This window comes from Paludibacterium paludis (assembly GCF_018802605.1).
GTDB classification, from domain to species: domain Bacteria; phylum Pseudomonadota; class Gammaproteobacteria; order Burkholderiales; family Chromobacteriaceae; genus Paludibacterium; species Paludibacterium paludis.
In genome coordinates, this window is record NZ_CP069161.1 from 3136460 (window position 1) to 3192418 (window position 55959).

The 55959-nt window shown below is 66.1% G+C and carries 52 protein-coding genes and 4 tRNA genes (1 of these 56 running past the window's edge); 16 read left to right on the forward strand and 40 right to left on the reverse strand.

Going from position 1 to position 55959, the window contains the following annotated elements; all coding sequences use genetic code 11:
• Positions 1–599: 599 nt before the first annotated feature.
• From gspF to JNO50_RS14390, 14 genes are all read right to left on the reverse strand, one after another.
• The gene (gene gspF, locus JNO50_RS14325; RefSeq protein ID WP_189530499.1) at positions 600–1799 is read right to left on the reverse strand and encodes a type II secretion system inner membrane protein GspF; all 1200 of its coding nucleotides are present in this window, start codon (positions 1797–1799) and stop codon (positions 600–602) included.
• 8 nt (positions 1800–1807) lie between these two features.
• Positions 1808–3244: a type II secretion system ATPase GspE gene (gene gspE, locus JNO50_RS14330; RefSeq protein ID WP_280530234.1), complete on the reverse strand. Its 1437-nt coding sequence runs from the start codon at positions 3242–3244 to the stop codon at positions 1808–1810.
• Positions 3245–3272: 28 nt separating this feature from the next.
• Positions 3273–5999, reverse strand: a complete 2727-nt coding sequence (gene gspD, locus JNO50_RS14335; RefSeq protein WP_215796386.1) for a type II secretion system secretin GspD — start codon at positions 5997–5999, stop codon at positions 3273–3275.
• Positions 5996–6622, reverse strand: a complete 627-nt coding sequence (gspM, locus tag JNO50_RS14340) for a type II secretion system protein GspM (RefSeq protein ID WP_189530497.1) — start codon at positions 6620–6622, stop codon at positions 5996–5998. Before gspM ends, gspD begins: the two co-directional genes overlap by 4 nt.
• A complete protein-coding gene (gspL, locus tag JNO50_RS14345; RefSeq protein ID WP_189530487.1) occupies positions 6619–7755 on the reverse strand; it encodes a type II secretion system protein GspL in 1137 nt (378 codons plus the stop codon). The genes gspM and gspL overlap by 4 nt, the downstream gene beginning before the upstream one ends.
• Positions 7752–8708 (reverse strand): type II secretion system minor pseudopilin GspK, encoded by a 957-nt coding sequence (gene gspK / locus JNO50_RS14350; protein ID WP_215796387.1) that lies wholly within the window; start codon positions 8706–8708, stop codon positions 7752–7754. The genes gspL and gspK overlap by 4 nt, the downstream gene beginning before the upstream one ends.
• A gap of 48 nt (positions 8709–8756) precedes the next feature.
• Positions 8757–9209: a type II secretion system major pseudopilin GspG gene (gspG, locus tag JNO50_RS14355; RefSeq protein WP_373298274.1), complete on the reverse strand. Its 453-nt coding sequence runs from the start codon at positions 9207–9209 to the stop codon at positions 8757–8759.
• 352 nt (positions 9210–9561) lie between these two features.
• Positions 9562–9637: transfer RNA gene (locus JNO50_RS14360), tRNA-Gly, on the reverse strand.
• 25 nt (positions 9638–9662) lie between these two features.
• Positions 9663–9738 (reverse strand) — tRNA-Gly (locus tag JNO50_RS14365).
• 31 nt (positions 9739–9769) lie between these two features.
• Positions 9770–9845 (reverse strand) — tRNA-Gly (locus tag JNO50_RS14370).
• A 21-nt stretch (positions 9846–9866) separates the two neighbouring features.
• Positions 9867–9942, reverse strand: a tRNA-Gly gene (locus JNO50_RS14375).
• Between the two features lie 78 nt (positions 9943–10020).
• A complete protein-coding gene (gene pgsA / locus JNO50_RS14380; RefSeq protein ID WP_189530483.1) occupies positions 10021–10602 on the reverse strand; it encodes a CDP-diacylglycerol--glycerol-3-phosphate 3-phosphatidyltransferase in 582 nt (193 codons plus the stop codon).
• A 45-nt stretch (positions 10603–10647) separates the two neighbouring features.
• Positions 10648–12477 carry an excinuclease ABC subunit UvrC gene (gene uvrC / locus JNO50_RS14385; protein WP_189530481.1) on the reverse strand — a complete coding sequence of 610 codons (1830 nt, stop codon included), beginning with the start codon at positions 12475–12477 and terminating at the stop codon, positions 10648–10650.
• Positions 12459–12914: a DUF4124 domain-containing protein gene (locus JNO50_RS14390; protein WP_189530479.1), complete on the reverse strand. Its 456-nt coding sequence runs from the start codon at positions 12912–12914 to the stop codon at positions 12459–12461. The genes uvrC and JNO50_RS14390 overlap by 19 nt, the downstream gene beginning before the upstream one ends.
• Before the next feature lie 139 nt (positions 12915–13053).
• On the opposite strand from JNO50_RS14390, the gene guaB reads away from it, so the two are divergent.
• A complete protein-coding gene (guaB, locus tag JNO50_RS14395; protein ID WP_189530477.1) occupies positions 13054–14517 on the forward strand; it encodes an IMP dehydrogenase in 1464 nt (487 codons plus the stop codon).
• Positions 14518–14573: 56 nt separating this feature from the next.
• Here guaB and JNO50_RS14400 read toward each other — a convergent pair whose 3' ends face one another.
• Positions 14574–15413 (reverse strand): cytolethal distending toxin subunit B family protein, encoded by an 840-nt coding sequence (locus JNO50_RS14400; RefSeq protein ID WP_189530475.1) that lies wholly within the window; start codon positions 15411–15413, stop codon positions 14574–14576.
• A gap of 16 nt (positions 15414–15429) precedes the next feature.
• A complete protein-coding gene (locus tag JNO50_RS14405; RefSeq protein WP_189530473.1) occupies positions 15430–15960 on the reverse strand; it encodes an RICIN domain-containing protein in 531 nt (176 codons plus the stop codon).
• Positions 15961–16255: 295 nt separating this feature from the next.
• On the opposite strand from JNO50_RS14405, the gene JNO50_RS14410 reads away from it, so the two are divergent.
• Entirely contained in the window at positions 16256–17173 is a 918-nt protein-coding gene (locus tag JNO50_RS14410) for an alpha/beta fold hydrolase (protein ID WP_229804423.1), read from the forward strand.
• A gap of 9 nt (positions 17174–17182) precedes the next feature.
• Here JNO50_RS14410 and ribD read toward each other — a convergent pair whose 3' ends face one another.
• From ribD to ilvD, 6 genes are all read right to left on the reverse strand, one after another.
• Complete coding sequence (ribD, locus tag JNO50_RS14415; RefSeq protein WP_189530878.1) at positions 17183–18247, reverse strand: bifunctional diaminohydroxyphosphoribosylaminopyrimidine deaminase/5-amino-6-(5-phosphoribosylamino)uracil reductase RibD; 1065 nt, start codon at positions 18245–18247, stop codon at positions 17183–17185.
• A gap of 31 nt (positions 18248–18278) precedes the next feature.
• Positions 18279–18737 (reverse strand): transcriptional regulator NrdR, encoded by a 459-nt coding sequence (gene nrdR, locus JNO50_RS14420; RefSeq protein ID WP_189530471.1) that lies wholly within the window; start codon positions 18735–18737, stop codon positions 18279–18281.
• 118 nt (positions 18738–18855) lie between these two features.
• On the reverse strand, positions 18856–20106 hold the full coding sequence (glyA, locus tag JNO50_RS14425; RefSeq protein WP_189530469.1) for a serine hydroxymethyltransferase: 1251 nt from the start codon (positions 20104–20106) through the stop codon (positions 18856–18858).
• A gap of 77 nt (positions 20107–20183) precedes the next feature.
• On the reverse strand, positions 20184–21269 hold the full coding sequence (locus JNO50_RS14430) for a hypothetical protein (RefSeq protein WP_189530468.1): 1086 nt from the start codon (positions 21267–21269) through the stop codon (positions 20184–20186).
• Positions 21270–21880: 611 nt separating this feature from the next.
• Positions 21881–22621: a substrate-binding periplasmic protein gene (locus JNO50_RS14435; RefSeq protein ID WP_189530466.1), complete on the reverse strand. Its 741-nt coding sequence runs from the start codon at positions 22619–22621 to the stop codon at positions 21881–21883.
• 78 nt (positions 22622–22699) lie between these two features.
• On the reverse strand, positions 22700–24565 hold the full coding sequence (ilvD, locus tag JNO50_RS14440) for a dihydroxy-acid dehydratase (RefSeq protein ID WP_189530464.1): 1866 nt from the start codon (positions 24563–24565) through the stop codon (positions 22700–22702).
• Positions 24566–24762: 197 nt separating this feature from the next.
• Between ilvD and lgt the strand changes: the two genes are divergently transcribed.
• Both lgt and JNO50_RS14450 read left to right on the forward strand, forming a co-directional pair.
• Positions 24763–25623: a prolipoprotein diacylglyceryl transferase gene (lgt, locus tag JNO50_RS14445; protein WP_189530462.1), complete on the forward strand. Its 861-nt coding sequence runs from the start codon at positions 24763–24765 to the stop codon at positions 25621–25623.
• Positions 25624–25730: 107 nt separating this feature from the next.
• Positions 25731–26501 (forward strand): 3',5'-cyclic-nucleotide phosphodiesterase, encoded by a 771-nt coding sequence (locus tag JNO50_RS14450; RefSeq protein WP_189530460.1) that lies wholly within the window; start codon positions 25731–25733, stop codon positions 26499–26501.
• Here JNO50_RS14450 and JNO50_RS14455 read toward each other — a convergent pair.
• The 9 genes from JNO50_RS14455 to JNO50_RS14495 form a co-directional block, all read right to left on the reverse strand.
• The gene (locus JNO50_RS14455) at positions 26474–28849 is read right to left on the reverse strand and encodes a heavy metal translocating P-type ATPase (RefSeq protein WP_189530458.1); all 2376 of its coding nucleotides are present in this window, start codon (positions 28847–28849) and stop codon (positions 26474–26476) included. The genes JNO50_RS14450 and JNO50_RS14455 overlap by 28 nt on opposite strands.
• Before the next feature lie 115 nt (positions 28850–28964).
• Complete coding sequence (gene ppx / locus JNO50_RS14460) at positions 28965–30458, reverse strand: exopolyphosphatase (RefSeq protein ID WP_373298287.1); 1494 nt, start codon at positions 30456–30458, stop codon at positions 28965–28967.
• Between the two features lie 101 nt (positions 30459–30559).
• On the reverse strand, positions 30560–31264 hold the full coding sequence (gene phoU, locus JNO50_RS14465; protein WP_189530456.1) for a phosphate signaling complex protein PhoU: 705 nt from the start codon (positions 31262–31264) through the stop codon (positions 30560–30562).
• A gap of 98 nt (positions 31265–31362) precedes the next feature.
• Positions 31363–32022 carry a ribose-5-phosphate isomerase RpiA gene (gene rpiA, locus JNO50_RS14470; RefSeq protein ID WP_189530454.1) on the reverse strand — a complete coding sequence of 220 codons (660 nt, stop codon included), beginning with the start codon at positions 32020–32022 and terminating at the stop codon, positions 31363–31365.
• A 99-nt stretch (positions 32023–32121) separates the two neighbouring features.
• Positions 32122–32604: a 2-C-methyl-D-erythritol 2,4-cyclodiphosphate synthase gene (ispF, locus tag JNO50_RS14475; protein ID WP_215796388.1), complete on the reverse strand. Its 483-nt coding sequence runs from the start codon at positions 32602–32604 to the stop codon at positions 32122–32124.
• Positions 32601–33290 carry a 2-C-methyl-D-erythritol 4-phosphate cytidylyltransferase gene (gene ispD, locus JNO50_RS14480; protein WP_189530452.1) on the reverse strand — a complete coding sequence of 230 codons (690 nt, stop codon included), beginning with the start codon at positions 33288–33290 and terminating at the stop codon, positions 32601–32603. The genes ispF and ispD overlap by 4 nt, the downstream gene beginning before the upstream one ends.
• Positions 33287–34012 (reverse strand): DNA polymerase III subunit epsilon, encoded by a 726-nt coding sequence (gene dnaQ, locus JNO50_RS14485; protein ID WP_189530450.1) that lies wholly within the window; start codon positions 34010–34012, stop codon positions 33287–33289. The genes ispD and dnaQ overlap by 4 nt, the downstream gene beginning before the upstream one ends.
• Entirely contained in the window at positions 34009–34458 is a 450-nt protein-coding gene (gene rnhA, locus JNO50_RS14490; protein WP_189530448.1) for a ribonuclease HI, read from the reverse strand. Before rnhA ends, dnaQ begins: the two co-directional genes overlap by 4 nt.
• Entirely contained in the window at positions 34455–35189 is a 735-nt protein-coding gene (locus tag JNO50_RS14495; protein WP_189530446.1) for a class I SAM-dependent methyltransferase, read from the reverse strand. The genes rnhA and JNO50_RS14495 overlap by 4 nt, the downstream gene beginning before the upstream one ends.
• A gap of 186 nt (positions 35190–35375) precedes the next feature.
• On the opposite strand from JNO50_RS14495, the gene gloB reads away from it, so the two are divergent.
• Positions 35376–36128 (forward strand): hydroxyacylglutathione hydrolase, encoded by a 753-nt coding sequence (gene gloB / locus JNO50_RS14500; RefSeq protein WP_189530444.1) that lies wholly within the window; start codon positions 35376–35378, stop codon positions 36126–36128.
• Positions 36129–36296: 168 nt separating this feature from the next.
• Entirely contained in the window at positions 36297–38048 is a 1752-nt protein-coding gene (locus JNO50_RS14505; protein WP_189530442.1) for a lytic transglycosylase, read from the forward strand.
• Between the two features lie 17 nt (positions 38049–38065).
• Here the strand turns inward: JNO50_RS14505 and dtd are convergent, their stop codons facing one another.
• Positions 38066–38518, reverse strand: coding sequence for a D-aminoacyl-tRNA deacylase (gene dtd, locus JNO50_RS14510; RefSeq protein ID WP_189530440.1), 453 nt, complete (start codon positions 38516–38518; stop codon positions 38066–38068).
• A 116-nt stretch (positions 38519–38634) separates the two neighbouring features.
• Between dtd and yaaA the strand changes: the two genes are divergently transcribed.
• Complete coding sequence (yaaA, locus tag JNO50_RS14515; protein ID WP_189530439.1) at positions 38635–39405, forward strand: peroxide stress protein YaaA; 771 nt, start codon at positions 38635–38637, stop codon at positions 39403–39405.
• 1 nt (position 39406) lies between these two features.
• Here the strand turns inward: yaaA and JNO50_RS14520 are convergent, their stop codons facing one another.
• On the reverse strand, positions 39407–40402 hold the full coding sequence (locus JNO50_RS14520; protein WP_189530437.1) for a 2-hydroxyacid dehydrogenase: 996 nt from the start codon (positions 40400–40402) through the stop codon (positions 39407–39409).
• Between the two features lie 236 nt (positions 40403–40638).
• On the opposite strand from JNO50_RS14520, the gene JNO50_RS14525 reads away from it, so the two are divergent.
• The gene (locus tag JNO50_RS14525; RefSeq protein WP_189530435.1) at positions 40639–41874 is read left to right on the forward strand and encodes an alkaline phosphatase family protein; all 1236 of its coding nucleotides are present in this window, start codon (positions 40639–40641) and stop codon (positions 41872–41874) included.
• Here JNO50_RS14525 and JNO50_RS14530 read toward each other — a convergent pair.
• From JNO50_RS14530 to phnF, 6 genes are all read right to left on the reverse strand, one after another.
• On the reverse strand, positions 41871–43538 hold the full coding sequence (locus tag JNO50_RS14530) for a putative 2-aminoethylphosphonate ABC transporter permease subunit (protein WP_189530433.1): 1668 nt from the start codon (positions 43536–43538) through the stop codon (positions 41871–41873). The two genes, JNO50_RS14525 and JNO50_RS14530, sit on opposite strands and share 4 nt — an antisense overlap.
• A complete protein-coding gene (locus tag JNO50_RS14535) occupies positions 43532–44623 on the reverse strand; it encodes a putative 2-aminoethylphosphonate ABC transporter ATP-binding protein (protein WP_189530431.1) in 1092 nt (363 codons plus the stop codon). The genes JNO50_RS14530 and JNO50_RS14535 overlap by 7 nt, the downstream gene beginning before the upstream one ends.
• Positions 44624–44689: 66 nt before the next feature.
• Positions 44690–45703, reverse strand: a complete 1014-nt coding sequence (locus tag JNO50_RS14540; RefSeq protein ID WP_229804418.1) for a putative 2-aminoethylphosphonate ABC transporter substrate-binding protein — start codon at positions 45701–45703, stop codon at positions 44690–44692.
• A 122-nt stretch (positions 45704–45825) separates the two neighbouring features.
• The gene (gene phnN / locus JNO50_RS14545; RefSeq protein WP_189530427.1) at positions 45826–46371 is read right to left on the reverse strand and encodes a phosphonate metabolism protein/1,5-bisphosphokinase (PRPP-forming) PhnN; all 546 of its coding nucleotides are present in this window, start codon (positions 46369–46371) and stop codon (positions 45826–45828) included.
• On the reverse strand, positions 46364–47053 hold the full coding sequence (locus JNO50_RS14550) for a DUF1045 domain-containing protein (RefSeq protein ID WP_189530425.1): 690 nt from the start codon (positions 47051–47053) through the stop codon (positions 46364–46366). Before JNO50_RS14550 ends, phnN begins: the two co-directional genes overlap by 8 nt.
• Positions 47053–47775 (reverse strand): phosphonate metabolism transcriptional regulator PhnF, encoded by a 723-nt coding sequence (gene phnF / locus JNO50_RS14555; RefSeq protein ID WP_189530422.1) that lies wholly within the window; start codon positions 47773–47775, stop codon positions 47053–47055. The genes JNO50_RS14550 and phnF overlap by 1 nt, the downstream gene beginning before the upstream one ends.
• Before the next feature lie 127 nt (positions 47776–47902).
• Here phnF and phnG point away from each other — a divergent pair, with 127 nt between their 5' ends.
• The 8 genes from phnG (at position 47903) to JNO50_RS14595 (ending at position 55652) form a co-directional block, all read left to right on the forward strand.
• Positions 47903–48355 (forward strand): phosphonate C-P lyase system protein PhnG, encoded by a 453-nt coding sequence (gene phnG, locus JNO50_RS14560; protein WP_189530421.1) that lies wholly within the window; start codon positions 47903–47905, stop codon positions 48353–48355.
• Positions 48352–48954, forward strand: coding sequence for a phosphonate C-P lyase system protein PhnH (gene phnH, locus JNO50_RS14565; protein ID WP_189530419.1), 603 nt, complete (start codon positions 48352–48354; stop codon positions 48952–48954). Before phnG ends, phnH begins: the two co-directional genes overlap by 4 nt.
• Positions 48945–50033, forward strand: a complete 1089-nt coding sequence (locus JNO50_RS14570; protein ID WP_189530417.1) for a carbon-phosphorus lyase complex subunit — start codon at positions 48945–48947, stop codon at positions 50031–50033. The genes phnH and JNO50_RS14570 overlap by 10 nt, the downstream gene beginning before the upstream one ends.
• Complete coding sequence (locus tag JNO50_RS14575; RefSeq protein ID WP_280530235.1) at positions 50030–50863, forward strand: alpha-D-ribose 1-methylphosphonate 5-phosphate C-P-lyase PhnJ; 834 nt, start codon at positions 50030–50032, stop codon at positions 50861–50863. The genes JNO50_RS14570 and JNO50_RS14575 overlap by 4 nt, the downstream gene beginning before the upstream one ends.
• Positions 50860–51636, forward strand: coding sequence for a phosphonate C-P lyase system protein PhnK (gene phnK / locus JNO50_RS14580; protein WP_189530415.1), 777 nt, complete (start codon positions 50860–50862; stop codon positions 51634–51636). The genes JNO50_RS14575 and phnK overlap by 4 nt, the downstream gene beginning before the upstream one ends.
• A gap of 25 nt (positions 51637–51661) precedes the next feature.
• The gene (gene phnL / locus JNO50_RS14585) at positions 51662–52360 is read left to right on the forward strand and encodes a phosphonate C-P lyase system protein PhnL (protein ID WP_189530413.1); all 699 of its coding nucleotides are present in this window, start codon (positions 51662–51664) and stop codon (positions 52358–52360) included.
• 26 nt (positions 52361–52386) lie between these two features.
• The gene (locus tag JNO50_RS14590; protein WP_189530411.1) at positions 52387–53532 is read left to right on the forward strand and encodes an alpha-D-ribose 1-methylphosphonate 5-triphosphate diphosphatase; all 1146 of its coding nucleotides are present in this window, start codon (positions 52387–52389) and stop codon (positions 53530–53532) included.
• A 68-nt stretch (positions 53533–53600) separates the two neighbouring features.
• Positions 53601–55652 (forward strand): M3 family metallopeptidase, encoded by a 2052-nt coding sequence (locus tag JNO50_RS14595; protein WP_189530409.1) that lies wholly within the window; start codon positions 53601–53603, stop codon positions 55650–55652.
• A 48-nt stretch (positions 55653–55700) separates the two neighbouring features.
• Here JNO50_RS14595 and JNO50_RS14600 read toward each other — a convergent pair whose 3' ends face one another.
• Positions 55701–55959, reverse strand: the final stretch of a protein-coding gene (locus tag JNO50_RS14600; protein WP_189530408.1) for a PEP-CTERM sorting domain-containing protein. 455 nt of this gene lie beyond the right edge of the window; the window shows 259 of its 714 coding nt (coding positions 456–714); the start codon falls outside the window, past its right edge; it ends in the stop codon at positions 55701–55703.

Genomic DNA, 55959 nt, shown 5'->3' on the forward strand with positions numbered 1-55959 from the left:
CGTACTTCCGCGCAACGTCCGTTCCCCTTGGAGCCGACCGTTGCCTTTGTGTGGCGACGGAGCCATTATGAAGACGGCTGATGACATGCCAAGGAAATAAAATCCCCAACATCGAAAAAAATTCTCCCGATCTTTCAGCCACTTGCCCGAACCTTCGGCTACCACAACACGAGCATTTCCCGGCTCGAAAAACCTGTGCCAACCCCTTGATTTCAAATGCGCCCGCACGGGTTTGACGCAACGCACCGGCCCAAAAACTGGAAGAAAACCGCCCGGCCGGCATTCCCCCGATTCCCCCCGACTCGTGACATATATCACCCGAACTCTTACCCAAAACAGGTAAACCCTCCGAAAAGCGGGGGCAAAAAATGCGTGGGAGTTCGCGAAGAGACCGTTGAACAATCGCCGGCGATTGCCCTGCCCCGGAAAGAAACCGCGGAGCGTGGACGAGCGACAGGAAAAAACGCGACGAGGCATGGAACGACTCTTTCGCACGATCCGGCTTCGAGGTTCGGAGGTGGGCGGGAACCTGCCCGGAACGGGAAAACGATGCGGGAACCGCGCGACGAGCCACAGAGACGCCGGCCACCCGCGGTCTGTCACTTCACCATCTGGTTGATTTCCATGATCGGCAGCAGCACGGCCAGCACGATCATCATCACGATGCCGCCCATGCCCAGGATCATCAGGGGTTCGAGCAGCGCGGTCAGGCGCGCGGCGCGGCGCTCGAGGTCGCGCGAGAGGTTGGCCGCGGCGCGGTCGAGCATCGGGGCGAGCGCGCCGGTTTTTTCGCCGCTGGCGATCAGGTGGATCAGGTTCGGCGGGAAGGTTTTCTGGATGCGCAGGGCGGGAGCCAGTGGCGCGCCTTCGCGCACCCGCGCCGTGGCGTCGGCGACGCGGGCTTTGAGGTGGTCGTTGCCGAGGGTCTGGCGCGCGGCGTCGAGCGCGCGCAACAGCGGCACGCCGGCGTCCATCAGGATGGCGAGGGTGGAGGCGAAGCGCGCGGTGTTCACGCCCAGCACGTATTTGCCGATCACCGGCAGGCGCAGGGTCGCACGGTGCCAGCCCAGCCGCACGGCGTCGTTGCGCAGCAGCCGGCGCCAGGCGGCGAACAGCAGCGCGGCGAGCGCGCCGGCGAGCCCGCCCCATTCGCGCACATAGTGGCTGAGCGTCAGCATCGCCCGGGTGATGGCGGGCAGGTCCTGGCGCGCCTGGGAAAACGCGCTGACCACCTGGGGCACCACATAGCCCAGCAGGAACACCACGATGCCCACCGACACGAAAGCGATCACCAGCGGATAGATGAAGGCCGTGAGCATCTTACTGCGCAGGTTGTCGCGGTTTTCCAGATAGTCGGCGAGACGCTCCATCACGCGCGCCAGATCCCCCGAATCCTCGCCCGCGCTGATCAGCGCGCGGTATATCCCGGGAAAATCCCGCGGCCGCTCGCCCAGCGCGTCGGCCAGCCGCATCCCGCCGCGCACATGGTCGCGCACCTCGCCCAGCGCCTCGGCGATCACCTTCTTTTCCGCCTGCTCGATCGTCGCCGTCAGCGCCGCCTCGAGCGGCAGGCGCGCGCCCAGCAGGCTCGCCAACTCCCGCGTCGCCCAGCACAGATCCGCGTCGGAGAGCCGCGGACTCAGCCAGGAGGCGCCGCCCGCGGCGGTTTCCTGCACCGAGAGCGCGGTCAGGCCGCGTTCGCGCAGCGCCAGCCGCGCGGCGCGCGGCGACTCGGCTTCCAGATCGCCGCTTTGCACCTCGCCGCTGGCAGTGGCGGCCTCGAAACGAAAACGCGGCATGGCTCCCCCTACCCTTCGTCGCGCGTGACGCGCAGGATCTCTTCGGCGGTGGTCACCCCGGCCTCCACCCAGCGCCGGCCGTCCTCGCGCATGGTGCGCATACCGCGCCGCCGCGCCGCCTCGCGCATCGCCGCCTCGTTGCCGCCGTCGTGGATCAGGCGGCGGATCGTGTCGTCGATCACAAACAGTTCGTGGATGCCGGTGCGGCCGCGGTAACCTGAATGGTTGCACGCCGGACATCCGGCCGGCGCCCAGCGCACCGCGCCGTCGGGCGGTGTCTCGCGCCGCTTGCAGTCCGGGCACAGGCAGCGCACCAGACGCTGGGCCAGCACCCCGAGCAGCGAGGACGACAGCAGGAAGGGCTCGATGCCCATGTCGGTCAGGCGCGTCACGGCGGACACCGCATCGTTGGTGTGCAGGGAGGCGAGCACCCCATGGCCGGTCAGCGACGACTGCACGGCGATCTGCGCGGTTTCCAGATCGCGGATCTCGCCGATCATGATGGTGTCCGGATCCTGGCGCAGCGCGGCGCGCAGCGCGGCTCCGAAGCTCATGCCGATCTTGCTGTGCACCGGAATCTGGTTGATGCCCGGCAGGTCGTACTCGACCGGATCCTCGACGGTGAGAATATTGCTCACCGTCTTGTCCAGTTGGCCGAGCGCGGCGTAAAGCGTGGTGGTCTTGCCGCTGCCGGTCGGGCCGGTGACCAGCACGATACCGTGCGGCTGACGGATCAGGCGCGTCAGTTCGTCAAGAGTGTCGGCGGCCAGCCCGAGCTTTTGCAATTGCAGGCGCCCGGCGTCCTTTTCCAGAAGGCGCAGCACGGCGCGCTCGCCGTGCGAGGTCGGCACGGTGGACACCCGCACGTCGATCGGCCGGCCACCGACGCGCAAGGTGATGCGGCCATCCTGGGGGATGCGCTTTTCGGCGATATCCAGCTGCGACATGATCTTGATGCGCGAAATCAGCGCGGCATGCAGCGCCTTGCGCGGCGACACCACATCGCGCAGCGCGCCGTCCACCCGGTAGCGCACCACCGAATGAGTCTCGAACGCTTCGAAATGCACGTCGCTCGCCCCGTCGCGCGCGGCCTGCGCCAGCAGCGCGTTGATCATGCGGATCACCGGCGCGTCGTCCCGGGCGTCGAGCAGGTCGGTGACGGCCGGCAAATCCTGCATCAGGCGCTCCAGATCGACTTCCGACTCGGCGGCGCCGACCACCTCGGCGGCGCTGCCCGTTTCGGCGTAGGTCGCGGTCAGCCGCGTCTCCAGCTCCGCTTCATCGATTTCGCGCCAGCGATCGATGCCGGTTTGGCGCATCGCCTCGGCGAGCGCCCAGCCCGCCGTGCGCGGAGTCGTCGCCAGCAGCGGGCTGTCCCCGTCGCGCGTCACGATGATGCGCTGGCTGCGCGCCCAGGCGTGCGGCAAGAGCGGATCGTTCATCATCGCGCGCTCCTTGCGGCGCAAGCCGGGCTCACGGATTCACCACCAGTTCGGGCCGGTAGCCCAGCTCGCGCAGCACGCCGGTGGAGGTGTCCACGGCGCGCGCGTCGCGCGGCAGGTCCACGCGCACCGCGTAGCCCGCGCCCCCCGGCCCGCCGACGATATAGGCGGGCATGCCGCTGATGCGCACGCGCTTGGCGATACGCACGGCGTCCTCTTCCTGCGTCACGTCGGCCACCTGCACCACGGTCTTGTCGCCCGATGGCGTGGCGTACGGCAGCGCCGGATCCCCGCTCACGCCGACATTGACCGGCAGGCGCGACGGCGCGAGCGGCGCCTCGGCCGGCGGCGGCGCGGGCCGTTCCCTCACCGTGCTGGACACGCGGGTGGCGGGCGCCGTCTCCTCGCGCGTCTTGCTCCACGCCCCGGGTCGCATGTCCAGAGCGTTTTTGCGGCCGGCGACCGGCAGATCGGCCGGCGGCAGGATCGGCGCCGGCATGTCCGGCAGCAGGGGATGGCGACCCGGCTGCGCCTGGCTTTGCTGCAGACGCATGAAGTTGTAGCGGTCCTGGGTCAGCCCGCGCCCGGCGTTGGCGTCGCGGATCACGTAGGGCCTGAGGAACACCATCAGATTGGTCTTGGTGCGCTGGCGGTTGTCGTAACGGAACAGGCCGCCGAGCACCGGAATCGAACCCAGGAGCGGCACGGCATTGCTGCCGTTGCTCACGTTGTCCTCCATCAGCCCGCCCAGCACCATGATCTGGCCGTCGTCGAGCAGCACGCTGGTATCCAGCGCGCGCTTGTTGGTGACGATGCCCGCCGCGCCGGAATTGCGCTCGTCGATGCTGCTCACTTCCTGATAGATGTCGAGCTTGACCGTGCCGCCCTCGGAAATCTGCGGGCGGATCTGCAGCTTCAGGCCGACATCCTCGCGCTCCACCGTCTGGAACGGATTGTTCGATCCACCGCCTCCGGCGGTGATGTACTGCCCGCTGACGAAGGGCACGGTCTTGCCGACCATGATGGAGGCCGGCTCGTTATCCAGGGTCAGGATGTTCGGCGTGGACAGGATGTTCGCCCCGCCGCGCGTCTGCAGCGCGCGCGCCAGCACCTCGAGATTCATGATTTCGCCGACGCCGGGCAGCTTGATGGTGCCGTTGACGATGCCCAGATTGAGTCCCTTGGGCAACAGATCGAGGCTGTTCTTGGCGTTGACGTTCAACCCGGCGCCGCCCAGATTGGTGCCGCCGAGGAAGCGGCCGTTCTGGCGCATCCACTGGATGCCCATCTCGGCGGCGTCGCTTTCGGTGACTTCGACGATCAGGCTCTCAACGAGCACCTGGGCGCGCCGCTGGTCGAGCAGGTCGATCACCCGGCGCAGGCTGCGGTACATCGGTTCGGGCGCGGAAATGATCAGCGTGTTGGTGGTGGCGTCGGCCTGCACCGTGACGCCGCCCGCCGAAAAGGCCGTGCCCTGCTGCCCCAGGGTGGAGCCGCCTTGCGCCTGGCCGCCCGCGCCACCGCTCTGCCCGGCGCCGAAGCGCGCGCTGCCGCCTCCCTGACCCGACGCGTTCGCCGCGCGGTTGGCCGCGCCGCCCGTGCCGGTGTTCGCCGCCGTGCTCCTGGCGCCCCCGCCTTGCATGCCGCCCGAGCCCAGCGCGCCGCGCGCGCTCTCGGCGCTGCCCAGCGCCACGCCGCCCGAATCCCCGGTGAGCAGACCGCGCAGCACGCCGGCCAGCGACACCGCCTGGGCGTTGCGCAGATACACCACGTGCAGGTTGCCCGGGTCGTCCTGGGCATTGTCCAGCTTGATGACGAGATTGCGCGCCAGAGCCACGCGCGACGGGCTGCTGGCGCGGATCACCACGCTGTTGGAACGCGGGTCGGCGAGCACCGCGATGTCGCGGCGCGCCTCGTTGCCCTGCTGCTGCAGCACGTCGTTGGCCAGCGCGGCGATGTCCACCGCCACGCCGTTGTAGACCTTGACCACCTCGGTGTCCAGCGAGGTGGGGGTGTCGATGCTCTCGATGATGCGCGCGATGCGCTCCAGGTTGTCGGCGAAATCGGTGATCACGAGCGTGTTGTTGGCCGGATAGGCGGCGATGGTGTTGTCCGGGGCGATCATCGGTTTGAGCACCGGCACCAGCGCGTCGGCGCTTTCGTAGGCGAGGCGGAAGGTGCGGGTGACGATGCCGCCGCCGGTGCCCGGCGTATTGACCGCGCCGCCCTGCAATTTGGCGTCGGCGACGGGCACCACGCGGCTGACGTTGCCGACGTCGACGATGGTGAAGCCGCGCATGCGCAGCGCCGAGCCGAGCATGCCATAGGCGGTGCCCGCGTCGATCTTGCCGTCGGAAACCAGCGAAATCTGGCCTTTGACGCGCGGATCCACCAGGAAGTGGCGTCCGAGAAAACGCGACAACGCGCCGATGACGTCCTGGATTTCGGCGTTCTGGAAGTTCAGCACCACCTTGTCCTCGGCGCCCGGCGCCGGCCGGCGCGACGCGGCGTGGTTAGCGGGCTTGCCGGTGTCCACCGGACGGGTCACATGGCCGCCCTTCTCGGTCGCGGCGGGTTTGGGCATGGCCGCGGGCGCGGTTTGCGCCGCGGGCGCCTCGGTCTCCTTGCCGGAACTGGGCACATAGTGGCCGTCGCGAAACAGCGGTGCGTCCCTGGCGGTCGTGGCGCAGCCGGCCAACAGCAGGCCGGATGCCAGGATACATCGTCTGAAAACCCGATTGGCACCGCGATGCTTCATGTTCCATTCCTTCGTGGTTGCGGCTGTGCCGCGAGCGTGATGGTGGCTTTGATACGGCCGTCCTGCGCGCCGGGCGGCGTGTCGCCGGGGCGCTCGAGCACGGCCTGCCGCACCGGCAGGCCCAGGGCCGGCGGGGCGTTGAGCAGCCAGGCGAGCAGCGGTTTGGCCTCAACCGGCCGCTCGAAAGCGATGAGCAGTTCCGTGCCGCGATCGCTCAGGCGGTAGGCGCCGGTGAACCCTGAGCGGTCAAGGCTCGCCGCCGCGCGGGCGGCGGGTGGCGGCGAACCGGCCTGCGGCGGCGCGGCGCCGGCTTCGGCGAGCACCGTCCCGAGCACCGCGGACTGGGCGCGCAGGCGCGGCATTTCCTCATCCCAGCGGCGCAGGGTGTCCAGCGCCGGTTTGGTGAAAACAAGCCAGAGCGCCGCGCCGGCGAGCACCACGGCCATCAGCGCGAGCTGCTTGCGCTCGCGCGGCGTCAGGGCGCGCCAGCGCCGATCCGAGCTGGCGGACAGGGCGAGCCAGCGCGCTGCCCAGCGTTCGCGGGCGGCCGCGCCGATGGAACGCGCACGGCGCAGGATGCGGGAAGACGCGGTCAAGCGGACCGCGGGCAGCCATTCGGTCATGATGTTCCTTCCGCGGGTACGGCGCGGATACGCAGCCCGCCTTCGTCCGGATCCACCGCCAGACCCCGTTCCCGGGCCTGCGCCTGCAGCGCGGCGAGCTCGGAGGCCTTGAGCGAGGCGCCTTCGCGCCAGCGCACCTCAAGCTGACCGCCCTGGTAGGACAGACGCGCCACCTGCGCGGCCGACTGGCTCAGCAAGGCGGACGAGGCGCGCAGCAACGCGGCGAAGTCGCCGGCCGCCACCGGCCCCGCGCCGGCCTTGCGCGCATCGCGCATCTGGCGCGCCTGCTGCAGCGGATTGAGGACAACCGGCAGCTCGGGAAACGCCGACTTCACCCGGGCCGCCATGTTTCGTTTCAACGCCACGCCCTCCTGTTCGACGCGCGCCGCGTAAAGATTGAGCCCGGCGAGCCAGACCGCCATGACGGCGACGCCCCAGCCCAGCAGCGGCCGCAGCCGGCGCCACGGTACGTCCGGCGTGGCGCGGCCCGTCGGCAGCGTCCAGCTCCATGCGTTCCCGTTGAAGGCTCCGGGGTCGTCCGCCCCGTACCAGCGGCAGTCGCCCATCCCGGGCAACAGGCCGCGCAGCCTGGCGTCGCAATCGCCCTCCGGCGCGGGATGCAAAATACCGGTTTGCGGTCCCGCGCGTACCACCATCCAGCCGTCGACGACCGCCGCGCTGACGGCGCCGTCCTGCGGCTGCGGCAAGAACGCGGGAGGCGGATACACCGCCGCGGGCCGCAAACCGTGGCGCGCCAGGTCGCCGAGCCGGTCGGCCAGCGCCGCCGAGGCCATCCAGGCCAGCGGCACGGAACCGGTTTCGCCGCGCGGCCCGTGACCGATCGCCAGTTCGTCCGGCGGCGCCAGCGCCATCAGGTCGACCGCGCCGCGCACGGCGAGGCGCAAACGTTTCGCCGACAACGGCGGCAATTCGGCGCCGGTCATCGCCACGTCCGCCGGGTGTGGACAGACCTCCAGACGTTTCGCCTGAAAACCGGCCGCCACCGCGGCCGGATCATCGAAGCGCGCGGCCTGCCACTGGCCCGACGGCAGGCGCCAGGCGCCGTGAAACGGCCCCGGCGCGTGGGCCGCGGGAAGCCTCAGCCGCAGAAGATCGGTGCGGATCCGGTTCATGCGCCCTCCCTCAGCCAGACCACGCTCGGCAGCCCGGCCTTGTCGTCATGCAGCAGCGCCCGCATCAGCAGCGTGGTGCGCGGGGTGCGCAGCGCGCCGGCCACGCGGAACCACTCGCTGGTGATGCCGATGCGGACATCGGACTCGTCGATCTGCGGCATGCGCAACCGGTTCACGAAGTCCCCGCGATTGATGAACCACTGACCATGATCTCGCTCGGCGAGCATGGCTTTGGCGTGTTCCAGCGACAATCCCGGCACCCAGGCCGCCAGCACTTCGGGACCGGCGGTATTGGCATTGATCCAGGTGGCGCGGGGCAGTACGGTCAGATACGGGCGCAATCGCTCCACGCTGGCCGGGTCGATGCCGGGCGTTCCGAGCAGATCGCCGATGTCGCGCAGCCTGGGCGCCGGCGCGCGCGCGCCGGGGTCATCGATACCGTACGCCCGCCGGGCTTCGTCGATGGCTTTTGAGGGTTCGGCCGCCTCCGGCGTCGAGGATGGCGGCTCCGCGTCGGCGAAGCTGGTGATCGCGCGGCGGCCGATCAGGCCGGCCTGCTGAGCCGGCACGCCCAGCATCGCGCACAGACGCAAAAAAGCCGCGCTCTCGCGCGGATCGATCCGGCCGCCCTGCACGAGGTTGCGCAGATTGAATTTGGCCTGTTCGTCGGTGATTTCGCTGAACACCCGCGCGGCGCCGCCGTCAAGCTCGCCGGCCACGGCACCGTCGATAGGCCGCGCCCACGAACCGTCAAGCCGGACCAGCGGCGTGCGCTGCGCTTCGGAGTACAGCACGGTTCGCGCGCGGCCCAGTTCGCCGCGCAGCAGCCAGCGCCCTTCCAGACGGCTCTGCTCGGCGAGCGCCGAACGAATGGCGGTGGTCTGCCGGCTCATCAGCGCGGCGGCGAGCAGCGCGATCACGGCGACGATCAGCAGCACGCTGATCACGGCCATGCCGGCGCTTCGCGCTGGCGGCGGTTTGACGATGCCCTTCATGCCGGCCTAGAGCTGCCAGGAGCCGATGTCGGCTTTACTGCCCTCGCCGCCCGCTTCGCCGTCGGCGCCCAGCGAAAACACATCGATCTCGCCGTTGGTGCCCGGATTCAGATAGTGGTAGGCGTTGCCCCAGGGGTCCTTGGGCAGCTTTTCAAGATAAGGCCGCCAGTTTTGCGGAATGCGCCCGGAGGCGGGTTTTTGCACGAGCGCGCGCAAACCCTGCTCGGAGCTGGGATACTGGCCGTTGTCGAGCCGGTAGAGTTTGAGCGCCTGCATGATGGCGCCGACATCCTGGCGGGCGGCGGTGGCGCGCGCCTGGTCCGGACGGTCCATCAGATTGGGAACGATCAGCGCGGCGAGCACCCCCATGATCACCACCACCACCATGATTTCGATCAGGGAAAACCCCCGCTGGCGGCGCGAAACACGGTGCGTCGATCCGTGGCCCCGAAACATCATTGCGCATCTCCCGGTCTTGGCTGTTCATACGGGAAGATGATCTCAAATTTGCATGTCATCTTCATGGAAGCAACTCGGGAGAAAAACGTGGGGATTTCCGCTTGAAACGGCGCGTTTGGCGCATTGGACGGCGAATTATCCCGAACACGCGTCACGAAATCGTCATCGAACACGGCGGGAGCGTGAAAAAAAGCGGGGGAAGCGGCCGGACGGTTAGCGCCACATGTCGGCGAAATTCCGGGGATGCGAGACCGGAGGGGGATGGCGCGCGAAAAAAACCGGCCATGAAAAAAGGGGCCGAAGCCCCTTGTTTTCATCGACCGCGGCGATGTGTGCCTGGCGCGTCGCACTCTGGAGCGGGAAACGAGGCTCGAACTCGCGACCTCAACCTTGGCAAGGTTGCGCTCTACCAACTGAGCTATTCCCGCACGAAGCGTGGCACTGAACGAAGCGTGGAGCGGGAAACGAGGCTCGAACTCGCGACCTCAACCTTGGCAAGGTTGCGCTCTACCAACTGAGCTATTCCCGCGTACCGGACAAATCATTCACTGCGTAAATTGTGGAGCGGGAAACGAGGCTCGAACTCGCGACCTCAACCTTGGCAAGGTTGCGCTCTACCAACTGAGCTATTCCCGCGTATCAGCGCGAAAGAGACGGTGGAGCGGGAAACGAGGCTCGAACTCGCGACCTCAACCTTGGCAAGGTTGCGCTCTACCAACTGAGCTATTCCCGCAGTGTCTTTCTTGCTGCCCGACGTTTGGTGCGTCGAGAGAGTGCGAATTATAAAGCAATTCGCCATGCTGTCAAGCGCTCATCCTTCCATTTTCTTCTCGGCGATCTCGTCCGCCGCCATCTTCAGGTAGTAAACCATTGACCACAAAGTCAAAATCACCGCGATCACCATGCAGGCGTTGCCCAGCAGCAGGGTGTCGACTCCCGGCACCAGCGGACCGGCGTACAGCAGCAGCAGGATGGCGACCATCTGCGCGGTGGTCTTGAGCTTGCCGATGTAGGCCACGGCGACGCTCTTGCGCTGGCCGATCTGCGCCATCCATTCGCGTAGCGCCGAAATGGCGATTTCCCGGCCGATGATGATCATCGCCATCCAGCCGGCGGTGCGGTGCAGGTCCACCAGCAGGATCAGCGCGGCCGCGACGATCAGCTTGTCGGCCACCGGATCGAGAAACGCGCCGAACGACGAGGTCTGGTCGAGCCTGCGCGCGAGGTATCCGTCAAGCCAGTCCGTGACCGCGGCCACCGCGAAGATCACGGCGCCGGCCAGGTTGCGGTGATGCGCCACGAGGACGTTGTCCGGCAGGAAAAAAACCGCAACGCAGATCGGAATCAGGGCGACACGGATCCACGTCAGAAATATCGGCAGGTTGAACGGCATCGGTGACTCAGGGTTAGGGTTGAAGACACCCGCGCGCGGCGGAGTTCAATGCAGAGCATCGTAAATCTTGGCGGCAAGCGTCTTGCTGATGCCCTCCACCTGCGCCAGGTCGTCGACACTGGCGGCCATCACTCCCCGCAATCCGCCAAAACGCGCCAAGAGCCGCTGGCGGCGCTTGCCTCCGACACCCGGGATATCCTCGAGCGTGGAATGCACGCGCGCCTTGGCGCGGCGCGCCCGGTGCCCGGTGATGGCGAAGCGGTGCGCTTCGTCCCGGATGGTCTGGATCAGGTGCAAAGCGGGGTGGTCATGGGGCAATTGTAACGTTTTTTGACGAAAAGGTAGGATAAGTGTTTCAAGGCCCGGTTTGCGCTCCTCGCCCTTGGCCACGCCGACGATGGGAATATCGAGGCCCAATTCGCCCCAGACTTCCACCGCCATGCGCACCTGCCCCTTGCCGCCGTCGATCAGCACCACATCCGGACGCCGGGACTCGCCCTCGATCATCTTGCCATAGCGGCGGGTCAGCACCTCGCGCATCGCCGCGTAGTCGTCGCCCGCTTTGGCCGTCTCAATATTGTAGCGGCGGTATTCCGACGACTGCATGCCGCCGTTGTCGTACACCACACAGGAGGCCACCGTCGCCTCCCCCATCGTATGACTGATGTCGAAGCACTCGAGACGCTCGACGCCGTCCATTTCCAGCACATCGCACAGCATGGCGAGACGGTGGCGCTGGGCCGCTTCGCTGCCCATGCGCTGCATGATCGCCAGGCGCGCGTTCTTTTCCGCCATCTCCAGCCAGACGCGGCGCTCGCCGATCGGATTGGCCGTCAGCGCCACGCGCCGGCCGGCGCGCTCGGCGAGCCACGCCTCCAGGGCTTCGCCCACCGCGGCGTTGACGATGAGGGTCGGCGGCGGCGCGGCCTGCGCGTAATGCTGGGCGAGAAACGCCTCGAGCAGTTCCTCGACGCTGTCGCCCGTGGAGTTCGACGGAAACAGGCTCTTGTCGCCCAGGTGCCGGCCGCCGCGGATCATCACCAGGTTGACCGCCGCCAGATCGCCGTCGCGCGCGACCGCGATCACGTCGCAATCGCGCTGGCTCGCATTGCTCGACACGAACTGTTTTTCCTGCACGCGCGACAGCGCCTGGATCTGGTCGCGCAATTGCGCGGCGAGTTCGAATTCGAGCGCCTCGCTCGCCGCCATCATGCGCGCATTGAGCCGGTCGATCAGCTCGTTCTCGCGCCCTTCGAGAAACGACACCGCCCCGGCCACGTCCTCGCGGTAATCGTCGGCGGAAATCTCCCCGGTGCAAGGCGCCGAGCAACGCCGGATCTGGAACAGCAGGCAGGGCCGCGAGCGGTTGGAGAACACGCTGTCCTCGCAGGTGCGCAGACGGAACACCTTTTGCAGGATCTGAATGCTCTCGCGTACCGCGTAACTGTTGGGAAACGGGCCGAAGCACTGGTCGGGCCTGCGCGGCTCGCCCCTGAAATACGCCATCCTCGGCCACTCATGACCTGAGACCACGAGATAGGGATAGGACTTGTCGTCGCGGAACAGGATGTTGTACTTGGGCGCCAGCGCCTTGATCAGGTTGTTCTCCAGGATCAGGGCCTCGGCCTCGGAGCGGGTGACGGTGGTTTCGATCGCGGCGATCTGCCGCACCATCAGCTGGATGCGCGGCGACAGGTCGGTTTTCTGGAAATAGGAACTGACCCGGCGCTTCAGATCCACGGCCTTGCCCACATAAAGCACCTTGCCGTCCTTGTCCAGCATGCGGTAGACGCCGGGCAGCGCGGGAAGCACGGCCAGCGTCTCCCGCGGGTCGAACGGTTCGGGGCGAGCGCCGCTCACGGATTCGGTTGACATGCGATTTCCATCTGCAGTTGCAGGGCGCGGCGCTGCTCGCCAAGCGCCACGGCGGTGTCGCGCGGCTCGCCATGGCTGCGCTCGTTCGAAGCGTCGCGGGTTTTCTGGGCGGCGGCGCGCGCGTCAAGCTCGGCGAGCCTGCCGCGCAGCGAGGCGCACTGTTCCTGATTGCGGGCCGCTTTTGCCTGGGCCACGGCGGGCGCCGACGCCGACGCCGGCCCGGCCGTCGGAGTCGGCGCCGGCTGGATGGCGGCGGCCGGAACGGGGCCCGGTCTTGCGCCGCCGCCGGCGCTGATGCGCGTGGCGGTCACGCCGGGCGGATAATGATCGCCGTACGCCACCCGCCCTTTCCCCTCTTTCCATTGATAAACATCCGCGGATGCGACAGCGGACAGCACAAATGCGACACCAGCGAACACAACGCGCAACGTTTTCAAAACGGTCTCCCGGCCTTGTGGATTCTGGCCTATTTTACTGGTAGCCACCCAGCCGGGCAAAACCGTCTTGCGCAAGACGCCTTTTGCACTGAACGGACCGGTTCGGTATAATGCCTATTTGCCGCAAAGGAAACGCCAGATGCGTATCATCGAGAAAGCCTATACTTTCGACGACGTTCTCCTCGTCCCGGCCCACTCTGCTGTTCTGCCGCGCGACGTTCAACTCTCCACCGCCCTTTCCCGCAACATCCGACTGAATCTGCCGCTGGTGTCCGCCGCCATGGATACCGTGACCGAAGCCCGTCTGGCCATCGCCATGGCCCAGGAAGGCGGTATCGGCATCATTCACAAGAACATGACCGCGGAAAAGCAGGCCAAGGAAGTCTCCAAGGTCAAGCGTCACGAAAGCGGCGTGGTCAAGGACCCGATCACCATCGGTCCGGACATGATGGTCCGCGATCTCGTTCTCCTGACAAGGCAACACCGCATCTCCGGCCTGCCCGTCGTCAAGGACGGCAAGGTGGTCGGCATCGTCACCAACCGCGATCTGCGCTTCGAGACCCGTCTTGACCAGCCCGTCGCCTCGATCATGACCCCGCGCGAGCGCCTGGTGACCGTCAAGGAAGGCGCGAGCATCGACGAAGCCCGCGAACTGATGCACACCCACCGCCTCGAGCGCGTGCTGGTGATCAACGACGACTTCGAGCTCAAGGGCCTGATCACCGTCAAGGACATCATCAAGACCAGCGAGCACCCGAACGCCTGCAAGGATAGCCAGGGCAGCCTGCGCGTCGGCGCGGCGGTCGGCGTCGGCGCGGACACGGAGGCCCGGGTGGAACTCCTGGTGGCCGCCGGCGTCGACGTGGTGGTGGTCGACACCGCCCACGGCCATAGCCAGGGCGTGCTCGACCGCGTCCGCTGGGTGAAGAAGACCTTCCCGCACATCGACGTGATCGGCGGCAACATCGCCACCGCCGATGCCGCGCTGGCATTGGCCGAAATGGGCGCGGACGCCGTGAAGGTCGGCATCGGCCCGGGCTCGATCTGCACCACGCGCATCGTCGCCGGCGTCGGCGTGCCGCAACTGACCGCGATCCACAATGTTTCCGAAGCGCTGCGCGACACCGGCATCCCGATGATCGCCGACGGCGGCATCCGCTTCTCCGGCGACATCGCCAAGGCGCTGGCCGCCGGCGCGAACTGCGTGATGCTCGGCGGCATGTTCGCCGGCACCGAAGAGGCTCCGGGCGAAGTCGAGCTGTACCAAGGGCGTTCCTACAAGTCCTACCGCGGCATGGGCTCGCTCGGCGCGATGACCCAAGGCTCGTCGGACCGCTACTTCCAGGACAACGAAGCCAACGCCGACAAGTACGTGCCCGAAGGCATCGAAGGCCGCGTTCCCTACAAGGGTCCGATCGGCCAGGTGGTTCACCAGCTGACCGGCGGCCTGCGCTCGTCGATGGGCTACCTGGGCTGCAAGAGCATCGAGGAAATGCACGAGAAGGCCGGTTTCGTCGAAATCACCTCGGCCGGCATGCGCGAATCGCACGTGCACGATGTGCAGATCACCAAGGAAGCGCCGAACTATCACGTCGAGCGCTGATCGACTCCGGACCGCAAACATCGAAACGCCCCGCGCCGCAAGGCCCGGGGCGTTTTTCATTCGGCCTTGCCGAACGCGACCGCGCTGTGATTCGAAGCGAGGAACGAGGTGTGCAGCCGCGCGAACATCGACCGGGCCGACGACGGACGCCCCGGCACGCCCTGCCCGACAACGGCGTAATCAAGCGTTCCACCGCTGATTTGCGTCGCGGTATTGTTGGTATACAGCGGCGTCACTTCCCTGGCGGTCTGGGGAAAATGGCTGGACAACAAGCGGCCAAGCTCGTTGGGCTCCATATTGTGATCCCCCAGCACCATCCACTCCGTGTTGGCCTGACCGGAGAAGTGACGGTACAGATCATCGACAATATTGGGGGCTTCGTTATTACCCATGGACCGCGCATGAATATTGAAAAACACATCCCTGCCGCCTCCCGGCCCCGTCCGATTGAACGCCACCCCCAGCAGCGGGCGTTTATTTGCCCCGGCGGGATTCGACAACACGACAACATCGTCCGCACGGCGGCTGGTGATGGTCGCAAGGCTCACCCGGTTTCCCATATCCGCATAATAAATATACCTGACCATGCCCGGGCGTGAATGACTGCCCCAGCGCCATGTGTATTCCCGGATGGTAAGCCCCATCCCGCGGGGCAGAGCGATGACCCGGTTGGTCAACTCCGCCGCCGCGGGCAATTCCCCGGTTTCCTGCAACGCCAATACATCGTACAGTCGAGCCATTGGCTTGACATAGATTTCCCATTTGAACTCGGTTGCATGCGACGCTCCCTGCATATTCCAGCTACCCACCGAAAAATCCTTCACATCGGCATGAACAGGGCAGCTTGCCATCATCGGCAAAGCGACCCGCACCGCAAAACGCAAAAACCTCTGCATCGTCAGCTCCTTTCGTTCACAACTCATCATGCGACGACACCGTCGAACTCGTCATGGCGGGATGAATCGTCCACAACCGCTGGCTGTTCACCCTCTCGTCACTGCCAGAGCATTTCGTGAAACTCACCCCAAAGGCATAGCGATAATCGGAACTGGAATACGTATGAACGCATAGCCCCAAGCTGACACTTTTTAGCTGCATCGCGCCGCTTTGAGCGAGAATGGGCAAAAAGGCTTGACGGGCATCGCCGGGCGAGCACGTTTCATGAGTCAGCCCCGAAGAGCTGTAGGCCGTCATGCAGGTACCGGTCGCGACATTCACGAAGGTCAGCGAGGAATCCTTATTGGACTTGATGCGCCAGTTGGCATTGTTGCCCCAATAACGGGCATCGTAGGGCGTGTAACCCCACAGCCAGGATCGGGGAGAAGTTTTCCAGACGAGAATCAGCGCCCCGCTCCAGATATTGGCCAGAGAGACATGCGGCGGCTCCCGGGATTCGGGCGCCTCCTCCGCCCAGCCTGTCGGCGCCAAGGCCAGCAGCAACATGTATACCGCAGCGCTTCTGCCTGAGATCCTCCACCCCCGGCTTGCAACGCGAGTCGCCATAACGATACCTCCTTGTTCTTTAGTTCTCGGCAAAGGAAACCCGGCCTGTATCCGCGCAGGACGGGGCTGCGCTCATTAAAAGACAAGATCCGATACGAAAACATCGGGGAGACGGTGTTATGAGACGGGAAACGGTCGACGATGGCCATGGCTTCAACACGTACGAATCGGAGAAAACAGAACCCGGCTCGTCATCATCGCGCACCGGACGAAGGCGGCCGCCGGCAACAGGGCCATGCTAGACTGCAAGGCCGTCCACTCATTCTTCACGACCATGTTCGCCACCCGCTCCGAACACGCCGTGCTCAACGGCCGACGCCACCATATCCGGCACTGGGGGAACGAAAGCGCGCCCCCGCTCTTTCTGCTGCACGGCTGGATGGATTCATCGGCCACCTTCCGCTTCGCCACCGCCGACCTGGAGCACGACTGGCACCTGATCGCTCCGGACTGGCGCGGATTCGGCGACAGCGAATGGAACGCCGGCGGTTATTATTTTCCGGACTATCTGGCCGATCTGGACGCCCTGCTCGAGCGGGTCTCGCCCAAAGCGCCGGTACGCCTCGCCGGACACAGCATGGGCGCCATGATCGCCGGCATCTACAGTGGCGTGCGGCCCGAGCGGGTCGCGGCCGTTGCCCTGCTGGAAGGATTCGGACTGCCCGCGACCCAGCCGGCCGAAGCGCCCGGACGCTATGCCCGCTGGTTGAAGGAACAACGGCAGCCGCCGGCGTTCATGGCGCTCGACAGTCTCGATGGCGTGGCGGCCCGGCTGATCGAGCGCAATCCGCGGATGGCGCCGCAGCACGCCGCCTGGATCGCGGGGGAACTGACCCGCCCGGGCCCGGACGGCAAGCCGGTGTACCGCGCCGACCCGCGCCACAAGGGCGTGAATCCGGTGCTCTATCGTCTGGAAGAAGCGATGGCCTGCTGGCGCAATATCCGCTGCCCGGTGCTGTGGGTGATCGCCGGCGACACCGCCGATCACCCGCTGGCCCGCGGCGTGGCCGACACGCTCGATGAACGGCGCGCGCAATTCGCCCGCCTTGAGGAAGTGACGCTGCCCGATGCCGGGCACATGCTGCAGTGGGAACAACCCGAGGCCTTTTCCCGGACGCTCGCGGAGTTTTTCCGAAAAACCCGGGAAGGTTGAGCGGCCGGATCAACCCGGCCGCACGATGAGACGGATATCGCGCCCCACCATCCGCACATCGCGCACGGTCAGCGGAGTTTTATCGGCCAGATCCTCGAGCGCCGGCCAGGCGAACAGGCCGCGCGCCGCGTCCCCCGCCAGCGCGGGGGCGAGATACAGCACGATGTCGTCGACAAGCCCCGCGCGCAGCAAGGCGCCGTTCAATCCGGCTCCCGCCTCGACCATCAGGTGATTGATGCCCCGTTGCGCCAGATGCGCGAGCAGCGCGCCAAGATCCGCGTGCCCGTTCGCCCGCGGCAGCACGAGTGTTTCGCAGCCGGCCTCGCGCCAGCGCGACAGCTGGCCGTCGTCGGCGCAACTGGCGAGCAAAGTGCCGCCCCCACGGTAAATCTCGCGGTCCGGCGAAGTGACGAGACGACCGTCGAGCACCACCCGCAAGGGCTGGTGTTCGACCTGCACATCGCGGACGGTCAGGCGCGGATTGTCGGCGAGCACCGTGCCGCTGCCGGTCAGAATGGCGTCGCTCGCCGCCCTGAGGCGCTGCACATCAAGGCGCGCCTCCGGCCCGGTGATCCACTGGCTCTTGCCGTTGAGCAGGGCGGTCTTGCCGTCCAGGGTGGCGGCGGCCTTGAGCGTCACCCACGGGCGTTGGCGCGACACGCGGGACAAAAAACCGCGGTGCACGCGACGAGCTTCATCCGCCATCAGCCCCACGCGGATGTCGATGCCCGCCCCTTCCAGCATGGCGAGCCCCCGGCCCGCCACTTCGGGATACGGATCGACCATCGCCGCCACCACGCGCGTCACACCTTCTCGGATCAGCGCGGCGGCGCAAGGCGGGGTCCGCCCGTGATGGCTGCAGGGTTCGAGGGTGACATAGACGGTGGCGCCGCGGGGGCTTTCACCCCGCGCCGCGCAATCCTTGAGCGCCTGGATCTCGGCGTGATCGTCGCCGGCCGGGCGCGTGGCGCCCCGTCCGATGATCCGGCCGTCTCGCACCAGCACGCAGCCCACGCCGGGGTTGGGCGAGGCCCGCCGCGTCGCCGATTCGGCAAGACGCAGGGCCTCCTGCATGAAGGCATGGTCGTCGGCCGAGAATTCCGGCTCAGTGTTGCTTGGTTTCAATTTCCTTGATCGCCTCGGAAAACTCGGAAATATCCTCGAAACTCCGATACACGGAGGCGAAACGCACGTAGGCGACCTTGTCCAGCCGCGCCAGCTCCGCCATCACCATCTCACCGATCTGGCGCGAACTCACTTCCCGTTCACCCAGTTGCAGCAGGCGATGGCAGATGCGGTCGATGGATTCGTCGACCAGCGTGGTCGACACCGGGCGCTTGTGCAGCGCCCGCAAGAAACTCGTACGAACCTTCTCCACGTCGAACTCGGCGCGGTGCCCGCCCGACTTGACCACCTGAGGCATGCGCACATCGGCGTTCTCGAAGGTGGTGAAGCGCTTTTCACACGTCAGGCAGCGACGGCGACGACGGATGCTGGCGCCGTCCTCGCTGACCCGCGAATCGATCACCTGGGTATCGGTATTCCCGCAAAACGGACATTTCATGGTGTGTCAACCCTGGTTCATTGATGTCCGGCATCTTAACGCAAAGCCGCGAAACCGTCATGGAGAAGCAAAAAGAGCGGCACAAGGCCGCTCTTCGAGTCACGACGGGGCGCGACGGTCAGCTTGCGGAGTAGACCGGCAGACGGCGGCACAACGCCTTCACGGCATCGGCCACGCGCCCGATCACCGCCTCGTCCTGCGGCGCGTCCAGCACGTCGGCGATCAGGTTCGCCAGTTCGCGGGTTTCGGCTTCGCCAAAACCGCGGGTGGTCATGGCCGGCGTGCCGATACGGATCCCCGAGGTCACGAACGGTTTTTCCGGGTCATTCGGAATGGCGTTCTTGTTGACGGTGATGTGGGCGCGGCCGAGCACGGCTTCCGCTTCCTTGCCGGTGATGCGCTTGGCGCGCAGGTCGACCAGGAACACGTGGCTTTCGGTACGGCCGGAGACGATGCGCAGACCACGCTCGATCAGGGTCTGGGCCATCACCTGGGCGTTCTTGCGGACCTGGCTCTGGTAGGCCTTGAACTCGGGACTCGCCGCTTCCTTGAACGCCACGGCCTTGGCGGCGATGACATGCATCAGCGGACCGCCCTGCAGGCACGGGAAGATCGCGGAGTTGAGGATTTTCTCATGCTCGGCGCGCGACAGGATCACGCCGCCGCGCGGGCCGCGCAGGGTCTTGTGGGTGGTGGTGGTGACGAAGTCGGCGAACGGAACCGGGTTCGGGTATTCGCCGGCGGCGACCAGACCCGCGTAGTGGGCCATGTCCACGAACAGGTAAGCGCCCACTTCGTCGGCGATCTTGCGGAAACGGGCCCAGTCGATCTTCAGGGAGTACGCGGACGCCCCCGCCACGATCATCTTCGGCTTGTGTTCGCGGGCAAGGCGTTCGACCTCGTCGTAGTCGAGCTCTTCCTTGTCGTTCAGGCCATAGGCCACGACGTTGTACAACTTGCCGGAAATGTTGACCGAGGCGCCGTGGGTCAGGTGGCCGCCGTGAGCGAGGCTCATGCCGAGGATGGTGTCGCCGGGCTTGAGCACCGACACGTACACGGCCTGGTTGGCCTGGGAGCCCGAATGCGGCTGAACGTTGGCGTATTCGGCGCCGAACAGGGCCTTGAGGCGTTCGATGGCGAGCTTCTCGACGACGTCGACATGTTCGCAGCCGCCATAGTAGCGCTTGTCCGGATAGCCTTCGGCGTACTTGTTGGTCAGCACCGACCCCTGGGCTTCCATCACCGCGGGGCTGACGTAGTTTTCGGAGGCAATCAACTCCACATGGTCTTCCTGGCGACGAAGCTCGGCTTGCATCGCGGCGGAAAGTTCCGGATCGAACCGGGCAATCGTCAGATCAGCTGCAAACATCTTTGACTCTTCCAATCAAAGGGTTAACGATGGGGACTCATTCTAGCAGAATCCATCCCCGACAGGCATTCGGAAACTCACTGGAGCGTCGGACCGGCCGCCGACCCGGAAAAAACGGCCCTGCCATCGCGGCTGTCCGGCTGTACGGCGGCTTCCACATGCACCTCGCCGACCCGGCATTCGGCCATCAGTTCGCAAAAGCGCGCCTCGATCAGCGCGACGTTGTCCAGCGGCGACAACGGCCAGACGAAGCCTTCCGAGGGCACCTCCCCTCCGGCGGCCCGGATCGTGAAGCGCAACTCGCCCCCTTCGTGGGCGGACACCGCGGCGACCGGTTCGAGGCTCTCGTCCCGCAGTTTGCGGATCAGGCTGCTGGCGAATACCTGCAGGGCGACATCGAGCCGGGCGAACTGGCCGTCGACCATCGCCTGCATCAGCGGCATCGGCGCGCGCGGGATCGGGAACAGGGTCACGCCATCGGTTTTCAGGGCATCGCCGATGAAATTCATCAGCGGCACGCCCCAGGCGCCGACCTTGCCGGACACATCGACCGGACACGGCTCGCCTTCGGGCCACATGGCGACTCCCGCGAGGTAGCGCAGGAACACGCCCTCCCCCTTGCAGGTGACCGCGCTCGCCGCGAGTTCGACCGGCAGGCCGCGCGCCGCGTCGGCCAGCTGGCCGGCCATCCGGTAAAGGCGTGTCGGCGAGATGCCGACCACCGTGTCAGGATGCAGCAGCCGGCCCGACAGGAACACGTCCGCGCCCGGCGCGAACACGCCCTGGGCGGCCAGCAGCGCATTCAGACCGTCGACATCGCCGATGCGCTCCGGCAGCGTCGCCTCCTGGCGCGATCCGGCAACCAGCACGATCGGCATGGCGAACACCAGGGCGCGCCGTCCCTGCGGCTGCTCGACCGCCTCGCGCAACGCCCGCCACAGCTCGGCGTAATGGCGCCGGGAGGGCACCATGGCCAGCGCCACCGACAAGAGCAGCGCGTCGTCCCTCTCGAGCAGATCGCCGATGGCGCCCCTGAGCGAAGCGCGCCACATGTCGGCGTCGTCGTCGGAGGCGGCGGTCAGGATCGAGTGGGTGTAATGGATCAGCATGTTGCCAAGGTCCCCCGCCGGATACTGGCGAGGATCGGGAAGCCTGGATTGCATGGAGCGGTCCGTCATCGGGAAGTCATCTGAAGGCGCTATTGTCTCACAGTCGGGAGGCAGGTTAGCAACCGTATCAAGGACGTGGTCTTTCAGTTTCAAACATAAGCGTTATCTTATAGGCGACGCTTTTTTACATTTTTCGCTCTTTTCGAAAATGCGCATGTTGACACTCGAACCTTCCACCCGGATAATTCGGCCTCGTTGAGATGCAGCAATTGCTTCTTGATAGTTTCTCCTCTATTTCTCCTTTGTAGACTTGGCGCGGGGCTTCGGCCGCCGCGCATTTTTTTTGCCCGCCGCCCAAGAAATCAAAAAAATCCCTTGAAAAACAACAGACAACAGAACCATCCTGTTAAACTTCCGCGGACTCCAGCCGGTTCACGGCAAGTTCCGCGTGTGTAAGCGATTTTCACTTACCAACCCAATAAGAATGAATGCATACTTATTGATATTCGTTCCACCTAGAACAACGCTTGATGCGGCTCACGAAAACCCACAAGTCATAACCGTTTTTTGTTTAAAACCGCCTTAATACTCTTTCGTTTACGATCAAACAATAAAAAAACCGAACCTTGGCGGTTCGGTTTTTGGCAAAACGAACAGGATTCACCTCAGCGCAGCAGGTATTTCCTCTTCAGTCGTTGCAGTTCACCACGTTGCTCCAGATCTTTCAGGCCCGCATTGATCTTCGTCATGAGCGCGCTGTTTCCTTTGCGAACAAAGAACGCATAGGGATCCTGGCCGAAGGAGGGTTTGGCGATCAGTTGCCAGCGCTTGCCGGCCAGCGGATGCAGGGTATGGTAATCGCCGAACACCGCCTTGATCTTGCCCGAATCCAGCGCGCTGCGCAGCTGCGGCAGTCCGTCATAACCCTTCACGGTTTCGGTTTTCACGCCCTGCTTCACCAGCCAGCGCAAGGCGCTGCTGTCCTCCAGGATGCCGATCGGCGTGATCTGGCGCGGATCGGTGACCTGGCTGTCGATCGGCACCACCAACACCTGCTGCTCGTAGTAATACGGAACCGAGGCGTCGAACTCCGCCAACCGCTCGGGCGACACCGCGACGGACGAGACCACCACGTCGACCAGACCATTTTGCAGGGCGGTGAACACCTGCGGCCAGGCCATGTTCACGAAACGGAACGGCATTCCCGCCGACTTGGACCAGACCTCGACCAGCTCGATGTCGTAACCGGTCAGACGCCCGCCGGGCGCCACCGACTCGAAAGGCGGGTAGTTCGCGTAGATGCCGACTCTCAGGGGAGCCGCCGGGCGAGCGGAGAAGGCGCAGGCGGAAGCGAGAAACAGTGCGCATCCGGCCGCCAGATAACGACGTCGTGATCCATTGGGCATGATGATCCGTTCGTGTTGATGCAAAGAGGAAGGGCCGCCTAAGCGACCCTTATAAAATACTACTAATAAGTAGAATAGTCAGCTTCGACTATTACCATAGATCTGATCCACGTCGCGCACCGCGCCGCGCGCCGCCGACGTCGTCATGGCGGCATAGGCCCGTAGCGCGGGACTGACCTGGCGCTCGCGCCCGACCGGGCGGAAGGCCGCCGCGCCGCGCGCCTTCATCGCCTCCCGGCGCCGCTCCAGCTCACCGTCGTCCACCCCCAGATGGATACGGCGGGCCGGGATGTCGATCTCGATCCGGTCGCCCTCTTCCACCAGGGCGATCTCGCCGCCTTCGGCCGCCTCGGGAGAGACATGACCGATACTGAGGCCCGAGGTGCCGCCGGAGAAACGACCATCCGTCAGCAGCGCGCAGGCCTTGCCCAGCCCCATCGATTTCAGGTAGGACGTCGGATAGAGCATCTCCTGCATGCCCGGCCCGCCCTTCGGCCCTTCATAGCGGATCAGCACCACGTCGCCCGCGACGATGCGCCCGCCGAGGATGGCCTCGACCGCCGCGTCCTGACTCTCGAAAATCCGCGCGCGACCGGTGAACCGCAAGATGCTCTCGTCGACACCGGCGGTTTTGACGATGCAACCCTCGCGGGCGATATTGCCGAACAGCACGGCAAGCCCGCCATCCTGGCTGTAGGCATGCGCGCGGTCGCGAATGCATCCGGCGGTGCGGTCGCTGTCGACGGTCTCGAAACGCCTGTCCTGGGAAAACGCGATGGTGGTGGCGATGCCGCCCGGCGCGGCGCGATAGAAGCGGTGGCATTCGCTGTCTGGCGCATGATGCATCACGTCCCGGCGCGCCAGCGCCTCGGCGAGCGTCGCCGAATGCACGGTCGGCAGGGTTTCATCGATGAGACCGGCGCGCGCCAGCTCGCCGAGGATCGCCATCACGCCGCCGGCGCGGTGCACGTCCTCCATGTGATATTGCTGGGTGGCCGGCGCGACCTTGCAAAGACAGGGCACCTTGCGCGAGATGCGGTCGATGTCGCTCATGGAAAAATCCACGCCGGCTTCGTGCGCCGCGGCCAGAAGGTGCAGCACGGTATTGGTCGAACCGCCCATGGCCACGTCCAGCGCCATGGCGTTCTCGAAAGCGGCCTTGCCGGCGATGGTGCGCGGCAGCGCCGTGGCGTCGTCCTGTTCGTACCAGCGGCGCGCGAGTTCGACGATGGTCCGCCCGGCGGCGAGGAAGAGTTCCTTGCGGGCGGCATGGGTCGCCACCAGCGAGCCGTTGCCCGGCAGCGACAGGCCGAGCGCCTCGGTCAGGCAGTTCATCGAATTGGCGGTGAACATCCCGGAGCAGGAGCCGCAGGTGGGACAGGCCGAGCGCTCGACGCGCTCCACGTCCTCGTCGCTGACCGCGCTATCGGCCGCTTCGACCATGGCGTCAACCAGATCCAGAGCGCGCACGCCGCCCTGCCAGTCGACCTTGCCGGCCTCCATCGGACCACCCGACACGAAAATCACCGGGATATTGAGACGCAGCGCGGCCATCAGCATCCCCGGGGTGATCTTGTCGCAATTGGAGATGCACACCAGCGCGTCCGCGCAGTGGGCATTGACCATGTATTCCACCGAATCGGCGATCAGGTCGCGCGACGGCAGGCTGTAGAGCATACCGCCGTGGCCCATGGCGATGCCGTCGTCGATGGCGATGGTGTTGAACTCCTTGGCCACCCCGCCCGCCCGTTCGATCTCGCGGGCGACCAGCTGGCCGAGGTTGTGCAGGTGAACGTGGCCGGGCACGAACTGGGTGAACGAATTGGCGATGGCGATGATGGGTTTGCCGAAATCCCCGTCCTTCATTCCGGTGGCGCGCCACAGGGCGCGGGCACCCGCCATGTTGCGGCCGGACGTGGACGTCAGCGAGCGGTATTGAGGCATGATCGATCCTTGCAGCGTATCGGGTTGGGGAGAACGCTCCGCGAGGCGCCGGCGGCGGGATGGGCCGCGCGGCGCGCCCCGTCCCGGGTGCCGGGGGAAGGGATACGCCGTCCGGGCGCGTTTTGGCGCGACGGCGGGGAACGCTTTCCGTATAATTTCGTCCATTCTCTTTTACCGCAAAGCCGCGCGACTGACAAATGCTCATTCATCCGCAATTCAATCCGGTGGCCCTCCAGCTCGGCCCCGTCGGCATTCACTGGTACGGGCTGATGTATCTGGTCGGCTTCCTCCTGTTCTTCGTGCTGGGCAACCGCCGCATCCGCGCGGGCCAGACCTTCCTGACCGCCAAGGGCCTCGACGACCTGCTGTTCTGGGGCGTGCTGGGCGTGGTGCTGGGCGGGCGGCTGGGTTACGTGTTTTTTTACAAACCGGCCGAATACCTCGCCCACCCGCTAGACATCTTCAAGGCCTGGGAAGGCGGCATGTCCTTTCACGGCGGTTTTCTCGGGGTGCTGCTGGCCATGTGGCTGTTCGCCCGAAGGGAAAAGCGCAGCTTCTGGGACGTGGCCGACTTCGTGGCGCCGCTCGTGCCGCTCGGTCTTGCCGCCGGGCGCCTGGGCAACTTCATCAACGGCGAACTGTGGGGGCGGGTGACCCGTCCGGACGCGCCCTGGGCCATGCTGTTCCCGCAATCGCTGCGCGACGATTACGCCGTGGTGGCGCGCCATCCGGAACTGGCCGAGACCCTCGCGCGTTTCGGCGGTCTGCCGCGCCATGCGTCTCAACTTTACGAATTCGCGCTCGAAGGCGTGCTGCTGTTCGTGCTGCTGTGGTGCTACAGCGCCCGCCCGCGGCCGCGCGCCGCGGTGTCGGCGCTGTTCCTCGCGGGATACGGCGGCTTCCGTTTCATCGCCGAATTCGCCCGCGAACCGGACAACTTCCTGGGTCTTCTGACCTTCAACCTGAGCATGGGGCAGTGGCTCAGCCTGCCGATGATCCTCGCCGGCCTCGCGCTCTTCGCCTGGTCGAGGCGCCAGCCGGTGACGGCCCTCTCCTGACCCTCCGGTGACCGGCGTGTGACACATAACCATATTGTCATGCGCCGGTCCTTCGCCTCCGCTACAATCCATACACCGGGTCCGTTCCCCCTCCATGGAGTTGCAGCATGCGCGTCAAAGCACTTGGCACCTTCTCCCATCACGGGCTGATGTCACGCACCACCAGCTTCCAGATCGACGATACGACACTGATCGACTGCGGCCCCGGCGTCGAGGACCTGCCCACCGACGAGCTGTTGCGCATCGATCGCGTATTCCTCACCCACAGCCATGCCGACCACTGCCAGTTCCTGCCCATGCTCGCCGATCTGCACGCGAGCCACGGCGGCCCGGGCTTCACCGTGGTCGCGCTGCAGGAAACCCTCGACGCCCTGACGAACCACATGTTCAACGGGGTGATGTGGCATGACTACACACGCCAGCGCCTGCCGTCCGGCGACGCGGTGGTGCGTCTCGCGCCCACCGAGGTCGGCGACGCGCTGCCGCTGATGGACGGACTCGTGACGGCCCTGCCCTGCCAGCACACGGTGCCGGCGGCCGGCTGGCTGGTGGAAGGGCCGTGGCGCGCGCTCGCGTTCACCGGCGACAGCAGTCCCTGCGCGGCGTTCTGGCACTGGATCAGCAATGTGCCGTCGCTATCGGATGTGGTCTGTGAATTGAACTTTCCGGACAGCATGAGGGACTTCGCCGAACAGGCCGGCCATCAGACCCCTTCGGGCATCGCTCCTTTTCTGGATCTGATGCCGCCCAACATCCAGCTGTGGGTCAGCCATATGGAGCGCGGGCACGAACAGGCGATTCTCGATGATCTCGCCGCCCGCGCCCCGGCGATGATGCAGGTGGAGGCGCTTCAGCCGGATACCGTGATCGACCTCTGAGGCCGCCAGCGCTTGAGCAGCAGAGCATTGCCGAGCACCGACACGGAACTGGCCGCCATCGCCGCGCCGGCGATCATCGGATTGAGCAGACCGAACGCCGCGAACGGAATCCCCAGCACGTTGTAGACGAAAGCGAAGCCAAGATTCTGACGGATGCGCCGCAAGGTCGCGCGCGACAGGTCGATGGCATCGGGAATCGACCCGAGCTGGCTGCCCGGCAGCGTGATGTCCGCCACGTCGATGGCCGCCTCGGCGCCCTGCCCCATGGCGATGCTGACATCGGCCAGCGCCAGCGCCGGCGCGTCGTTGACCCCGTCTCCCGCCATGCCGACCACATGACCCTCGGCCTGGCGCCGCGCGACATACTCGGCCTTCGACTCCGGCGTGGCCCCGGCGATCACGGTGCCGATGCCCGCTTCGCGCGCGATGGCGCCAGCGGTCACGGCGTTGTCGCCGGTCAGCATCACGGTTTCGATGCCCATCGCCGCGAGGCGCCGCAAGGCGGGGATGGCGTCCGGGCGCAAGCGGTCGGCCAGCGCGATCACACCCTGAACCTGTCCGTCAAGCGCCACCGCCATGACCGAACGGCCCTCCGCTGCGAACGGTTCGGCCATCCGCGCGGCCTCCGGCCCCACCCACTCGGGCAGTCCCACGGCCACCGCCCCGGTTCCGGGGATCGCGGCCCGGATACCCTTACCCGGTATCTGCGCGAACGCTTCGGCGGACATGAGCGCGATCCCCCGCCGCGCCGCCTCGTCCAGTATCGCCGCCGCCAGCGGATGCACGGCGCCGGCTTCGGCGCTGGCGGCCAGCCGCAAAAGCCGAGTCTCGTCGCCATCGAGGGCGGCAAGGCCCATGACCGCCGGACGCCCCTCGGTGAGCGTGCCCGTCTTGTCCATTACCAGCACCGAAACCGCCGCCGCCTTTTCCAGGGCCGCCGCCTGCCGGTAGAGAATCCCGTGCCGCGCGCCGTTGCCGACACCGACCATCACCGCGGCGGGGGTGGCAAGCCCCAGCGCGCAGGGGCACGCGATGACCAGAACCGCCACGGCGTGAATCAGCGCCGTCGGCGCGGAACCGGTCGCCCAGAGCGTCCCGGCGGCGGTCGCCAGGCTGATGAGCAGCACCGCCGGCACGAACACCGCGGAAATCCGGTCGGCGAGCCGCTGCACCGGCGCGCGCGAGGCCTGGGCTTCGCGCACCCTGCGGATGATCTGGCCGAAACGGCTGCGGGCTCCGCTGCCGGTCACCGTGATCCGCAAGTGCCCCTGCGCGCAGCGTGTCGCGGCGTAGACCGCGTCGCCCGCCTTGCGCTCGACGGGCAGGCTCTCGCCGGTCAGCAAGCTTTCGTCGAGCGTCGCCGCGCCTTCGAGCACAATGCCGTCCACCGGGAGGTTTTCGCCTTCGGGCACCCTGACCACCTCTCCCGCCTTCACGCTGTCGGCGGGGACGTCGATCAGAGAACCATCGCGCTCCACGCGGGCGATGCGCGGCGCCATCGACATCAGGGAACGGATGGCGTCGGAGGTCTTGCGGCGAGCGCGGCCTTCCAGCCATTTGCCCAACAGCACCAAAGTGATCACCGTGGTGCCGGCCTCGAAATACACCGACTGGCCATCAAGCGGTAGCATCACCACCGTCATCGACAGCAGCCACGCCATACTGGTGCCCAGCGCCACCAGCACGTCCATGTTCGCGCCGCCGCCCTTGATGGCCAGCCACGCGCCCCGGTAGAAGCGCCATCCCACGGCGAACTGCACGATACTTGCGAGAACGATCTGCGCCGTCACCGGCAGCATCCAGTGCCACCCGCCGGTCGCCATGCCGAGCATTTCGCCCAGGAACGGCAGGGTCAGCAGCACGGACAGGATGAGCCAGCGCGTTTCGCGGCGCTCGGCGGCGGTATCCTCCATCCGCTCAAGCGGTTCGCCGGACTCCAGCGTGCCGCTGAAGCCGGCCGCTTCGATGACGGGTAACAGCGAGGCGGCATCGCGCGTTCCGGCGGGCCAGGCGGCGCGCGCCTCTTCGCCGGCGAAGCTGACCGTGGCGCTGACACCGCTTTGGCGATTCAGGGTTTTTTCCAGACGGGCGGCGCACGCCGCGCAGCTCATGCCGCCGATGCGATACACCGCGTTGTCTTCGGGAACGGTGAAGCCGGCCTCGCGGATGCGCCCGACCAGCCGGGCGACCGTCTGGTTCGCGTCATCGTACTCGATGCGCGCCGAGGCCGCCGCGAAGCTGACTTCGGCATTCACGCCGTCAAGGCGCAGGAGACTTTTTTGCAGGCGGGCGACGCAGGCGGCGCAGGACATGCCGGCAACGGGCAGGTGAACGGTCTGACGGGACATGCTCGCTCCTGGGGAGTCAATATACCCCCATAGGGTATCGAAAGCCCGGGCCGACGGCAACAACGACATCGGCGCGCCGGCGATGGCCGGCACACCGGTGTCGCATTTCGTGAAATCAGACGGCCAGCACCTCGAACAGGAAGCCGGCGTTTTTCCATTGCGCGACTTCCTGATGGAAGGTATTGGCGGTCAGCGGATTGGCATCCATCCAGCTCTTGTCCACGTACAGCGCGAATCCGCGCGAATGGCACTTCAGATCGAGCGAGGTCGGCAACTCCACCGCGTTGCGGCTGCGATAGAACAGGGCGGCCAGGCGCAGCGACAGGATCGCCGGCCACAGCGCGGGATCGTCCACGCTTTGCAGCATCTTGCCCATGTCGCCGCGGTGGCCGAGCACCAGGGTGGCGAGCACGTTCTGCTCGCGCCGCGAGAAACCCGGCATGTCGGCGTTCTGCAGGATATAGGCGGAATGCTTGTGGTAGGCGGTATGGGAAATCGAGAGACCGATCTCGTGCAGTTTGGCCGACCACAGCAGGCGCTTGTGCAGATCGGGGTCGAGTCCGCCCTCGGACAGCATGGTCAGGAAACGCTCGGCGAGAATCATCACCCGTCCGGCCTGTGCCTCTTCCACGTGATAACGCCGCTTGAACTGCGTCACCGTGGTTTCGCGCATGTCGCGCTCGCGCTGGCGGCCAAGCAGATCGTACAGCACCCCGTCGCGCAGCGCGCCTTCGGCGACGGTCATCTTGTCGATTTCCAGTTCCTCGAAAATCCCGATCATGATCGCGAGTCCCCCGGGCAGAACCGGGGCCCGATCCGACTTGAGTCCGTTCAGAGAGACGTTCTTCATGGCGCCGCGCTTGATCAGTTCGGCGCGCAGCCGTTCCATGCCCGCGAGGGTGATGTCCGCGGCGGAGTAATCGTTGATTTCCAGGATATCGCGCAGCGAACGCGCGGTGCCGGAAGTTCCGACGGCCAACTGCCATTCGCTGGAAATGTATTCATGCCGGATGCGCTGCACCTCGCTGCGCGCCGCCAGGGTCGCGTCGCGGAACTGCGACTTGGTCAGCCGGCCATCGCCAAAGTAGCGCAGGCTGTAACTGACGCAACCGAGCGGCAGGCTCTCGGTCAGCAGCGACTTGTACTGACAGCCGATGATGAACTCGGTGGAACCGCCGCCGATGTCGACCACCAGACGCTTCTCGCGGGTGGCTGGCAGGGAATGCGAGGCGCCGATATAGATGAGGCGGGCTTCTTCGCGGCCGGCGATGATCTCGATCGGGAACCCCAGCAGCGCTTCGGCGCGGGCGATGAACTGCGCGGCATTGCGAGCGATGCGCAAGGTGTTGGTGCCGACCACTCTCACCTGGGCGGGCACAAAACCCCGCAAGCGCTCGCCGAAACGGGCAAGACAGGCGAGCGCCCGCTCCTGGGTGTCGTCGTCCAGCCACTTGTCGGCCGAGAGTCCGGCGCCCAGACGGACGGTTTCCTTGAGCATATCAAGAGGATACAACTGGTCATCCACCACGCGGGACACCTGCAGCCGGAAACTGTTCGAGCCGAGGTCCACAGTGGCGAGGATATCGTGGGGGGGCGTTACGGCGGTCACATTCACCCCTTCTCTTTAGGTCGGGTTGGTCAAATGAAAAATGGCGGTAACACTGATGTTACCGCCATTATCGGCCTTCGTCACGAAACATGCCTGACCGGTCAGTCGTCCAGCGCCTCGCGCTTTTTCTCTTCGATCGAGGTGTGACGGATATCCTTGCCCTTGACAAGGTACACCACGTATTCGGAGATGTTCTTGGCGTGATCGCCGATGCGCTCGATCGCCTTGGAGATGAACAGGGTGTCGATCGACATGCTGATGGTGCGCGGATCTTCCATCATGAAGGTGATGAGTTGACGCAGTTCGGAAGAGAAATCCTCGTCGAGACGTTCGTCCTCTTCGGCCAGCTCCAGCGCCGCCTTGGCGTCTAGCCGGGCAAACGCGTCGAGCGCCCGGCGCAGCATGGCCAGCGCGACCTCCGCCATCTTGTAGACCTCTCGGAAACGCGGCACCTGATAGCGTTCGGCCTGATAGATGGTCTTGCCCATGCGCGCGATCTTGGACGCCTCGTCGCCGATGCGCTCAAGGTCGGTGATGGTTTTCACCACGGTGATGACCATGCGCAAATCGCTGGCGGCCGGTTGGCGGCGGGCGATGATGTGCTGGCAATCGTCGTCGATGCCCACTTCCATCGCGTTGACCATGGCGTCCTCGGCGATCACCTTGTCGAATCGGGCGATATCGCCGGCCATGAGGGCATCGATGGCAGAGCGGATCTGCTGCTCGACAAGGCCCCCCATTTGCAGGACCCGGGTACGGATCGTTTCAAGCTCGAGGTCGAACTGCTTCGAGATGTGTTCTGCCATGTATGCCTCTTGCGAATGATTCCTTCTGGCCAAGCTTAACAGCGGCCGATGACGGCTTCGTGACAACACGAAGAAACGTCATCTGCCGCGGTACCGTGTCAGCGGATGACGTCGACCCCGTTCTGACGGCCCAGCAACAACACGTCGGCGCGCCGCCGCGCGAACAGCCCGCAGGTGACCACGCCGGCGATGTGGTTGACGGTTTCCTCGAATTCGACCGGGGTGCTGATCTTCAGTCCGTGCACGTCGAGGATCACGTTGCCGTTGTCGGTGACGAAATCCTTGCGCAGCTCGGGATGGCCGCCGAGCTTGACGAGCTGGCGCGCCACGTAGCTGCGCGCCATCGGCACCACCTCCACCGGCAGCGGAAATTCGCCGAGCATGGTCACGAACTTGCTTTCGTCGGCGATACAGATGAATTCGCGGGCCACCGCGGCGACGATCTTCTCGCGGGTCAGCGCCCCGCCGCCGCCCTTGATCATGTGCAGGTAGTGATTGATTTCGTCGGCGCCGTCGATATACACCGGCAGCGACTCGACCTCGTTCAGGTCGAACACCGGAATGTGATGGGCCTTGAGCAGACGGGTCGACGCTTCCGAGCTCGAGACCGCGCCCTTGACGCGGCCACGTTGCGCGGCCAGTTCTTCAATGAAAAAGTTCACGGTGGATCCGGTGCCGACGCCGATCACGGCGTCCTCGGGCACGAACTCCAGGGCCTTCTTGGCCACTTCGACCTTCAGTTGGTTCTGGGTAAGCATGGCTCTGTCTCCCGTTGCTTCGATTGAATTGTCATAGTTACATTATCCCACAGGGGCGCCGCAAGTCCCAAGCGGGGAAACGGCGCACCCTGCGCGATATCAAATCCGTTCGATCAGACAGACCGCCTGGGCTTCGATCGCCTCGCCGCGCCCGAGATAGCCGAGGGTTTCGTTGGTCTTGCCTTTCACGTTGACCGCGCCGCAGTCCAGCCCCAGGTCGCTCGCGATCGTCGCGCGCATGGCATCGATATGACCGGCGAGCCTGGGCCGCTGCGCGATCACGGTGGCGTCCACGTTGACCGGACGCCAGCCCGCCTCGCGCACGCGGCGCGCCGCCTCGCGCAGAAGCCTGCGGCTGTCGGCGCCGGCGAAGGCCGGGTCCGTATCCGGGAAATGCCGACCGATGTCGCCCAGCGCGGCGGCGCCGAGCAGCGCGTCGGTGATCGCGTGCAGGAGCGCGTCAGCGTCCGAGTGGCCGAGCAGCCCCTTGTCGTGCGGAATGTTCACCCCGCCGAGCACCAGCGGACGGCCCTCCACCAAGCGGTGCACGTCGTACCCCTGTCCGATGCGGAACATGGTCATCCCCCTTTTCGTGCGTCCAGTATGGCGCGCGCCAGCGTCAGATCGCGCGGCCAGGTCACCTTGAAATTGGCGGCGTCCCCTTCCACCAGGCGTGGACGCAGTCCCATTCTTTCGATCGCCGACGCCTCGTCGGTCACACTCTCGTCAAGCCGGCCCGACAGCGAATCGGTCAGCAGCCCGGCGCGGAACATCTGCGGCGTCTGGGCGAGCCACAGCCCGCTCCTCGCCAGCGTGGAGCTCACGCGTCCGCCGGCATCGGAGCGCTTGACGGTGTCCGGCACCGGCACGGCCAGCAACCCGCCGACCTCGTCGTCGGCGACTTCGGCGATCAGCCGTTCGACCGCCGCGACGGACAGACAGCAGCGCGCCGCATCGTGCACCAGCACCCAGTCGCGGGCGCCGAGGCCCAGATTGGCGAGGCCCGACGCCACGGTCTGGGCACGGGTGGCGCCGCCGACACGCAGCACCTCAAGGCCGGGAATGTCCCATTCGAAATCGTCGAACCACTCGTCCGACGGGCTGAGCACCACGACCACCCGGTCGATCGCCGGCACCGAAGCGAGGGTGCGCAGGGTATGCCACATCAGCGGCCGTCCCGACAGCTGCAGGTACTGCTTGGGGCTCGGACCGCCAAAGCGCGACCCCGAGCCGGCGGCCGGCACCAGGGCGACAAAACGCTGCGTCATGCCCCGCTCCCCGCCTGAGACTCCGTCCCCCGCCGCCACAGGCAGACCCCCTTGACGGCCTTGTCCAGGGCGTCGAGGCTGGCTTCGTGCGCGGCCAGTTCCTCGGCGCTCGGCAGCACCACGCGCAAGGGTTTGCGTTCGAAGTGCAGCGCCCCGCCGTCCTGATTGGTGCCATCGTCCAGATCGATGTCCATGGCCAGGCTTTCCTGGCCGCGGGTCATCGACAGATAGACTTCCGCCAACAGCTCGCAGTCGATCAGCGCGCCGTGCAGCGTGCGGTTGCTGCGGTCGATGTCGAAGCGGTCGCACAAGGCGTCCAGATTGTTGCGCTTGCCGGGAAACTGGTCGCGCGCCATGGCCAGCGTGTCGATGACGCCGGCGCACAATTGCGCCACCGGCGGCACGCCGACCCGCTGGAACTCGGCATTGAGAAAGCCCACGTCGAACGGCGCGTTGTGGATGATCAGTTCCGCGTCGCGCAAGAACGCCTCGACGTCGGAGGCGACGGCGGCGAAGCGCGGCTTGTCCGCCAGAAAATCCAGCGAAATGCCGTGCACCCGCTCGGCGTCCGGATCGATGTCGCGGTCCGGGTGGATGTAAACGTGAAGATGACGCCCGGTCATCTTGCGGTTGACCATCTCCAGACCCGCGATTTCGATGATGCGGTGTCCCTGGGACGGTTCCAGACCGGTGGTTTCCGTATCGAGGATGATCTGTCTCATGCTTTTCCGATCACGGAGTCGACGCCGCGGTTGGCCAGCGCGTCGGCCCGTTCATTGAATTCGTGTCCGGCGTGGCCCTTGACCCACACCCATTCGACATCGTGGCGGGAACGCGCCTCGTCGAGGCGCTGCCACAGGTCGACGTTCTTGACCGGCTCCTTGGCGGCGGTTTTCCACCCGCGCTTTTTCCAGTTGTGGATCCATTCGCGGATGCCGTTCATCACGTACTGGGAGTCGGTATAGAGCACCACGCGGCAGGGGCGGTTCAAGGCGTTGAGGCCCTCGATCGCGGCCATCAGTTCCATGCGGTTGTTGGTGGTATCCCGCTCGCCGCCGAACAGGGTCTTTTCCTTGCCGCGAAAGCGCAGCAGCGCGCCCCATCCGCCCGGGCCGGGGTTGCCCTTGCAGGCGCCGTCGCTGTAAATCTCGACGATATCGTCAGTCATGTCTGTCCATCATTGTTGCGCGATACCGGATGGCGGTCGTTGCCTCCGGCCGCGAGAAGTTTCTTGGTCGCGCTGGCCGCTCGCCAGCGCGGAGTGATCAGGCGCATGCCGCGCCGGCGCTTGACCGCGTCGATCGCGTAAACGCCGGCCGCCAGCGGCCACCAGCGGTCGCCGGCGGCTTCCATGAAATCGAACTGGCGCAACCAGTCCGCGCGGCTGAAAGGCGGAGCGTAGGCCATGAAAGCCCCGCCCTCGGGTTCGAGTTCCATCAGCCGGAACCAGTCCTTGACGCGCGCGAGGGTCAGGAAATTGCCACTCCAGGGCGCATCGGCGCGCCCCTGGATCATGCGGCGAACGCCCCACAGCGACATCGGGTTGAAGCCGGTCAGCATCAGCCGGCCTTCCGGAACCAGAACGCGCTCGGCCTCGCGCAGCACGCCATGGGGATCGGACGAGAAGTCGAGCACATGGGGCAGGAGCAAAAGATCGAGACTCGCGCTGTCGAACGGCAGTTGCGTGGGATCGCAGACAATATGGCCGCCACCTTCGTCGGCGGCGCGGCACTGCCAGGGAATGCGGTTTTCCCGCAGGAAATCCAGTGCCGGCAGGCCGACCTGCACGGCGCGATAGCCGAACACGTCGGCCACGGCACGGTCGTACCAGGCCGACTCGCGCTTGAGCAGATAGGCGCCAAGCTCGGACTGGTGCAGCCATTCGGAAAACGTTCTCATCGATGAAGGGCCCGTACAAACATGCTGTTTTTCCCTCTGGCCGGAGCCTTTGCCCGGCATTATATCCGAACTGCCGGCGATCGGCAGGCCCGGGCCCGGCCGCGCGGGAGCCGGGGGTTTTTCCCCTTTGCCGGTTCTGTGCCACTATAGCGGCAGCCCCCGCGATACCGACATGAGGAACCCGCCATGAACATCAGCGCCGTGCGCGCCTTCAAGGACAACTATATCTGGGTGCTCGAGCAGGACGGCCGGGCCGTCGCCGTCGATCCGGGCGACGCCGCCCCCCTGGAGCGCCATCTGGACCGGCACGGTCTCGAACTGGACGCCGTCCTGATCACCCATCACCACGCCGATCACACGGGCGGCCTCCCGGCCCTCGCCGCGACGCGCCCGGGCCTGCCGGTGTTCGGGCCGGGATCCGTTGCCGGGGTCACCCGTCCGGTGTCCGACGGCGGTACGTTCGCCCTGCTTGGCGAGCGTTTCTCGGTTCTGGCGATACCCGGTCATACCCTCGATCACCTGGGCTACCTGACCGGCCGTCACCTGTTTTGCGGCGACACGTTGTTCGGCGCGGGCTGCGGACGGATCTTCGAAGGCACCGCCGAAATGATGCACCGCTCGCTGACGCGCCTTGTCGCGCTGCCGGACGATACCCTAGCCTACCCGGCGCACGAATATACGCTCGCCAACCTCGCTTTCGCCCTCGCCATCGAACCTGGCAACCCCGCGCTGCGCCAGCGGCTGGAGGATGACAGCGCGCGGCGCGAGCGTGGCGAGGCGACACTGCCCACCTCCCTCGCTCGCGAGAAACTCACCAATCCGTTCCTGCGCCCGGGCGAACCCGCGGTGCGGGAAAGCGCGCAACGCGTCGCGGGCTACGCGCCGACCGGGGACGCCGCGGTGTTCGCCGTGCTTCGCGACTGGAAAAACCGCTTCTGAGACCATGTCATCGGAATGACTCGATACATAATGCAACGCTAATCAGCTCGCAAAACCAGTGCCGGGGGTCCTGCCGCTAAGCACTATGAATTATTTGTGTTTTTTTATTGACACTCAATTAAGGCCTAGCTACGATCCGGGAGAATTCAAGAACTACGAGCGCCCGTCATGATCCGAACCAAACCGCTGGCCTTGTCGTTGTCATTGTTTTTTTGTGCCGCGTCTCCGGGATTCAGCGCCCACGCCGCATCCGGCACCGAGACGGGGGTCGACGAAGGCATGGCCGCCGGTCTGGACATGATGCTGCAGAACTCCAGCCTGCTGCGCAACGGCGACAATGTCTGGCAACGCATCAGGGAAGGGTTCCAGCTTCCGGAGGTGCAGCCGGACATCGTGCGCCGCCAGGAACGCCTCTACGCCGCGCGTCCCGAAGTGTTCAAGCGGTCGCTCGACCGCGGCCGCAAGTACCTGTTCCACATCATCAATGAAGTCGAGCGGCGCGGCATGCCGACCGAGATCGCGCTGCTGCCCATCGTGGAGAGCTCCTTCGTCCCGGCCGCGACCTCGCGGGTCGGCGCGGCCGGCCTGTGGCAGTTCATGCCGATGACCGGACGCCAGTACGGACTCGAGCAAACCTGGTGGTACGACGGACGGCGCGACGTGCTGGAGGCCACCCGCGCGGCGCTCGACTACCTGCAGACCCTGTACAACCAGTTCGGCGACTGGAACCTCGCGCTCGCCGCCTACAACTGGGGGGAGGGCAACCTCTCGCGCTCGATCGCCCGCGCCCAGGCCGCCGGCCAGGAGATCACCTACGAGAACCTGCGCATGCCGGCCGAGACGCGCAACTACGCGCCCAAACTCATCGCCGTGCGCAATCTGCTCGCCAACCCGGAAAAATTCGGTCTGCGCCTCGACAAGCTGCCCAACAAGCCGACCTTCGTGGCGGTCTCGCCGGGCAAGCACATGGATATCGCCATCGCCGCGCGTCTTGCCGGCATGTCGACGGGCGAATTCAAGGAACTCAACCCCGCCTTCAACCTGCCGGTGTACGCCTACAAACCGGGCCGCCAGATGCTGATTCCGGCCAACCGGATGGAAACCTTCGAGGCGAACCTCGGCAAATGGAACAAGCCGTTCCTGACCTGGCAGGTCTACACGCCCGCCGCCGGCGAGTCGATCGGCGAGATCGCCCAGAAAAACGGCATGAGCCGGAGCGAACTGATGGCGGTCAACCGTCTGAGCGGCGATGCGGCGGCGGGCCGCCCTGTGCTTGTCGCGATGCGCAGTCCGGCGGCCGACACGCCGGCCATCGACACCACCGACACCGCCCTGCCCGAACGCACCCTGATCGCCGAGGCCTCGCCGCGAACCGAAGCGCCGCGCGACACGACCCCCGACTATGCCCGGGCCGTGAAGGTCGAGAATCCGGCGCGCGTGCTCGTCGCGTCGGCCGAACCGCCGCATGACCCGGCCTTCCTGAAGGCGAACCTGGCCGCCCCGGCCTCTCCCGCCACCGAAACGCCGGCGCCGTCGGCCACTCCCGGCGAGCACACCGTGGCCGCCGGCGATACCCTCTACAACATTTCCCGCCGCTACGGCATGAGCGTCGCCGACCTGAAAACCCTGAACGGCCTGTCCGAGGACGTGGTACGGCTGGGTCAGACCCTCAAGGTACGCGAACAGCCCGCGCCCGATGTGTTCAAGGCCACACCGGTCAAGGCCGAAACCACGGCCGCGGCCACTCCGGCCACGGTCACGATCAAACCGTCGCGCACCGAATACACCGTTCGCCGCGGCGACACGGTGTTCAGCATCGCCAAGCGCTTCGGCGTCAACCACACCGACCTGCGCCGCTGGAACAGCGGCATGAAGACAGCGCGCCTGCAGCCTGGCCAGCGCGTCATCGTGCAGTTCTGATCCCTCCGCCGCGGCCCTTACTCCGGGTCGCGGCTGTCAAGCCACAAAGTCACCGGACCGTCATTGACGAGCGACACGCTCATGTCCGCCCCGAATACTCCGGTCGGCACCGGTTTGCCAATCGCGGCCGACATGGCGTCGACGAACCGGTCGAACAGCGGACGCGAAATTTCGGGACGCGCCGCGCGGCTGTAGGATGGGCGGTTGCCCTTTTTCAGGCTGGCGTACAGGGTGAACTGGCTGACCGCCAGCACCTCGCCGCCGGTCTCCAGCACCGAGCGGTTCATCACGCCGTTGTCGTCGCCGAATACCCTCAACTGGCTGATCTTGCGGGTCAACCAGGCGATATCCTCCTCGCCGTCGCCCTCCTCGATGCCCACCAGAAGCAGCAAACCGGCGCCGATCGCGCCGGTCACCTCCCCGTCCACCTCGACCGAGGCCCGGCCGACCCGTTGCAACAGCACTCGCATTGTTCCCCCATGGCGGGTTCGCCATAAAAATTGCCATGTTACCCGGCGCGGCGCGCCATCGGCAAAGCGTACGCGGTACAATCGCGTAAAAAAACGCATGCCAAGGAACCCGAACCATGTTGATGGTGATTTCACCCGCCAAGACACTCGATTACGAACGCCCCCTGCCCACCGACGCCTTCACCCTGCCGCGGCACCTCGCGCACAGCGCTCAGTTGATCGATGAACTCAAGCGCTTGTCGCCGGCCGACATCGGCCGGTTGATGTCGATCAGCGACAAGCTTTCCGTGCTCAACGCCGGCCGCTATCAGGACTGGCATCCGGACTTCGCGCCGGACAACGCGCGCCAGGCCGTCTTCGCCTTCATGGGCGATGTCTACGAAGGACTGGACGCCGCGTCGCTCGGCGACCCGTCGCTTGCCTGGCTGCAGGACCATCTGGCCATCCTGTCCGGTCTTTACGGCGTGCTGCGCCCGCTTGACCTGATGCAGCCCTACCGCCTGGAAATGGGCACCCGGCTGGCCACACCGCGCGGCAAGGGGCTGTACGCCTTCTGGGGCGATATCATCACGGACACTCTCAACGAGCGGCTCGCCGAAGATGACGAACCGGTGCTGGTCAACCTCGCCTCGGAGGAGTACTTCAAGTCGGTGAGAAAAGCGTCGCTGAAGGCGAGGATCATCGTCCCGGTATTCCAGGACCTCAAGGGCGGGCAGTACAAGGTGATCAGTTTTCATGCGAAGCGGGCGCGCGGCCTGATGGCGCGCTGGGCGGCCGAGCACCGCGTCGCCGACCCGCATGCCCTGCTTGATTTCGACAGCGAAGGCTACCGCTACGACGCGGCGGCCTCCGATGGCGATACCTGGGTATTCCGACGCGCCGGCTGACTCAGGCGTGGATGCGGTTGGGCAAGGGCTCGCCGCGCTCGAACAGCGAGGCGTTGCCCAGCGTCGTTTCGGCGATGTTGGCCAGCGCCTCGCGCGTGAGGAAACCCTGATGCGAGGTCACCAGCGCGTTGGGGAAGGTCAGAAGCCGCGCCAACTGGTCGTCCTGCAGCCCGTTCTCGGACAGGTTCTCGAAAAACACCCCCTCCTCCATCTCGTAGACATCCAGCCCCACGCCGGCAAGGCGCCCGTCCTTCAGGGCGTTGATCAGCGCCTGGGTGTCGATCAGCGCCCCCCGGCTGGTATTGATCAGCACGGCGCCGGGCTTGACGATGGACAGGGTGCGTTCATTGATGAGATGACGGGTCGTGGCGGTCAGCGGCAAATGCAGGCTGACCACATCGCACCGCGCCAGCAGCTCGTCCATCGGCACATAATCGAATCCGAGTTCCGAAGCCAGGGCGGGATCGGGGTACACGTCGAAGGCCAGCACCTTCATGCCGAAGCCGCGCGCGATGCGGATCGCGGCCTGCCCGATGCGTCCGGTGCCGACCACGCCCATGGTCTTGCCGAACAGGTTGAAGCCGACCAGCCCGTCCAGCGAGAAGTCCATCTCGCGTACCCGGACATAGGCCTTGTGGATCCGGCGCACCACCGTCATGATCAGCGCGAAGGCATGTTCGGCCACCGCGTGCGGCGAATAGGCCGGCACCCGCGTGACGACAATGCCGTGGCGGTCGCAGGCGGCGAGATCCACCCCGTTATACCCGGCGCAGCGCAGTGTGATGAGTTTCACCCCCTTGGCCGCCAGCGCTTCGATGACCGCCGCGTCGAGCCGGTCGTTGACGAAGGGGCAGACCGCATCGATATCGTGGGCCAGATCCAGGGTTTCCCGATTGAGGCGCGGCTCGAAGTAGACCAGATCGTGGCCAGCCTTCTCGTTGGCCGCCTCCAGGGCCTGCCGGTCATACGGCTTGGTATCGAATACGGCGATGCGCATGGTGATGTCTCCGCGAAAAGGGACGGCAAGTATACGGGCGGGCGGCGGGCGCCGCTGATTTTTTTCCCCGGTGCGGGCAGTCGGCGCCTCTCTCCAGCTTAGCGCCGAACCGGCCAACATGGCATGTTTCATTGTCACCGCGCATGCAGGCAGGCTTCACGCTCCGCTTAAATAGAGAATTCACACTGGCGTCGGATACTATGGGGCTGTCCCTCTTTCGCTCGAAGAACGCCACCATGAAACGTATCCTCCTTTGCCTGAGCGCCGTGTCCGCCGCTCTTTGCGCTCCGGTCTCCGCTTTCGCGACGGAAGCGGGCCGTCCCGCGCCCGTGCTCCTGGTCTCCATCGATGGCTTCCGGGCCGACTACCTGGCGCGCGGACTGACACCGAACATCGCGCGGCTGGCGCTCGACGGCGTCGGCAGCGCCGGCATGCGGCCGTCCTTCCCTTCCTCGACGTTTCCCAATCACTACACGCTGGTGACCGGGCGCTATCCGGATCATCACGGCATCGTCAACAACACCATGCGCGATCCCGCGCGGCCGGGCGCGGTGTTCAAGCTGTCCGACCGCGCGGCGGTGACCGACCCGTTCTGGTGGGAAGGCGCGACGCCGCTGTGGGTGAGCGCGCAACGCCAGGGCAAGGTCGCCGCCACCATGTTCTGGCCGGGCAGCGAGACCCCGATTCACGGTGTGCTGCCCGACGAATGGCTGCGCTACGACGCCGCGATGCCCTACTCCACGCGGGTCGACACGGTGCTGTCCTGGTTGTCGCGCGAACCGGGCCGGCGCCCGGACTTCGCGACACTCTATTTCGAAGGGGTCGATTCGGCCGGGCACGAACACGGCCCGGATTCACCGCAGGTCGGCAAGGCCCTGGAGGACGCCGACGCGGCGGTCGGCCGCCTGCTCGACGGACTTCAGCGGGCGGGACTGAAAGACCGCGTCAATCTCCTGATCGTCGCCGATCACGGCATGGCCGCCGTCGATCCGGATCACGCGATCGAACTGGACAAGCGGGCCGACCCCAATGATATGGACGTCATCAATAGCGGAGCGGTGGCCGGCGTGGACCCGAAACCCGGCAAGGAAGAGCGGGTGCTGCAAGCCTTGAGCGCGCCGATGAACCATGGCCGCTGCATGGCCAAGTCCGCCCTGCCCGCCTCGCTGCATTACGGCGGCCACGCCCGCGTGCCGGCCATCGTCTGCATCGCCGACCCCGGATGGTACTTCACGGCGAAAGGCAAGTTCGCCGGCAAGGGGACCATCGGCATGCACGGCTACGATCCGGCCGCGCGGGAAATGAACGCCCTGTTCGTCGCGCACGGCCCCGCCTTCAGGAAGGGCGTGACGCTGCCGGCCTTCGGCAACGTCGATCTGTATCCGCTGATGGCCCGGCTCGTGGGCATCCATCCCGAACCCAACGACGGCAACGCCGCCACCTTCGACGCCGCGCTGACGCCGGTCGACTAGGCGCGCCAGCGCGACAGGCGCCGCCCGAGCAGCCATTCGAGGGCGGCGAACAGCACCGTCACCAGCGCGGACGTGGCGACCACCAGAGACGCCATCGCCGCCGCCGCGGCGGTATCGCCGGCATCGTCCATCACGATGATCGACACGGCCGCCAGCGGCACCTTGGGCGACACGATGAACACCAGCGCCGACACCGTCGTCATCGCCGACACGAAGAAGTAGCGCGCCACATCGATGATCGTCGGCAGGCAGACCGGCAAGGTCACGCGCCGCACCGTCACCCAGAACGGCACTTTCAGCGAGGCGGCCACCGCCTCGAATTCGCGGTCCACCTGATGGAGCGCCGTCACGACCGTCAAATGCGCCGTCGTGTAAAAATGCGCCACCGTGCACACCACCATCAGCGCCATGCCGCCATAGAGGAAGGACAGCGGATTGGCCGGATGGTTGAAGAAGAACACGTAACCGATCCCCAGCACCAGGCCGGGCACGGCCATCGACAGCATCGCCATCAGGCGCAGCAGCCGTCTCGCCGGCTCCGCCACACTCAGGCGCTCCGACCAGCAGGCGCCCAAAAACACCAGCACGGCGCCGGTCAGCGCCGTCGCGCCGGCCATTTTCAGGGAATTGGCGAAGGCCGCCCACCCGCCGTCCACATCCTCGAAACCGTAATGCGCGATGGTCAACGTCAGGTCATAGGGCCAGTAGCGGATGAACGACGCCACCACGCCGACCCCGAGCAGCGCCACGAGCAGGAGGGCCACCAGCATGACGAAACCCGTGGCGAAAACGTCGCGCAGCGGCGCGGCGGCGGGCCGGTAGGGTTCGGAGCGCGCTGTCAGCGTGGCGCGCTGGCGCGACGCCATGACCCGCTCCGCCAGTGAAGCGAGCAGGGCGGGCAACAGCAGCATCAACCCCACCACGGCGCCCCGCTCGAAGTTCTGCTGCCCGACCACCTGCTTGTAAACCTCGATGGCCAGCACACTGACATTGCCGCCCACCACCTTGGGCACACCATAGTCGGTGATCACCAGCGTGAACACCACAAGAAACGCCGACACCAGCGCATAGCGCGCCGCCGGCAGCGTGATGGTGGCGAACTGGCGCCAGGCGCCCGCGCCCATCGCCCGCGCGGCATCGTACAGACGTCCGTCCGACGCGCCAAGCCCGGTCAGCAGGATCAGCAAGGCATGCGGAAAGGTATAGAAAAACTCGCCGACGATCAGGCCGGGGTAGCCATACAAGCCCCCCTCGCCGCCCACCAGCGATTTGAAAGGCCCCTGATTGCCGAACAGGTAGACCAGCGAAATGGCCGCCATCAATGACGGCGCCAGCAGCGGCGACAGCGCAAGATAGCGCATGACGCGCGCACCGGGAACGCGGGCGTGCAGCAGCGACCAGGCGAAGCCGAAAGCGAGCGGCACCACCAATAGCGAAACGGTGAACGCGAGCAGCAGGCTGTTGCCGAGCGCGCCGGTCAAGCCCGGCGTGGACAACACGTCGGCGATCTGCCCCAGCCCGGCGAAACCGCCTTCCCGCGTCATCAGCGCCCGGGAGAACAGACTGGCCAGCGGCAAACCGAGGCCCAGCAGCAACAGCCCCAGCCAGAGCATGACCATGGAACGGGCGATCCACGGCTCGGCGGCGAGACGGCGCGTCAGCATGAGGCCTCCTCGCCAAATACCCTGAGCCTGTCGGGCGGCAGGTAAACGGGAACGATTTCTCCGGGAACGAGGGAGCGCTCGCCGGCGGCGCGCAGCGCGGTCAGCGTCACGCCGGGCATGCCTTCGGGACGCAAGGCGACGCGCGACATCGCGCCGCCGAACGCGCTGTCGACCACACGCGCCAACAGCAGATTCGCCTCCGGTTTCCATTGCTCGCGCACCCGCACATCCTCGGGCCGCAAAAACAGCCGCAGGCGCGCCGCGCCGGGAATGTCGCCATCCAGCCGGATGCGCTGCGAACCGGCCGTCACGCTCCGTCCGTCGGCGGCGGTCACCTCCAGCCAGTTCGCCTCGCCGACGAACTCCGCCACGAAGCGGCTTTGCGGATGACGGTAGATCTCGTCGGGCGTGCCGATCTGCTCGATGCGGCCGCGGTTCATCACCACCACGCGGTCCGCGACCGCCAGCGCCTCGGCCTGGTCGTGCGTCACCATCAGCGTCGTCACCCCGAGGCGCCGCTGCAGGCGCTTCAATTCGTCGCGCAAATGGTCGCGCACCTTGGCGTCCAGCGCCGACAGGGGTTCATCCAGCAGCAACAACCCCGGCGACGTGGCGAGCGCCCGGGCCAGCGCCACGCGCTGCTGCTGGCCGCCGGACAATTGCGCGGGGAATTTCGCCTCGGCCCCCGGCAGTCCGACCATGTCCAGCAATTCCCGCACCCGCTCGCGGTGCCGCGCGCGGTCGCGCCGCGGCGTCAGCCCGTAGGCGATGTTGTCGGCGACGGTCAGATTGGGAAACAGCGCGTAGGACTGAAACACGATGCCGTAATCGCGGCCGGCCGGCGCGACCCGGGTGATGTCCCGGCCGGCGAGGCGAATCTGCCCGGCATCTTCCCGGTCAAGGCCCGCGATCAGCCGCAGGAGGGTTGTCTTGCCGCAGCCCGAAGGCCCGAGCAGGCACAGAAACTCGCCTTTGCGCACGGACAGCGACACGCCGTCCAGGGCGGCGAACGCGCCGTAGCGCCGGCTGAGCCCCTGAATCGTCAGATGGGGCTCGACCCCGGGATCAAGATCGGTCGGTTTCACGTCGGACTCCGCTCGGACATACACACCGGCCCGCGGGAAAACGACGGGCCGGCGGGGTGGAAAGGATTATTTCTTTTCGGATTTGCTGTCGTAGCGGCGCGCCCATTCTTTCAGGATGGCGTCGCGGTTTTTCGCGGCCCAGGCGAAGTCATTGCGCACCAGGCGCTTTTCGTAATCGGCGGGCAGGTGCGGGTTGGGCTTGGCGATGCCGGGAATGGCCAGCACGGCATAGTTCTTTTCATAGAGGGCCATGGCTTCGCGACTGGCCGAGAAGTCCGCCAGACGGCGCGCCGCCTCGAGTTTTTTGGTGCCCTTCAGGATCGCGGTGCCCTCGACATCCCAGCCAAGGCCCTCTTTCGGGAAAATCAGGTCGATCGGCGCGCCCTTGGATTTGAGCTGAGCACCGCGGTATTCGAACGAGATGCCGATCGGATACTCGCCGGCGGCGGCCATCTTGCACGGCTTGGAGCCGGAGTGCACATACTGGGCGATGTTTTCATGCAGCTTGTCCATATAGGCCCAGCCCTGCTTATCACCGAACTTCTGCAGCCAGGCCGACACATCGAGGAAACCGGTGCCGCTGGAAGCCGGATTGGGCATCACCACCTGGCCCTTGTAGACCGGTTTGGTCAGATCGGCCCAGCTCTCCGGACGGGGCAGGTTTTTCCTGGCGGCTTCCACGGTGTTGAAACAGACCGTCGCGGCCCAGACATCCATGCCGGTCCATTTGGGCGGCGTGCTCTTGTCGCGAAAGGTGGGCGCGAGCTCCTTGAGCGTCTTGGGCGCATAGCCCTGGAGCATGCCCTCGTGGTCGAGGATCTGCAGGCTGGTGGCGGCCAGTCCCCAGATCGCGTCGGCCTGCGGATTGTTTTTTTCGGCCAGCAGGCGCGCGGTGATCACGCCGGTCGATTCGCGCACCCAGTTGATCTCGATGTCCGGGTTCGCCTTTTCGAACGCTTCCTTGTAGTCCTTGACCTGATCGGGTTCCAGGGCGGTATAGACGTTCAGGACGGTGGCGGCTCCGGCCGTCATGGCGGACAGCGCGAATCCGGCGCCGGCAAGGATTGAGGTGTAGCGCATCTGACTCTCCATAAGATTTAGACGTATAGACAAATTTATCGTCACATCGACCCGGACAAACCGGCCTGTCGCCTACTCTAAAAAGCACAGATGACAACTCCATGACGGAGCAATGAAGTTTTTTATGTCCGCATCAAGGCGGACAACAAGATCCTGCCCGCATCGTCGAGCTCGCCGTCGTTGACAATCTCCAGCGCGTCCTCCGGGCTGTCCCAGCGGGCCGCCGCCAAGCGCAAGGCGATGGCCTCCGCGCTTTCCCGTCCGCGCCGGGCCAGCCGGTCGGCCAGCATCGCCACCGGGGCCGTCACCACCACCGGCCTCATGCCGGCAAAACGCGATCGCGCGGTGTCGAGGGCATGGCGCGAACCGTTCACCACCACATCGAAGCCGGCGGCCAGCCAACCCTCGACCTCCAGGCCGATGCCGTAGCGCAGACCATGGCTGCGCCACGTCAGGGCGAACAGTCCGCGAGCTTCGCGCGCGCAAAACTCCGCTTCGGACAGTTCCACATGATTCTCGCCCCCCGCCCGGGCGGGACGGGTGATATAGCGATGAGCGAACAGCACCGGCGCGCCGGGCGCAAGCTGTTCGCGCGCGCGCGCCATCACGCTGTCCTTGCCGGCCCCCGATGGCCCGATCAGGTACCACACACGACCGCGCTCACGCATGCCCTCCTCCCAGCGCGAAGCGCGCGATTCGCTCGAAAGGCGCCCCCCGCAGGGTTTCCCGGAACACCGACAGGGCATCGATATCGAGGCCGAGCGGCGCGCCGAACCACGCGCGCGCCGCGGCGAGCACCGCTTCGCGCTCCCGGTCCGACGCCGGCAAGGCGGCGAGCGTGACGTGAAACCGGTAATCGTCGAACACCCAGGGGTAACCCCAGGTTTCCAGCCGCTCCCGCTCGCGCGCGGTCAAACCGGGCCGGCGATTCAGATCCGCGGCGGACAAAGTCGCGGCGAGCGGATGCAGCTCACGCACCGCCAGGCCGGCCAGATCCGCGAGGCGCGCCTCGTCGGCGACCGCCAGCGGGCGCAGCGCGGGGAACCCCGCCAGACAGGCGGGCGCCGCCTCGACATGAAAGGCGGCGCACCGGTCCGCGAGCCGCCGCACCGCGCCAAGAAGGTCCTGTTCGCCAAGGCCTGCGGCCAATTCGAACGGCGCCTTGAGCGTGGCATGAAACCCGTAACGCGCCGCCTCGCGGGTCAATTCGGCGAAGCGTCCGGGAGCGAGACCCGGCACATCCGGCCACGGCGTTGCGGACCCGCCGGCGGCATCCCGTCCGAGCCAGCGGGAGCCTGCGCGCCACAGCGCCGAACCGGACGCGGGAGCCCAGTAGATGGCGTAACGCATCACTCGTCCTCCACGGTCAGTTGCACAAGATCGCCGTTAAAACGCGTCAGGCCGTACTGCACGGGCCGGCCCTGCGGATCGACATTGAGCGATTTGACATGGAGGATCGGCCGGTTCTTCGGGATATGCAGCAAGGTCTGGGTTTCGCTGTCGGGCAGGCGCGCGGTGATCCGCGAAAACTTCCGCGTGTAATCGTCCACGCCGAAATGCCGCAGGGTACGGGTCACCGAGCGTTCGCGCGCGTAGACCTCGCGCAGCCCCGGGAACCGTTCCGCCGGGAAGAACAGCGAGCTGGCGTCGAGGATACGTCCTTCGACACGGCTGACCGTGGTGATGCAGTGCACGTCCGCGCCCGCGGCAAGACCGAGCAATCCGCACAACTCGCCGCTGCCCGGGCGAGTCTCGCTGGCCACCATTTCCACCTGGGCCGACAGGTTCTGCCGCGCCATGTTGCGGGAAAACCGTGTCCGTCTGGTAATGGCGTAATCGATGGCGTTTTCCTGCACGAACGTGCCGCGCCCCTGCTCGACACGCAGCGCGCCCCGCTCCACCAGCGCCGCCACCGCGCGGCGGATGGTATGGCGGTTCACGCCGAAGCGGTCGGCCAGCTCCAGCTCGGTTGGAATGCGTTCCGCCGGCTTCAGGCGCCCGGCCGCGATGTCCTGCGCCAGCGCCGTTTCGATCTGGCGCCATACCGCCACTCCGCTGCCCCGTTCAATCATTGTCTCTCCCGCCATCAAATCGTCACAAAAGATTCATCGAAACCTGATGTTTGCCTTTTCCGGGGATGATTATGATGCATTCGTCTATACGTTTATATGAATTTTTCTTGAAGCGGAGGAACCGCCCATGCCCCAGGAACATCCCGATGCCCAGCGCCAGAACTGGCTGGGCACACTGGCCCGCAGCGAACCGGCCGAACTTCGAACGCGCCTGTCCCCTCATCGCCCGGCGGATGAACGGCTCAACTGGCTGCGCCGCGCCGAAACCGGCCTGATGATGGTGGAAGCGCGCGCGGGCGGCAGCGGCGAGCGCTTCAATTTCGGCGAGGTGACCGTGAGCCGCGCCTCCGTCCGGCTGGGGGAGTTCATCGGACAGGGTTATGTCAAAGGCAGCCAGACGGACCATGCGGCGAATGTCGCCATCGCCGATGCGCTCCTGCAGGATCCCGGGTACCGCGATACCCTGATGCGCGAGGTGGTCGAACCGCTGCGCGCCGCTTTCGATGCGCGGCGCCGGGCGCGCCTTGAAGAGGCCGCCGCCACGCGAGTCGAGTTCTTCACCATGGTGCGGGGGGAATGATGCTCGGTCCCGCTTTCTCCGATCCGGTTCACGACAGCCAGCGAATCTTCCGCCAGGCGCTCGGCGCGCTGGCCGAACCCATGCGCGTCGTGACGCTCTGCGTCACCCCCTCCTGCCCGGCGGATCTGTCGCCGGCCTGCGCGGCGCTGCTGCTCACGCTGCTCGATCAGGAAGTTTCCTTGTGGGTGCCGCCATTGGACGACGGCACGCGCGCCTGGCTGACCTTTCACACCGGCGTGCGTTTCGCGGGGCAAGCGAGCGACGCCGATTTCGTGCTGTTCGCCGCCGGCGATGACGCCAGGCGGCCGGATCTGGCCACGCTCAAGCGGGGCGACTCGCGTTTTCCCGACCGCTCCGCCACGGTGATTTGCGAAGTGAACGGTTTTTGTCCCGGCATGGGCCCGGTGTTCGACGGTCCCGGCTTCGAACATCCGCGACGCCTGCAGGCGCAAGGCTGCGACGAGGTGTTCTGGACACAGTGGCGAAACGCGAACACCGCGTTCCCGCACGGTATCGATGTGTTTTTCACGGCGGGCGACACGTTTGCCGGACTGCCGCGCAGCACGCGCCCAAGTCAGGAGGAATCTTCATGTATGTAGCCGTCAAGGGCGGAGAAACCGCCATCGGCCGCGCCGCAGGGCTTCTCGCTCAGGCGCGCCGCGGCGACCCGGGGATCCCGGAGCTCGATCTGCCGGCGATCCGCGGACAATTGCGCCATGCCGTGCATCGCGTCATGCAAGAGGGCGCGCTGTTCGACGAGGATCTGGCGGCGCTCGCGCTCAAGCAGGCGTCCGGCGACGTGGTCGAGGCCATCTTCCTGCTGCGCGCCTTTCGCACCACCTTGCCGCGATATGGCCGCACCCATCCGATCCGGACCCGCGACATGCAGGTGCTCCGCCGCGTATCGGGCACCTTCAAGGACGTGCCGGGCGGACAGCGGCTGGGGCCGACCGCCGACTACACCCAGCGGCTCCTCGACCCCGCCCTGGCGACGCCGGGTTCCGCCCTGCCCGAGCCGGTCCGCGGCGAATGCGCCGACGGACAGCTGCCTCCTGTTCTCGATACGTTGGAGCAGGAAGGACTGCTGGAGGCAGAAACACCGCCACAGGGCGATCCGGCGCCGTACGATCTGACCCTCCGCCCCCTGATGTTTCCGGCCGGACGCGCCGTTCGCCTGCAGAATCTGGCGCGTGGAGACGAGGGGTTTCTGCTGGGACTTGCCTACTCCACCCAGCGCGGTTATGCCGAAAGCCACCCGTTCGCCGGAGAAATCCGCATGGGCGAGGTGGAACTGGTCATCGACGTGCCCGAACTCGGGTTTCCCGTCGACATCGGCGGGCTGACCGTCACCGAATGCCAGATGATCAACCAGTTCGCCGGCAGCGCGACAGCGCCGCCGCAATTCACCCGAGGTTACGGCCTGGCGGTGGGCGAAGGGGAGCGCAAGGCCATGGCCATGGCGCTGGTCGACCGCGCCTTGCGCGCCGGGGAACTGGGAGAACAGACGGTGGCCCCCGCCCAGGATGCCGAATTCGTGCTCTATCACACCGACAACGTCGAAGCCTCCGGCTTCGTGCAGCACCTCAAACTCCCTCATTACGTGGATTTTCAGGCGGAGCTGTCGCTGTTGCGCACCTTGCGGCGCGAAGCGAACCACCAGGAGAAAACGCCATCATGAGCCTCGGCTACAACTTCGGTTTTCTCGATGAAAACACTAAACGCATGATCCGCCGGGGACTGCTCAAAGCTGTCGCCATCCCGGGCTACCAGGTGCCGTTCGGCAGCCGCGAAATGCCCTTGCCCTACGGTTGGGGCACGGGCGGCATTCAGGTGACGGCCAGCCTGATCGGCCGGAACGATGTGCTCAAGGTCATCGACCAGGGCGCGGACGACACCACCAACGCGGTCAATATCCGGCAGTTCTTCCGGAAGGTGGCGGGTATCGCCACCACCACGCGCACAGTCGAGGCCTCCCTGATCCAGACCCGTCACCGCATTCCCGAAACCCCGCTGAGGGCGGGACAGATCCTGGTGTTCCAGGTACCGGAACCCGAACCGCTGCGCACCCTGGAAGCCAGCGAACAGGAAACCCGCACGATGCATGCCCACCGGGACTACGGTCTCATGCACGTCAAACTGTACGAAGACATCGCCCGTTACGGGCATATCGCCACCAGTTACGACTACCCGGTGATGGTCAACGGGCGCTACCTGACCTCGCCCTCGCCCATTCCCAAATTCGATAACCCGCGCCTTGACCGCAGTCCGGCGCTGAGCCTGTTCGGCGCCGGCCGGGAAAAGCGCCTGTACGCCATTCCCCCCTGGACGCGTGTCGAAAGCCTGGCGTTCGAGGATTATCCCTTCGAGACGCAGCGCTGGGACACGCCTTGCGCGCTGTGCGGCGCCACCGCCAGCTACCTTGACGAAATCGTCACCGACGACGCGGGCTCGCGCCTGTTCGTCTGCTCGGACACCGACTATTGCGCGACGCGCCGGGGAGAGGCATGAACGAGACCCCCATCCTCCACGCCCGTGGACTGAGTCACCAATACGACAACGGACTGGGCTGTCTGGACATCGATCTGGACATTTATCCGGGCGAGGTGCTGTGCATTGTCGGTGAATCCGGTTCGGGCAAATCCACCCTGCTCAACACGCTGGCCGGCCGCCTCGAGCCTTCCCGGGGCCGGCTGCGGTTTTGCGACCGGCACGGCCAGTGGCACGATCTGGCCGGCATCGACCCGGCCGAACGCCGCCTGCTGGCCCGCCGCGAATGGGGTCACGTGTACCAGAACCCTCGCGACGGGCTGCGCATGACGGTCTCGGCCGGCGCGAACATCAGCGAACGCCTGATGGCGCTGGGCGAGCGGCACTACGCTACCTTGCGCGCCACCGCCGCCGCGTGGCTCGAGCGCGTGGAAATCGATCCGGCGCGGCTCGACGATCCGCCCTCCGCCTTTTCCGGTGGCATGCAGCAACGTCTGCAGATCGCGCGCAATCTGGTCACTTCCCCGTCCCTGGTGTTCATGGACGAGCCCACCGGCGGACTCGATGTCTCGGTGCAGGCGCGCTTTCTGGATCTGTTGCGCCGCCTGGTGCGCGAACACAGGCTCGCGGTGCTGATGGTCACCCACGATCTGGGCGTCGCCCGGCTCCTGGCCCACCGCACCGTGGTGATGCGCCAGGGCCGGATCGTGGAGGCCGGCCTGACCGACCAGATTCTCGACGACCCCCAGCACGCTTACACGCAATTGCTGGTTTCTTCGATTGTCCAGGCATGAGCCCGGACCCTGACGAGCGACAACCATGACGGTTCTGATAGAGGCAAGCCATCTTGCCAAGACATTCGTGCTTCACCAGCAAAACGCGCTGGCCATCCCCGTGCTCGGAGATGTTTCGCTGACCGTGAAGGGTGGCGAATGTGTGGCGCTGTGCGGCCCTTCCGGCGCGGGCAAGAGCACGCTGCTCAAGGCGCTGTACGGCAACTACCTGGTTCAGGAGGGACGGCTCGGCATCCTTCACGAAGGGGAGTGGATCGATCTGGCGCGCGCGTCGCCACGCACGGTGATCGCGGTACGGGAAAAAACCATTGGCTACGTCAGCCAGTTCCTCCGCGCGATTCCCCGCGTGCCGGCGCTGGACCTGGTGGCGGACCCCCTGCTCGCACGGGGTGCGAACCTCGCCGAGGCGCGCCTCGCCGCAGGCTCGCTGCTCGCCCGGCTGAACATCGCCGAACGGCTGTGGACTCTGCCGCCGGCGACGTTTTCCGGGGGGGAACAGCAACGGGTGAACATCGCCCGCGGTCTGATCGCGCCGCGCCCGATTCTGCTGCTGGACGAGCCGACCGCGTCGCTGGACGCCGGCAACCGCCGGGTGGTTGTCGAACTGATCCGCGAAGCCCGGGCGCGCGGCGCGGCGCTGGTCGGCATTTTCCATGACGCCGAGACCCGCGACGCGGTCGCCGACCGCCTGTTCGACGTTCCGGTCATCACGGCTTCGGCCTGACGGGCCGCCAACAAGGAATGCACACCATGTCCCATACCCTGGTTCTTACCAATGCCCGCCTGGTTCTCGACGATACCGTCATGACCGGCACCCTGACCGTCAGTGACGGGCGGATTCTCGCCATTTCCGACCGCCCCGTCTCCCATCCGGACGCCATCGATTGCGGCGGGGACGATCTTTTGCCCGGCCTTGTCGAGCTGCACACCGACAATCTGGAAAAACACCTGATGCCGCGCAACGGTGTGTTCTGGCCCATCCTGCCCGCCGTGGCGACGCACGACGCCCAGTGCGTGGCGGGCGGCATCACCACGGTGTTCGATGCGCTGTCGGTCGGCGACCTGGAGGGCGAGAGCGTGCGCATCGACACGCTCCACACCGCGTTCGCCGCGATTTGCGATGCCATGGAGCGCCGTCTGCTGCGCGCCGATCACCTGTTCCACCTGCGCTGCGAACTGGCCTGGCCCGAGCTGGTGCCCACCCTGGCGCAGCTGGTCGACCATCCGGCGGTCCGTCTGGTGTCGGTGATGGACCATACCCCGGGGCAGCGCCAGTACCGGGATCTTGACCAATACCGCAAGTATTACGCGAAAAAACACGTGGCCTGGAACGACGACACCTTTCTTGAGGCGGTCAAGGAACGCAAGCGCCAACAGGCACGCTACGCGCATGCCAACAAACAGGCGGTGCTGGCGATCGCGCGCGAGCGGCGGCTGGTGCTGGCCAGCCACGACGACACCGACACCGCCCATATCCGGGAAGCCGTCGGCGACGGCGTCAGCCTCTCGGAGTTCCCGACCACGCTGGAGGCGGCGCGCGCGGCGCGCGAGGCGGGACTCGCCACCATCATGGGCGCGCCCAATGTCGTGCGCGGCGGCTCCCACTCCGGCAATGTCGCCGCCGTGGAACTCGCTCGCGCCGGGCTGCTGGACATCCTGTCCTCGGATTATGTGCCGGTCAGTCTGCTGGACGGCGCCTACCGGCTGGTGCGGGAAGCGGACTGGAGTCTGCCGCGCGCCATCGCCACGGTGACATCGGCGCCCGCCCGCGCAGCGGGGCTCGCCGACCGCGGCCGGCTGGCCCCCGGGCTGCGGGCCGATCTGGTGCGTGCACGGCATGCCGGCGACTTCGTGCATATCAGAACCGTCTGGAAAGATGGCGAGCGGGTGTTTTGATCGGGGAGACAGGTATCGGCAACAGCGTATACAATGCTTTCGTCATCACATCAGCACACAATCTGGCCATGAGCGATACCATACACAACCCGCTTCTGCAGCCGTGGGATACCCCTTACGGCCTTCCGCCTTTCGACCGCGTGAAGCCGGAGCATTTCATTCCGGCCTTCGACGTGGCGCTCGCCGAACACCGGCGGGAAATCGACGCCATCGGCGCGCACCCCGACGCGCCGACCTTCGGCAATACCCTCGCCGCGTTCGACGCCAGCGGCCGCCGCTTCAAGCGCATCGCCCTCTTGTTCGACAACCTGACCGGCTCGGTCAACCCGCCGCCGCTGCAAGCCGTGCAGTTGACCATGGCCCCGCGCCTGGCGGCCCACAGCAACGCCATTTACCTGCACCAGGCGCTGTTCGCGCGTATCGACGCGCTTTACAAGCAACGCGCAAAGCTCGCGTTGACGGCCGAAGAGTTCCGTCTGCTGGAAGTGGTGCATCAGGATTTCGTGCGTGCCGGGGCGCGCCTTCCGGAGACAGACAGGGCGCGTCTTGCCGCCATCAAGGAACGCCTCGCCGAACTGACCACGCGTTTCGACCAGAATGTCCTCGGCGACGAAACCTCCTTCCAGCTGGTTTTATCCGGTGAGGAGGAGCTCGCCGGTTTGCCGGACTTTGTCCGGGATGCGGCGCGCTCGGCCGCTCAGGAACGGGGAGTCGAAGGGTGGCTCATCACTCTGTCCCGCTCTCTGGTGATGCCGTTTCTGGCCTATTCCAGCCGCCGCGACCTGCGCAAGGCGGCCTTCGAGGGCTGGAGCCGGCGTGGCGAACACCCCGGGGAGCGCGACAATGCGCCGCTTGCCCGGGAGATTCTCGTTCTGCGCAAGGAGCTGGCGACGCTGCTGGGGTATGCCAGCTACGCCGATTTCTCGATCGAAGCGAATATGGCCGGCACGCCGCAAGCGGCCGCGGATCTGATGCGGCAAGCCTGGGAGCCCGCGAAACAGAAAGCGCGAGACGAGGCGGCGGAGCTCGCCGCCATGGCCGCGCGGCTCGGCGAGCCGGCCGATATCCAGCCTTGGGACTGGCAGTATCTCGCGGAGAAAGTCCGGCTTGAACGTTACGATCTGGACGACAGCGAAATCAAGCCGTACTTCTCGCTGGAGCGGATGATCGACGCGATGTTCGATGCGGCGGGACGGTTGTTCGGAGTCAGCTTCACCGAAAAGACGGGCGTACCGCTGTATCACCCTGACGCGCGGCTTTGGGAGGTTCATCGCGACGGCCGGCTGATCGCCCTGTTCATCGGCGACAACTTCGCCCGCGCCAACAAGAGCGGCGGTGCATGGATGAGCCTGTTCCGCGAGCAGTCGCGCCTTGGCGGCGAACGCGTTGTTCCCATCGTGGTCAACAACAATAATCTGGCCCGGGCGCCGGAAGGCCAGCCCACGCTGATGAGCGCGGACGATGTGCGTACCCTGTTCCACGAGTTCGGACACGGCCTGCACGGCATGCTCTCCGATGTGACTTTCGAACAGCTGTCGGGACCCAATGTGCTGCGCGACTTTGTCGAGTTGCCCTCGCAGATTTTCGAGAACTGGGCGTTCAACCGCGACCTGCTGAAAAAACACGCGCGCCATGTCAAAACCGGCGAACCGATCCCGGATGCGCTCCTGGACCGCATGGAGGCGGCGCGCCGTTTCAATCAGGGTTTCGAAACGGTGGAATACCTGGCCAGCGGCCTGCTCGATCTGGCCCTGCATCAGCATCCCGATCCGTCCGGACTGGACCTCGCGGCCTTCGAGCGGGAAGAACTGGCGCGGATCGGCATGCCGCCGGCGATCACCCCGCGGCATCGCCTGCCCCACTTCCGTCATGTCTTCTCGGGACCGTACTATGCGGCCGGGTATTACGTGTACCTGTGGGCTCAGGTTCTGGACGCGGACGGTTACGCCGCTTTCGAGGAGGCCGGCGACCCGTTCGATGCGGAAACCGCCGAACGCCTGTATCGCTTCATTTACCGCATCGGCAATTCGCAGGATCCGGCCCTCGCCTACCGCGCCTTCCGCGGCAGGGATCCGCAAGTTCGTCCAATGCTGATCGCCAGGGGATTGATCGAGGCCTGAGCGAAATGAACGAGGCTCCTGCGCCGCGCGGCGAAGGGGCCTCGGCGGTCACGCCCGATTGCGCGCAGGACCCAAAGCGAACCGCAACAACAGCGCGGACAAACCGATGCCCATCAGGGCATAGCTCTGCGGCTCCGGCACCGGCGCGCCGGGAGCGGGGGTCAATCTGAGATTATCGAGAATCAGTTGGTCGCCGTCGTTAACATAAATGACGATGCCACTGGTTTCCTTCCAGTTGAACGCAAAATACTGCGGGCGAGTGCCCACCTGGATCCGTTGCGACCAGGTTTCAGAACCTCCCTTGTAG

What these genes read in the sequence shown, in the direction of transcription:
- gspF (WP_189530499.1), bottom strand. Translation starts at nt 1,799, where the DNA reads ATGCCGCGTTTTCGTTTCGAGGCCGCCACTGCCAGCGGCGAGGTGCAA.
- gspK (WP_215796387.1), bottom strand. Translation starts at nt 8,708, where the DNA reads ATGGCCGTGATCAGCGTGCTGCTGATCGTCGCCGTGATCGCGCTGCTC.
- phnK (WP_189530415.1), top strand. Translation starts at nt 50,860, where the DNA reads ATGAACGAGACCCCCATCCTCCACGCCCGTGGACTGAGTCACCAATAC.
- JNO50_RS14595 (WP_189530409.1), top strand. Translation starts at nt 53,601, where the DNA reads ATGAGCGATACCATACACAACCCGCTTCTGCAGCCGTGGGATACCCCT.
- JNO50_RS14590 (WP_189530411.1), top strand. Translation starts at nt 52,387, where the DNA reads ATGTCCCATACCCTGGTTCTTACCAATGCCCGCCTGGTTCTCGACGAT.
- gspM (WP_189530497.1), bottom strand. Translation starts at nt 6,622, where the DNA reads ATGACCGAATGGCTGCCCGCGGTCCGCTTGACCGCGTCTTCCCGCATC.
- nrdR (WP_189530471.1), bottom strand. Translation starts at nt 18,737, where the DNA reads ATGAAATGTCCGTTTTGCGGGAATACCGATACCCAGGTGATCGATTCG.
- rpiA (WP_189530454.1), bottom strand. Translation starts at nt 32,022, where the DNA reads ATGCTTACCCAGAACCAACTGAAGGTCGAAGTGGCCAAGAAGGCCCTG.
- glyA (WP_189530469.1), bottom strand. Translation starts at nt 20,106, where the DNA reads ATGTTTGCAGCTGATCTGACGATTGCCCGGTTCGATCCGGAACTTTCC.
- ribD (WP_189530878.1), bottom strand. Translation starts at nt 18,247, where the DNA reads ATGCAGGAGGCCCTGCGTCTTGCCGAATCGGCGACGCGGCGGGCCTCG.
- JNO50_RS14540 (WP_229804418.1), bottom strand. Translation starts at nt 45,703, where the DNA reads ATGCGCTACACCTCAATCCTTGCCGGCGCCGGATTCGCGCTGTCCGCC.
- yaaA (WP_189530439.1), top strand. Translation starts at nt 38,635, where the DNA reads ATGTTGATGGTGATTTCACCCGCCAAGACACTCGATTACGAACGCCCC.
- JNO50_RS14530 (WP_189530433.1), bottom strand. Translation starts at nt 43,538, where the DNA reads ATGCTGACGCGCCGTCTCGCCGCCGAGCCGTGGATCGCCCGTTCCATG.
- phnF (WP_189530422.1), bottom strand. Translation starts at nt 47,775, where the DNA reads ATGATTGAACGGGGCAGCGGAGTGGCGGTATGGCGCCAGATCGAAACG.
- JNO50_RS14550 (WP_189530425.1), bottom strand. Translation starts at nt 47,053, where the DNA reads ATGCGTTACGCCATCTACTGGGCTCCCGCGTCCGGTTCGGCGCTGTGG.
- JNO50_RS14505 (WP_189530442.1), top strand. Translation starts at nt 36,297, where the DNA reads ATGATCCGAACCAAACCGCTGGCCTTGTCGTTGTCATTGTTTTTTTGT.
- phoU (WP_189530456.1), bottom strand. Translation starts at nt 31,264, where the DNA reads ATGGCAGAACACATCTCGAAGCAGTTCGACCTCGAGCTTGAAACGATC.
- JNO50_RS14400 (WP_189530475.1), bottom strand. Translation starts at nt 15,413, where the DNA reads ATGCAGAGGTTTTTGCGTTTTGCGGTGCGGGTCGCTTTGCCGATGATG.
- phnG (WP_189530421.1), top strand. Translation starts at nt 47,903, where the DNA reads ATGCCCCAGGAACATCCCGATGCCCAGCGCCAGAACTGGCTGGGCACA.
- JNO50_RS14430 (WP_189530468.1), bottom strand. Translation starts at nt 21,269, where the DNA reads ATGCAATCCAGGCTTCCCGATCCTCGCCAGTATCCGGCGGGGGACCTT.
- JNO50_RS14520 (WP_189530437.1), bottom strand. Translation starts at nt 40,402, where the DNA reads ATGCGCATCGCCGTATTCGATACCAAGCCGTATGACCGGCAGGCCCTG.
- gspL (WP_189530487.1), bottom strand. Translation starts at nt 7,755, where the DNA reads ATGAACCGGATCCGCACCGATCTTCTGCGGCTGAGGCTTCCCGCGGCC.
- pgsA (WP_189530483.1), bottom strand. Translation starts at nt 10,602, where the DNA reads ATGCCGTTCAACCTGCCGATATTTCTGACGTGGATCCGTGTCGCCCTG.
- JNO50_RS14570 (WP_189530417.1), top strand. Translation starts at nt 48,945, where the DNA reads ATGTATGTAGCCGTCAAGGGCGGAGAAACCGCCATCGGCCGCGCCGCA.
- JNO50_RS14405 (WP_189530473.1), bottom strand. Translation starts at nt 15,960, where the DNA reads ATGTTGCTGCTGGCCTTGGCGCCGACAGGCTGGGCGGAGGAGGCGCCC.
- JNO50_RS14455 (WP_189530458.1), bottom strand. Translation starts at nt 28,849, where the DNA reads ATGTCCCGTCAGACCGTTCACCTGCCCGTTGCCGGCATGTCCTGCGCC.
- rnhA (WP_189530448.1), bottom strand. Translation starts at nt 34,458, where the DNA reads ATGACTGACGATATCGTCGAGATTTACAGCGACGGCGCCTGCAAGGGC.
- phnL (WP_189530413.1), top strand. Translation starts at nt 51,662, where the DNA reads ATGACGGTTCTGATAGAGGCAAGCCATCTTGCCAAGACATTCGTGCTT.
- ispD (WP_189530452.1), bottom strand. Translation starts at nt 33,290, where the DNA reads ATGACGCAGCGTTTTGTCGCCCTGGTGCCGGCCGCCGGCTCGGGGTCG.
- guaB (WP_189530477.1), top strand. Translation starts at nt 13,054, where the DNA reads ATGCGTATCATCGAGAAAGCCTATACTTTCGACGACGTTCTCCTCGTC.
- gspD (WP_215796386.1), bottom strand. Translation starts at nt 5,999, where the DNA reads ATGAAGCATCGCGGTGCCAATCGGGTTTTCAGACGATGTATCCTGGCA.
- ilvD (WP_189530464.1), bottom strand. Translation starts at nt 24,565, where the DNA reads ATGCCTCAATACCGCTCGCTGACGTCCACGTCCGGCCGCAACATGGCG.
- JNO50_RS14525 (WP_189530435.1), top strand. Translation starts at nt 40,639, where the DNA reads ATGAAACGTATCCTCCTTTGCCTGAGCGCCGTGTCCGCCGCTCTTTGC.
- ispF (WP_215796388.1), bottom strand. Translation starts at nt 32,604, where the DNA reads ATGACCATGTTCCGCATCGGACAGGGGTACGACGTGCACCGCTTGGTG.
- uvrC (WP_189530481.1), bottom strand. Translation starts at nt 12,477, where the DNA reads ATGTCAACCGAATCCGTGAGCGGCGCTCGCCCCGAACCGTTCGACCCG.
- gloB (WP_189530444.1), top strand. Translation starts at nt 35,376, where the DNA reads ATGAACATCAGCGCCGTGCGCGCCTTCAAGGACAACTATATCTGGGTG.
- gspE (WP_280530234.1), bottom strand. Translation starts at nt 3,244, where the DNA reads ATGATGAACGATCCGCTCTTGCCGCACGCCTGGGCGCGCAGCCAGCGC.
- phnN (WP_189530427.1), bottom strand. Translation starts at nt 46,371, where the DNA reads ATGCGTGAGCGCGGTCGTGTGTGGTACCTGATCGGGCCATCGGGGGCC.
- JNO50_RS14435 (WP_189530466.1), bottom strand. Translation starts at nt 22,621, where the DNA reads ATGCCCAATGGATCACGACGTCGTTATCTGGCGGCCGGATGCGCACTG.
- JNO50_RS14495 (WP_189530446.1), bottom strand. Translation starts at nt 35,189, where the DNA reads ATGAGAACGTTTTCCGAATGGCTGCACCAGTCCGAGCTTGGCGCCTAT.
- lgt (WP_189530462.1), top strand. Translation starts at nt 24,763, where the DNA reads ATGCTCATTCATCCGCAATTCAATCCGGTGGCCCTCCAGCTCGGCCCC.
- dnaQ (WP_189530450.1), bottom strand. Translation starts at nt 34,012, where the DNA reads ATGAGACAGATCATCCTCGATACGGAAACCACCGGTCTGGAACCGTCC.
- dtd (WP_189530440.1), bottom strand. Translation starts at nt 38,518, where the DNA reads ATGCGAGTGCTGTTGCAACGGGTCGGCCGGGCCTCGGTCGAGGTGGAC.
- gspG (WP_373298274.1), bottom strand. Translation starts at nt 9,209, where the DNA reads ATGATGTTTCGGGGCCACGGATCGACGCACCGTGTTTCGCGCCGCCAG.
- JNO50_RS14575 (WP_280530235.1), top strand. Translation starts at nt 50,030, where the DNA reads ATGAGCCTCGGCTACAACTTCGGTTTTCTCGATGAAAACACTAAACGC.
- JNO50_RS14410 (WP_229804423.1), top strand. Translation starts at nt 16,256, where the DNA reads ATGCTAGACTGCAAGGCCGTCCACTCATTCTTCACGACCATGTTCGCC.
- JNO50_RS14450 (WP_189530460.1), top strand. Translation starts at nt 25,731, where the DNA reads ATGCGCGTCAAAGCACTTGGCACCTTCTCCCATCACGGGCTGATGTCA.
- phnH (WP_189530419.1), top strand. Translation starts at nt 48,352, where the DNA reads ATGATGCTCGGTCCCGCTTTCTCCGATCCGGTTCACGACAGCCAGCGA.